Genomic DNA, 57,671 nt, shown 5'->3' with positions numbered 1-57,671 from the left:
CGGATTGCCCGGACCGATCAGCAGCTTCGTCAGCAGCGGACTCTGGGACAGCTTCCAGGCGAGCGCGTGCTCTCGCGCGCCGGAGCCGAGGAGAAGGACCTTCACGTCAACCTCGTTTGTCGAGCTGGTAGAGGATGCGCTTGGCGGGCAGGTACGACGGGTCGAGCCCCAGGAGCCGCACCAACCGCGTGCGCACGTCATTGCGGCTGGTGGCCGCCTCCAGCTCGGCCAGCTTCACCTCGGCCGCGTACAGCTTCGGGGAGAGCGTCACCGCCTCGCGCAGGGAGCGCTTGGCCTGCTCCTCCTGCTTGGACTCCATCATCACGAGTCCCAACACGAGGTGGGCGATGGCCACCTGGCGGCCGCCGGCCACCGCGCGGGCCGCGTGCCCCTTCGCCGCCTTCATGTCCTTGCGTGCCATGGCGATGAGGGTGCGGTAGGCGAACGAGGGGGCGTTGTTGGAGTCCACCTCGGCCACCTTCTTCAGCATCTTCTCCGCCGCGGCGCCATCGCCCTGGTGGAAGCGCAGCAGGCCCTCGTAGAGGTGGGGCAGCAGGTCGTCGTCTCCCCGGGCGATGGCCACGATGGAGCCCTCGAGCCCATCGAGCAGATCCGCCGAGCGCAGGTAGAAGGGCGTGAGGACGGGCCGCGGAGCGAGCCGCAGCGGATCCGCCTGGAGCACCTGGGCGAGCACGCGGAAGGCCTCGTCCCGGCGCCCGTCCTGGGCGGCGGCCACTCCGGCCAGCAGCATCGCGTCCGCGCGGCGGGGATCCATCCGCGCGGCCTCCAGGAGGACCGCCAGCGCCTCGGCGGGCTTGCGCTCGAGCAGCCGCAGCCGGCCTTCCAGCATCTTCTCCAGCGCCGGATCGTCGAGATGGCCCCGGAGGGTGGCGAGGTGACCGGCCGCCGCCGCGGCGTCCTTGCGCGCCACGGACACCAGGAAGAGCTGCAGGCCCGGCGCCGGGTTGTTCTTCGCCAGCTCCAGGGACTCGCGGGCCGCCTTGGCCGATGCCTCCAGGTTCCTGGACAGACGCTCCACCGCCGACAGGTGCAGCAGCAGCTCCGCCACCTCGCGCGGCTCGTACTTGTCACGGTTGCGCAGCAGGCCGCGCAGGGCCCCCAGGGAGCCGGACACGCCGCCCTCCACCTGGTAGCGCATCACCGCGATCGCCAGCAGCGCCTGGAAGTCCCCCGGCGAGCTCTTGAGACGCGACTCATACAACTGGCGCGCCTTCTCCGTCTCGCCCACCTCCAGGTAGATGCGGGCCAGGGTGGACCGGGTCTCCCAGTGGTCGGGGTCCTGCTCGAGCCGCTTCTGCAACCGCTCGATCGCCAGCGAGTAGTCACCCGCCGTCTCGTCGGCCAGCGCGCGGTAGTAGTGCACGCGCCGCAGATCCGAGGCGATCGCCAGCGCCGAGTCGAAGTGCTGGTTGGCCAGCTCCCGGGACGACGTCAGGAACACGCGGCCCAGCACCAGGTGGGCCTCGGCCTTCTGCGCCACGACACCCTCGCCGCTCCCCGCCAACACCTCCTCGGCGAGCTTGCGTGCCTGCTCCATGTTCTCCGACTGACCGGAGCGCGCGAGCAGCAGGTTGGCATGGGCCACCAACAGGTCCGCGTTGCGGCTGGCCCGGCTCTCCGCGGCCTCGATGAGCGCACGCGCCTCCTCGAAGGTCGGGTCATCCATCCCCGTGCCGAGCCCCAGCGCGATCGCCTGCACGTAGCCACCGATGGCCGTGTCGTTCCCCGGGTCCAGCAGCAGCGCGCGCTGGAAGGACTCCGCCGCCTGCGAGTACGCCAGCCGCTGATCCTTGGTGAGCAGCGTCTGCCCCTCGGCGAGCAGCTGCTTGCTGTCACCGCCACTGGCATCCACGAACATGAGCCGCCAGCGAGGCAGCACGGCCTCCACCGCCGGAGGCAGCGCGGCCGCCGCGGACTGGCTCGACGACTTGGACGAACCCCCACCCCCGCCGCTCTGCCCGCCCACCAGCTCCTTCACCTGGGGCACGAACATGTACGCGGCGCCACCGCCTCCCACCAGCAGCAGGACCACTAGGGCGGCAACGAGTCCGCCCCGCCCGCTGGAGGCGGTCACGGCCACTCCCGCCGTCACGGGACGCTGCGTCCCGGCACGGGCGGCGCTGCGAGGCTCGGCCGACAGCGTGGGCGCCGTGGCCCGTGCACCACTGCCCGGCTCGGGCGGCAGGGACGTGGCCATGGAACCCGACCCATCGCCCGCCGACATCGGCGGCAGGTCGAGCACCTCCACGGACCGGACCTCGGGCATGGGAGCGGCCGTGGACTTCTGGATGCGCTGCCGGCAGTCCTCGCACGCGCCGAGCGCCTGATCGAACGGATCCACCAGCGACTTGCCACACTCGCGGCACGCCTTGAGCGTCGCGGCGGGAGCCTGGGCCCTCACGGGGGCGGGAGCCGCCTGGGGCTGAGCAGGCGGCGACCCGAAGAAGTCGAGGAGCGGATCACCCCCCGGAGCCGCGGCGGGCGGCGCGTCGAAGCCCGGCGGTGCGTTGAAATCGAAGATGCCGTCGTCCGCCGGCTCCGGGAGCGCGGGAGAGGCCTGCACGGGCGCGGCCGCTGGAGGAGGAGCGCTGAATCCAGGCGGCGCGTTGAAATCGAAGATGCCGTCGTCCGCCGGCTCCGGGAGCGCGGGAGAGGCCTGCACGGGCACGGCCGGCTTCGGCTGTGGGGCCGGAGCGGTAGGCCTGGCCTGCACGGGCGCTGGCGAGGGCGCGGGCGAGTTGAAGTCGAACAGCGCGTCGTCCGACGGCTCGGGGAAGACCGGGGCGGCCGGCTTCGGCTGCGGAGCCGGGGCAGCGGGCCTGGCCTGCACGGGCGCGGCCGGCTTCGGCTGCGGAGCCGGAACGGGCGGCGGGGGCGGCGCGATGTCGTCGAACAACAGATCGCCCGTCGGAATCGCGTAGCCCGGCGTGGCCGGCTTGGAGTCGAGGATCGGATTGATCGGATTGGAAGGAGACGACTGGGTGAGATCGGCGAGGTCGCCGAACAGCGCGTCCTTCGACAGGGCCGGCGAGGACGACTTGCCGCCGATCGCGGAGAGGTCGTCCATCAACGAGTCCGCCCCATCGTTGGGATCCGGTGCGGGCTCGAGATCTCCGAGGTCTCCGAAGAGCTCATCGGTCAGGGACGCGGACGGCGTCGCTGGCCTCGAGGCCACGGAGGGAGCGGCGGCGGGCTTCGCCACCGGCGCGGCGGGTTTCGGCGCGGCGGCGGGCTTCGCCACCGGCGCGGCGGGCTTCGGCGCGGCGGCGGGCTTCGCCACCGGCGCGGCGGCCGGGGCTGCGTCCGGTTGCGCGGGAGCATCCTCGCGCTTCACCAACTGCAGGTGGCGACAGCGCGGACATTGCGCGCGCACACCCTTGGGGGTGATGACCCGGTCATCGATGGCGTAGGCCGCCGCACATTTCTGGCAGGTAATCCGCATGGCTCAGTGGCGGAAGTGTCGCACTCCCGTGAGCACCATGGCCATGCCATGTTCATCGGCCGCCGCGACGATCTCTGAGTCGCGGACCGAGCCGCCAGGCTGAATGACGCAGGTGGCCCCCGCCCGGGCGGCCTCGTCGAGCCCATCCCTGAAGGGGAAGAAGGCATCCGAGGCCACGGCGCTCCCCTTGAGGGCCTCTCCGCCCCGCGCGGTGGCGATCTTCGCCGAGTCCACCCGGCTCGTCTGCCCGCCACCCGCCGCCAGGAGCCTGGAACCATTGGAAAACACGATGGCGTTGCTCTTCACGTGCTTGCACACCTTCCAGGCGAAACGCAGGGCGCGCTCCTCCTCGGGGGTGGGTGCCCGCTTGCTGACGACCTTCCACTCGAGCGGCGGCTCGACGGAGTCCTTGTCCTGGAGAACCAGGCCGCCAGACACGCTCCGGGCCTCCAGCTGGGACCTCGGGCGGGCGGTCGGCGAGGCCAGCCCGGGACCAGCCTCCAGCAGGCGCAGGTTCTTCTTGGCCGCCAGCACCTGGAGGGCCTCGGCGGAGTAGGTCGGGGCGATGACCGCCTCCAGGAACGTCTCCGCGAGCGCCTCGGCGCAGGTGCGGTCCACCTCGCGGTTGAGCGCCACGATGCCACCGAAGGCGGACACCTCGTCGATAGCGCGCGCGGTGCGGTAGGCCGTCGTCAGGGACGCATCCACCGCCACGCCACAGGGGGTGTTGTGCTTGATGATGACGGCGCAGGGCTGCTCGGGGAACTCCAGCACCAGGCCGAGCGCCGCATCCAGGTCCAGGATGTTGTTGTACGACAGCTCCTTGCCCTGGAGGACGCGCGAGAAGGCCACGGTGGGCTCCGCGGGCGCGGCGTGCTCGCGGTAGAAGGCGCCGCGCTGGTGCGGGTTCTCGCCGTAGCGCAGGCCCTGCACCTTCCGGAACGGGAGCGCCAGCTCCTCGGGGAACGGCTCGCCGGCCTGGGCCGACAGCCAGCCCGCGATGGAGGCGTCATAGGCTGCGGTGTGCGCGAAGGCCTTGCGCATCAACCGCCGGCGCGTCTCCTCGCTGGTGGCGCGGCTCTTCTCCAGCTCGGCCAGCACGGCCTCGTAGTCGTCCGGGTCCACCACCACCGTCACGTGGCGGAAGTTCTTCGCCGACGCGCGCACCATGGCCGGCCCGCCGATGTCGATCTGCTCGATGACGTCGGCCTCGGGGGCACCGGAGGCCACCGTCTGCCGGAAGGGGTAGAGGTTGACGGCCACCAGGGAGATGGGAGCAATGCCATGGGCGGACATCTCCGCCCGGTCGCTCTCCAGATCCACCCGGCCGAGGATGCCGCCGTGGATGCGAGGGTGGAGCGTCTTCACCCGCCCACCGAGGATCTCCGGGCTCTGCGTATGCTCGGAGACCTTCTTCGCGGGGACCCCCGCCGCCTGGAGCGCGGCGAGCGTGCCCCCGGTGGAGAGCAGCTCGAAGCCGAGCCGGACGAGACCCTGCGCGAAGGGGACCAGACCGCGTTTATCGGAAACGCTGAGGAGAGCCAGCACGGTATCGCACGCCTCTGTCAGAGAGAGGCGGCCCGTCTAGCAACCACCCCCCTGGGTGTCAACGAAGCGTACGGTCCGTGTCGCCCAGTGGCTCCCGGCCTGATTTTCAGGGCTTGCGGGCGGAGACCGGGGGTTCGGCCTCGGTGGCCTCTCGCAGCTTCATCAGGCCGCGCGTCTCCACCTGGCGGATGCGCTCGCGGGTGAGGTTCATGATGGCACCCACCTCCTCGAGCGTGATGCCACCCTTCTCCGCCACGTCCAGGGCGCAGGTGTGCTCCAGCTCCCAGATCTCCTTGTCCGGGAAGTTGAGCTTGATGGAGCCCGTCTCCGGGTTCACATCCAGATAAAGGTTGTGCTTGCAGGACACGAAGAGGCACGGGCGAGGACCGTTCACACAGTCCGCCCGCGTCTTCGGACGCTGCGAATCGACCGCGTTGAGGAGATCTCCCTCCTCCGGGTCGATCTGGCCCGTCAGGCGACGGCGACGCAGGTCCCGCGCCATCTCCTTCCGCGACATCGTCTTCGAGCGACGGCGCTCCGCCCCACCCTCCGCTTCCGCGGGCGCCTCCTCCTCCGGCCGCTGCTGCTTCACTTCAGACATGTCCCCTCCAGCAATGTTTCCACTCTACCCCTCCCCAGCCCCCCATCCTATTGAGAACGGAGCTTTTCGTCTCGGTGTGCGGTGACCGCACTCCCCAACCGGGCCACGTCCCTGACCAGTTCCCGGGCCCTCGCCCTCAACGTGGCCAGCTCCTCCTCCAGTGTACGCCGGTACTCCGAACCAAAGGCACGCTCCCCCAGCTGATCCTGAAGACCATCGAACACCTCGGAGAGACCCCGCTCGAGCTGATCGATGTGGTTCTTGTGGAAGAGGAAGGAGCGCTTGATGTCCTCCAGGGTGTGACCCTCGGCCATCATTTTTTTGATGGCGTTGATCCGCCGGACTGATTCCACCGGGTACAGGCCCCGGCTTCCCTGGTGCTTCCCCTTGCGCCCCACACGGCGGCTCCGGGGTAGCAGGCCTACCTGCACGTACTTCCGGAACGTGGCTTCGGAGAGCTGAACACCCCGGGGCTGGAAGATCTCGACGATCTGCCTCGCGGGCAGACCGCCAGCGAAGTCGCGCTCGATGCGCTCTAGCTCCTCGGGATCCAGCAACCGCGTTCCTTCCATTGAATAGATGCTACTGAATGGACGGCATTGAATGCCAGAGAGGCCGTGAAGCTGTCAAGACAGACCTGTAGCGATCGGTAGCACCGGGCGTACGGATGCCGGGCGCGACCGGGCGGACCCGGGCGGGTTGGGGGTTACGCGCGAGCGCGAGGCGCGGGAGGAGGCACTACCGGCGGACGCGGAAGGTCTTCATCACCTTGCCACCAGGCTCGAGGGTGAAGCTCACCGCCTCGGTGCTGGCCGGGTGCTTGAAAGTGAGCACATGGTTGCCCGGCGTCACCTGGAAGCTGGCGCGTCCCTGCACTTCCTTCTTGAGGAGTTTGTTGTCCAGGTAGACGTCGGCGTACGGGGTGACCAGGACGGTGAGGGTCCCCCTGGCCTGGGCGACGGGCGCGGCGGGCGGCTCCGGCGGCGGCGGGTTCTGTCCCGTGGCTCCCGTCGCCTGGGCCGGAGGAGGCTCGGCCGGCGGCGCCACGGCCACCACGGCACCAGCATCGGAAGAAGGTGGTGTGGCGGCCTCGGGCTTCACCTCGGGCCCGGGGACGGGCTCCTTCTGGGCGGAGGGAGTCGCCGTGACGGTGGGACCCGCGGCCGGGGCCGGGGGCGCCGACTGCTTCGGAAACACCAGGGCCACCACACCGCCGATGAGCACCAGGGCTCCCACGCTCGCTCCCACCCAGAGTCCCTTGCCCCCGCGCTTCGCCGGAGGGGCTTCCTGCGTAGAGGTGACCGCGGGCAGCGTCTGGGCCATCCGCGGGGGGGCGGCGGGATTCGACGCGGGAGCGGGAGCCTCGGAGGGAGCGGCCCGGGTCTCCGCGACCCTCTCGGCGTCGCGAGACAGCACCTGGGTGGACGCCGAGACCAGGGAGTCCTCGGGCGGGGGGGCGCGTACGGACCTGCTGCGCCCCGAGGCCGCGCCCGTGGGAGTCAACACCGCGGTGGACTCGCGCTGGACGGACGCCCGCGGAACGGTGGAGTCCGCCGCGGAGGGCGTCTCACCCGTGCGGCTCCGTAGGCGCGCGCTCCGCTGCGAGCGATCCATCAGCGAGGCCGGCATCTGGATGAACTGCGTGAGGGGCGCGTCGAGGAGCCGCCGCACGAAGGTGCCCACGTCCGTGTCGTCCACGCTCCGGGCATGGCTCAGCACGCACTGGGCCAGGGCGCGCTCCAGCTCGCCGGCCGACTGGAAGCGGGCCTCCGGATCGCGCTCGAGCGCGATGGCCACCACCTCGTCCAGCTCCTCCGGCACTTCCGGGTTGAGGCGGGCCGGCGAGGCGATGACGCTCTCCTGGACCGCCCGGAGCACGGCGAGCTCCGAGTCCCCGTCGAACAGCCGGCCTCCGGTGAGCATCTCCCAGAGCACCACGCCGAGCGCGAAGACGTCCGTGCGCGCGTCCACCGCCTCGCCGCGCGCCTGCTCCGGGGACATGTACGCGAACTTGCCCTTGAGCACGCCCGGCTGGGTCAGCTTGTTGCCCGCCTTGGCGATGCCGAAGTCGGTGAGCTTCACCGCGCCGTCGAGCGACAGCAGCACGTTGTGCGGGGTGACATCGCGGTGCACCAGGTGCAGCGACTCCCCGTCCGCGCCCTTGAGGCGGTGCGCGTAGTGCAACCCGGCCGCCACCTGCGCGCCGATGTGCGCCACCAGCACCGGAGGCACGGCCACGCCCTTCTCACGGCAGCGCTTGCGCAGGTCCCACAGCGAGCAGCCGCGCACGTACTCCATCGCCAGGTAGTACGAGTCCTCGTGCTTGTCGAAGTCGAAGATCTGCACCACGTTGGCGTGGTTGAGCCGCGAGGCCAGCCGCGCCTCCTCGATGAACATCCGCACGAAGCCCTCGTCATCCGCCAGGAACGAGCGCACCCGCTTGATGACGACTTCCTTCTCGAAGCCCTCGGGCCCCGTGGAGGCGGCGAGGTAGATCTCCGCCATCCCGCCCTCGGCGAGCTTGCGCTTGATGACGTACTTGCCGATGGGGGTGCCTGCTTCGAGAGTCAAGACGGATATCCCAGAGAACGAGCTAGAACTTCACCAGCACCCGTGTGTGGGTGTTGGGCTTCACCTCGACCCGCTGGGTGCGCGTCCCCATCTCCGGGTTCGAGAACTTGCATTCGTACACGCCGGCGGGCAGTTGCACATCCGGCAGCGGGGTCGTCCCCAGGTTGCGCCCACCGCAAGCCACCTCGGCCCACGGAGTGACCGCGAAGCGCACCGAGCCCCGGCGCGTCTCCTGCGAGGACGGGCGCTCCACCGCGGCCACCGTGGACCGGACGGGCTCCGGCTTGTGCTCCTCGCGGGGAGCCTCGGCCAGGGGCTCGAGCTCCAGCACCACCTCCTGCGTGGGCCCCTCCCCCACCCGCACCGTCTTGGAGAGCGGGCGGTGACGTGGTGCCTCCGCCAGAAGGCTCAGCTCCTGTCCAGGCGTGGCCGACACCACCCCCTGGCCCTTCTCGAGCGGCTTGCCATCCACCGTCAGGGTCACCTGCTCGGGCTTCGTCCGCAGGGTGAGCGTCACGGACGCGGCCACGGCCGGCTTCGGCGCCTCGCGCGGAGACGGAGCTGGCTCCACCGGGCGCTGCGCCGTCGCGGGCCGGGTCTCCGGGGCGGGCGCGGAGCTCAGGGCCCACCAGGCGCCCAGGCCCAGACCCACCACCACCCCCGCCACCACTCCCACCACGGCGAGCCGTCTCGACTTCCGGCGTGGAGGCACGGCCGGCTGCTTCGCCCGGCTCGAGCGCACCGCTGGCTTCTCGGAGGGAGTGGAGCGCGGCGGCTCCTCCCCGGGCTCGGGGGCCGGGGCCCGGCGGATGTCCACGGTGCGCCGGGGCTCCAGCGCCTTGCGCTCCGAGGAGCCGCGCGACTCGCTCCGGGAAGCCCGGGCCGGTAGGCGCCCCGTCCCGAACTGGTCCGAGGACTCCAGGGGCTGGGTCCGGGCGGGATCGTCCCCGTTGCGCGCGCTCGCCTCCTCCCGCGAGCGTGGCGCCGCCATCGTCTCGGCGCCGGACTTCTCGACCGCCTTGTAGCCTCCCGAGAGGATCTCGGCCTCCTCCACCAGCACGTCGCCCAGCCGGGCCTCCTCGGCCAGCCTCGCCGCGTAGAGGTCCTGCATGAAGGCCGCCACATGCGCCGAGGACGACGGCAGCTGGTGGGCGACGAGCCAGTCCTCCAACGCGAGCTGTAGCTGCACCGCCTCCGAGTACCGGTCCGCCGGCTCCCGCGTCAGCGCCTTCATGACGATGGGATCCAGGTGCGCCGGGACGCGCGAGTTCACCTGGGAGGGCGGCAGGATCTTGCACTCGGCCACCGCCTGAAGCGTGGACATGTCGCTCGGGCGCTTGAAGAGGCGCGTGCCGGTGAGCAGCTCGTAGAGCACCACGCCCAGGGCGAAGATGTCGCTGCGGCGGTCCAGCTTCTGCCCCGCCGCCTGCTCCGGCGACATGTACGAGTACTTGCCCTTGAGCACCCCCGAGCGCGTGACGGTGGCCTGGTCCGCCGCCTTGGCGATGCCGAAGTCCACCACCTTCACCCGCCCCTCGAACGTCACCAGGATGTTCTGCGGGGAGATGTCCCGGTGGACGATGCCCAGCGGCTTGTTGTTGGCGTCCGTCTTCTTGTGCGCGTAGTCCAGGCCGGCACAGGCCTCGATGATGACGCGGCACACCAGCGGCACCGGGATGAGCTGCCCGCTGCGCTCGGCGCGCTTCCACACCCGCCGCAAATCCTCACCATGGATGTACTCCATGGCGATGAAGAAGCTGTCGTCCTGCGCCCCCAGGTTGAAGATCTGGACGATGTTGGGGTGGTTGAGCCGGGCGGCGATGCGCGCCTCGTCCAGGAACATCCGGACGAAGTCCTCGTTCTCCGCCAGGTGCGGGAGGATGCGCTTGACGACCAGCAGCTTCTCGAAGCCCTCGGGCCCCCGCTGGCGCGCGAGATAGATCTGCGCCATGCCGCCCATGGCGAGCCGCTTGATGAGCTGGTAGTTGCCGTAGGTTTCGATCGACACGGTGCGCCCGGGCGCTTGAGGGCCCCGAGCGTAAGCGCCCCGGCGGGGAGGGTCAAACCTCCTGTCGCACGTCCTCTTCCTACCCCCCTCGGCGGGCGGGCGCGCGGACCTGGCGGGTCTCGCGCATGAGCACCTCCAGCTCGTCCAGGTGCCGCTGCAACACGGGCATCAGCAGCGGCGCGGCATCCACCCGGTCGAACAGGTCCAACACCCGGTCCACCCGGCGCTCGATCTCCGCGGCACGGGCCGGGGTGATGCGGCGCAGGAGCAGATCCACTCCGGCCTCCATGAGGACCCGGGCCACCGCGTCGCGGGAGACCAGCGGCTCGTCCTGCCGGCGCTGCCCTCCACCTTCGATGACGCGCAGGCCGCCAGGCGAGCGGGCAGGCGGGGACGTACGGCCGGTGAGCGGACGCTCGGAGGGGGAGTTGTCGTCGTGCTGTCGGGAGCTCACCGTCGCCTCCTGCTGTGGGGACGACCTCAGGGTACTCAGCATGGGTTGCTCTCCAATTTTCCGGTCAACCGCACAGACCGGTGCAGAGCTGTAGCACCCGGGGCCGACATGTCTCGCCGGAGGCCGATTCATCGGCCCCGGCGAGGTTTCCCTCCCCCACTCTCAACCGCCGCAGGCGCGGCGGTAACGGATCTCCACCTTCGCACCCGGAGAGGGGGCCGTGGAGAAGACGACGCTGTTGGTGGCGCCGTCATATGTCCAACCCGTGGTCACCTGCGAACCATTCACGCGCACCACCAGGCTGCCCGCGTCCGGAGCCTCGCTCAGGGGAAACCGGTCCTGGGCGGAGAAGGCCTTGTTGGCCACGGCGCGCAGCAGGGGCGCGTAGTCGGGGGTGCACACGGAGAGCACCTCACCGCCGGTGCGGGCCGCGGCCTCCGCGTAGCGCGTGCCGGCGCCGCCCGAGGTGGGGCAGCCCGAGGCCGTGGGCGCGATGGCGTAGATGGTCATGCGCTGCGGCTGGTTCGCGCCCTTGCGCCCCTGGAGGAAGCGTACGTAGGTGTCCACGCTGTCGGGCGAGTGGTCGTCCTCGTCGCCCATGAAGACGACCACCAACGCCGCCTCGTCGCGCAGGAAGCCCCGGTTGCCGTCGTTCGGCTCCGGCGTGCGCGGGTCATCCGCGCCGTTCACCAACGGCTCCGACAGGGCGCGGCGCACGGCCTCGAAGCCCTGCTCCACCGCGGCGCACTGGCCCACGTCCACGTTCTTGCGCAGCACCCCCGCCAGGTCCGGCGTGTTGTGGGTGAGGATGCGCGGCCCGCTGTTGTCCACCGGGAAGAAGCGGCCCGCCTCGCCCCCGCGCGCCCCACCAGGGCAGGCGTTGGTGGCGGAGTCGATGCCGGTGGTGGTGACGGCCACGTGCAGGTCCACGCCCTTGGCCAGTGCCGCGTCGGCGAAGGCGGGCATGGCCGAGACGATGCGCGGCTGCTCCTCCACCATGGACGCGGTGTTGTCCACCACGAAGAGGACGTCCACCTTGGAGCCGTCCTGCTGGACGAAGGCGTCCGTCTTCTCCACGTTCTTGGAGGACTCGCCGATGAGCGGGACGAGCAGCGGCGCGGGCAGATCCGACGACGCCACGAAGAGCGGCGACAGGTTCAACCCGTTCACCTGGGCCAGGTAGCCCACCTCCACGGTGAAGGCGTCACCCGGCGCGAGAGTGAAGGGCGTGCCCGGCGTGTCGTTGAGCACGAACTCGCCATCCGTGGTGCCCGGCCCGATGTTCACGCCCGCCACCGTCACCGGAGCCCGGCAGGCGTTGAGGTAGTTCACCTCGCGCGGAACCATCGGGCAGTCCGGACGCGCGACGCCGTAGTCCACGAAGCGCGGCGAGGGCACCAGGCACGCGTTCTGCGAGTGGGCCGTCAACGGCACCAGCACCAGCGGGTGGGTGGGGTTGGCGGGCTCGAGCTGCAACACGCCCGAGAAGTCGCCCCCCGTCGCGGGCGCGGAGAAGGCCACCATGAAGCTGAACCAGTCGCCCGGGTACATGACGAGCCCGTCCAGCTCGCCACCGGGCATGGTGAACACCCCGCCCCCGTTGTCGCGCAGGCGCATGTTCTTCACCGCGCAGAGATCCCCTCCATTGTTGGCCACCTTGACGCCCAGCACCGCGCCCTTCCCGGGCGCCACCGTGCCGAAGTCCAGCGCCACGGGGGTGATGTCCAGCGTGCACGGCGCGTGCTCCTGCGCGGTGCCCGTGAAGTCGATCTCCGTGGTGTTGCCCGAGTACACGTCCGTGGTCATCAGCAGCCGGCCCGCCGCGGCCCCGGCCCGCATGGGCTCGTAGAAGACCTTGAGGTTCACTTCCTCGCCCGGCAGCAGCCGGTGGGGCAGTTGCTGCGGCGTGACGTTGAACTGCACGTCCGTGTCCGGGTGCCCGTCCAGGGAGTGGAACTCGAGTCCGTAGAGGGTGAGCGGGCCTCCGTTCGAGGCGCCACAGTTCTTCACGTTGACGACCACCGCCGTCTTCGAGCCGAGCGGCTTGCGTCCGAAGTCATGGGTGAGCGGCGACACGCACAGCTCCGCCGCGCCGCCGAAGCCGCGCAGTGGCACGTCCGTGGTGGGGTTGCGCTTGCTCTCCACGCGGAAGGAGGCCTTGTTCTCGGCCGGCCCCATGTGGCCCGGGCTGTAGCGCATCTCCCACGAGCGCACCTCGCCGGGCGCCAGCACCAGCGGAAGGCCCGGGGCCCCGTGACTGAAGGAGGCATCCGTGCCCGCCAGGGTGAGCGCCGTCACCGTCATGGGCTCGGTGCTGATGTTGTGCAGACGCGCCAGCCGGAAGCTGTCCTTGTCCACCGGGATGGAGCCGAAGTCGAGCTCGGGCGGCTCGGCCACCACCGCCCTGTCCAGCGACTCGGCCGCCACCTGCACCGCCACGTCCGAGCAGCCCCGGCACGGCGACACCGCCAGCGCCACCTGCTTGCGCCCCACCCGCCCCGGCGAGAAGGTGATGGGCACCTCGCGCTGCTCCCCCGGCCCCAGCGACACCGTCGCCGCGGAGAACTCGTCGCGATCCGCCCCCAGCACCTTCGGCGTCACCTCCACCTCCATGTCCGTGGGGTTGATGACGGTGACGTTCAGCGTCTTGCTGGACTCGGCCTCGATGCGCCCGAAGTCCAGCTGCCGCGGCGACACACGCGCCCACGCGTCCACGCCCGCGCCCTGCAGCGGAATGCGGATGAGCGGCTCCCGCTTCGCGTCCGAGCGCACCACCAGCGTCCCGGGCAGCGGCCCGGACTCGGACGGAGCGAAGCGCACCTTCAGCGTGCACTCGCTTCCTGGCACCAGCGTGTGCGGGCCCTCGTGGGTGAAGGCCACCTGCCAGGCTCCGGCCGGTCCCTCCACCCAGGCCTCGTCCACGTTGATGCGGGCCCGGCCGACATTGCGCAGCACCACCTCCGCTTCGCGCCCGTCGAAGACCGCCACCCGTTGGAAATCCACTCCCCCTGGCGTCGCCGTCAACCTGCCGTCGGCGATGACCGGGCGGTCGCGATCAGCACACCCGGTCAACACCACCAGCACTGCGAGGACCCACAGGTCCCAGCGCCTGCTCATGGCTCCCATTCCCCTTCCCACCCTCACACCCAGCCCAAGACCCACACGAGTACCTCGCGGGATCAGGGTGCGAAGCTAGGCACCCACCCTGGGGTGGGCAACGGCCACTCCGGGGCCATTGTCCGGGACTCGTACACACCTGTAGCTCCCACCTTTCCCGCGTGTCCGATTCCTGTCGGAACGCGGCCGCCCCGCCCGCCGGAGAACGGCACGTCGATTGCTCTCCTCATGGGAGGGAAGCCAACGGAGGAAAGACGTCATGAACGAGCGACAGATGCGCGACTGGATGAAGGAGAACCTCGGGCGGCTGAAGACGCTGCGTGATGAGATCCGCGTGGACATCCACCTGGCGGGCATGGATGCCAAGGACAAGTGGAAGGAGCTGGAGCCCGTGGTGCGCGACGCGGAGAAGCTGGCGGAAGATGTGACGGACGTCTCGCGCCGGGCCATGGAGGAGATGGTGGAGAAGTTCCGCCACTTCCGCGAGTCGGTCCGCTACCACCGGCCGGGCGGGCAGGCGTAGCACGCGCAATCCTTGCGTGACACCGCCTCCACGACCGCAGGCAATGCACCGGTACCGCGGCCCCCACTGGCCGGGCCCACCGTCCCGCTCCATGTTGGGGGCCTTATGAACGCGCAGCCCGCGGTGCTGCAATCCCTGCTGGGGCGGGCCAGACGGCAGCTCGCCTCCAGGTTGTTGGCCGAGCCCCTGGAGCACATGCGCTCCATCCCCTTCCGGGACGCGGGGCACGGCTATGACGTGTTCGGATACGAGCCCCTGCACGCGGCGCTCGCCCTGGCCGCGCTGGAGCCGGTATACCGGCACTGGTTCCGCGTCCGCTCGTACGGGGTGGAGCACGTGCCGGCCCGGGGTCCGGCCCTCCTCGCGGGCAACCACTCGGGCACCCTGCCCTTCGATGGGATGATGGTGTGGACGGACATCGTCCTGCGGCGCCGGCGGCTGCCGCGGATGGTGGCCGACCATTTCGTCTCCGGCATGCCCTTCGTGAGCACCCTGTACGCGCGCGGCGGCGTGGTGGGCGGCACGGCCGGCAACCTCCGCGTGCTGCTGGATGCCGGCGAGCTGTTGATGATCTTCCCAGAGGGCGTGCCCGGCATCTCCAAGCCCTTCCGCGAGCGCTACCAGCTGAAGGAGTTCCGCGTGGGCCACGCCGAGCTGGCCATCCGCCAGCGGACACCCGTGATACCGGTGGGCATCGTGGGCGCGGAGGAGCAGATGCCGCAGCTCGCACGCGTGCCCGTGCATGCCTTCGGTGTCCCCTACCTGCCCCTGCCGCTGACGCCCGTGCCCCTGCCGGTGCGCTACCACCTCCACTATGGCGAGCCCCTGCACCTCCACGAGGGCCTGCGCCCCGAGGACGCCGATGATCCCCAGGTGGTGCAACGCGCCGCCGAGCGGGTGCGGCGGGCCGTCCAGGCACTCGTGGACAAGGGCCTGCGGCTGAGAAAGGGAGTATTCCGATGAGCGCGCGCTCCGGCTGGCGGGCCCCCAGAGGCGTGCTGGTGCTGGGCGCGAGCACTCCCCTGGGAGGGGAGCTGTGCCGGACGCTGCTGAAGGACCGCTCCCTGGGCGCGGTGCTGGCCGTGGGCCGGGAGCCTCGTGAGCAGGTGCGCCTCCCGGAGGACGCGCGGCTGACGTACCAGCGGGTGGACATCACCCACGCGCGGCCGGTGCACGACATGCTCTTCGGCGCGGCGCGCGATCTCGGGGTGGACGTGGTGGTGCACCTGGCCCTGCACCGGGCCAACGACTTCGGGGCCCCGGTGCACGTGCAGAACGTGGAGTCCCTGCGGTGGCTGCTGTCCCTGTCGGACCGGCACCCCACCCTGCGGCGGCTGGTGTTCCGCTCCCATGCGGAGGTGTACCGCGTGGAGCGCGGCTTGCCGTCCGTCATCACCGAGGACCACCCGCTGGAGCTGTCCCCCGACGCCCCCCAGTGGGTGCGGGACCGGGTGGAGGCGGACCTGCTGGCGTGCGCGCAGATGGGCATGGCGGCCGGACTGGAGATCGCCGTGCTGCGCTGCGCCGAGCTGCTGGCCCCCGACGAGGGCTCACAGCTGCACGACTACCTCTCCGCGCCGGTGTGCCTGCGCTCGGCGGGGTTCGATCCCATGCTCAACGTGCTGACCCTGGAGGACGCCACGGAGGCCCTGAGACTGGCGGTGTACGCCGGGGGCACCCAGGGCACCTTCAACATCCCCGGCGCGGACACCCTGCCCCTGTCCGCCTGCATCCGCCTGTCGGGGCGGCTGGACGTGCCGGTCCCGGGGCCCCTGCTCGCGCCCATCTACGAGGCCCGGCGCCGGCTGAGGGGAGCCCAGTTCTCCTACCGCATCAACCGGGGCCGCTTCCACCTCGCGGCCGTGCTGGACGGGACTTCCGCCCGCCGGGAGCTGGGTTACGAGCCCCGCCACCGGGTGGACTGGCCCTCCACCCGACGCTGAACGTCGGACGGTGGGTGCAACATGCCCGTAAAGTTCACGGCGAAGGCCGCAAGATGCGCTAAGCCATGGATCCCACGCCCCCCTGGGGCCGCGGAGGCATCGCAATGACGACGGAGTCGCAGCAGAAACGTGAACCGCGCCACTTCTCGATGATTCGCACCTTCACGCCCGCGGACTTCGTCACACTGGGCAATGCCTTCTCGGGCTCGGCCTCCATCCTGGCGCAGATGCAGTACCTGGCCACCGGCGTGTCCCACTGGATGTGGCTGGCCTTCGGGCTGATGCCCCTGGCCTTCATCCTCGACGCGCTGGACGGACGCATCGCGCGCTGGCGCTTCCAGTCCTCGCCCCTGGGAGCGGACCTGGACTCGCTGTCGGACGTCATCTCCTTCGGCGTGGCACCCGCGGCGCTGGCCTTCACCATGGGGCTGCGCGGCACGCTGGACGTGATGGTGCTGCTCTACTTCGTCGGCTGTGGCGTCAGCCGCCTGGCGCGCTTCAACGTCACCGCGGCCAGCCTCTCGGACGGCACCGGCAAGGTGAAGTACTTCGAGGGCACCCCCATCCCCACCAGCCTGGCGCTGGTGATGGTGCTCGCCTACTTCTTCTGGCGGGGCCGCACCGGGGACACGCTCCCCTTCGGCGTGTGGGACATCGGGCCCTTCCAGTTCCACCCCCTGGTGCTGATGTATCTGGCCAGCGGCAGCGCGATGATCAGCAAGACGCTGCGCATCCCCAAGTTCTGAACCGCTCCCGGGCTATTTGGTGACGGGCCACCACTTGCGCCGGGTGAGCGCCTGGGAGGTGCCGATGCCCGCGGCGAGCGCGCCCACGCGCAGCGCCGTCTGCACCAGGCTGGCGGTACCAGCCGAGTAGTCCTGCTCGGCCAGCTCCATCACGGTGCGGAAGGCCAGCACTCCGGGCACGAGCGGGATGAAGCCCGGGATGACGAAGATGCTGGTGGGCATGCGCAAGGCGTACGAGATGGGCTCGGAGAGGAGCACGATGGCGAACCCGGCCAGGAACATGGCGCCCTCGGGAGGCAGGGACGGGGCGAGCAGCACGGAGCCACCCCGCACGGCATAACCCACCGCCCCCACGAGGGCACAGGGCAGCAGCGCGCGGCGGGGCACGTCGAAGAGCACCGCGAAGCCGGTGGTGGACGCGAGCCCCAGCAGGGTGGCGAGCCAGAACGGTGGCGGCTCGAGGGTGGCGAGCGCCAGATCGACGCCGGAGACGAGCAGCACCACGAACAGCCCCGCCCCGACGGTGGAGATGACGAGCGCCGCGGAGGTGGCGCGCGCCAGGCCGGACAGGGTGTCCCCCCGGAACAGGTCCGCCACGGAGCTGACCATGAGGACGCCCGGCACCAGGAGGAGCACCGAGGCGGCCAGGGAGAGGCCCGGCGAGGGGGTGCCCACCACGCGCGCCCCCACCAGCCCGAGGCCAGCGGCCAGCACCGTCACCAGGAATGTCGACGCCAGCCGGCCCATCTGCAGCCGGCCCAGCACCTCGCGCAAGGCCTGCCCCGCGGCCGCCGCCACGCCCGCCACCGCGGCATCGGCGGCCCCGCCCCCGAAGAGGAGCGCGAAGCACGCGCAGGCGGCGCCCACCGCCAGGACCGTGGGGACATCCCCGAAGCGCCGGGGCGCATGGGCGATCCGCTCCAGTTCCTCGCGCAGTTGCGCCCGGCTCAGCTCTCCGGAGCCCGCTCGCTCGGCGAGCGTGTTGACGGCGGCCACCCGGTTCAGGTCGATCCCCGTCCTCACCACCCGCACGATGCGGGTGCGGTGCTGCTCCTGGCAGAGCGCCGTGGTGACGATGCCGGTGGGAGTGGCGAACACGTCCAGCCGCTCGGCGCCCAGGGCCGTACCGAAGCGGGTGACAGCCTCCTCCACCCGGGCCATGTTGGCGCCGTTCTCCAACATGATCTGCCCGGCACGAAGCGCCACGGCGAGCACCTCGCCGAGCTCCTGACTGCTGAGGGTGCGTGTTTCCATCCGGGCCGGAAACTACATCAAGCACCTGCCCGGACGAGCACCCGATGTCACTCCTGCTCGATCTTGGGACCCTCGCCGAAGCCCTTGAAGAGGGACTGCATGGTGCTCATCAGGGAGGCACGGGCCATCTCATGGATGGCCTTCAGCTGCTGCTGACCCTCGAACATCGCCTGCATCTCGCCATTGAACTCCGAGCCGGCGGCGGAGTTGGCGGATTGGGACTGCCGGGCGGAGTTGATGGTACTGGAGACGATGTCCCGGCCGGAGACGACCGCACCACTCCTCGGCTGGGGCGTGGCGCCGCTGGCCCCCACCTGCACACGCGAAATGAAGCTGGTGCGCGGGGCCTCGCGCGTCGCGGACGGGCTCGAGGTGGGGACGCGGGGACCGGTCAGACCGTTGATGGTGGACATGAAACCTCCAGTTCCTTCCCATTATCGCCGAACCCGGCCCGGAGTTGCCTGGGGGAATTCCGCCGTCCACGGATCGGCTATGGTCCAGCCTCCCTTATAAAGGAGAGATGGCAAGAGGATGGAGCACCCCAGGAAGGTAGCGACCGCGCTCACGATCGCGGGCTCGGACAGTGGCGGTGGCGCGGGCATCCAGGCGGATCTGCGGACCTTCGCGTTCCACCGCGTCCATGGAACCAGCGCGCTGACCGCGCTGACGGCCCAGAACACCCTGGGTGTCACCCGGGTGGATGTCGTCCCCCCCGAGGCGGTGGCGGCCCAGATCGACGCGGTGGCGACGGACATCGGTGTCGATGCCGCGAAGACGGGCATGCTGTTCAACCGGGAGATCATCTCCGTGGTGGCCTCGCGCGTGCGGGCCCTGGGCATCACCCGGCTCGTCGTGGATCCGGTCATGGTGTCGCGGGCGGGCTCCCGGCTCATCGACGACGAGGCCGTGGCGGCGCTGCGCGAGCAGCTCCTGCCGCTGGCGACCCTCGTCACCCCCAACCGGCACGAGGCGCAGCTCCTGGCGGGCCTGGAGCTCCACACGCTGGCGGACATGCAGGAGGCGGCACGCCGCATCCACCGGCTGGGACCGAAGGTGGTGCTCGTCAAGGGAGGCGCGATGCCGGGCGCCCTGTGCGGCACCGATGTCTGGTTCGACGGTGAGCGGCTGGAGACGCTGCACCTCACCTCGGTGGAGACGCCCAACACGCACGGCACCGGGTGCACGCTGTCGGCCGCCATCGCCGCCAACCTGGCCCTGGGACAGGGGTTGTTCGACGCCACCCTGCACGCCAAGGAGTACGTCACCCGGGCGCTGCAACACCCGCTCGCGGTGGGCCGGGGAAATGGCCCCATCGGCCACTTCTTTCCGTTGCTCGAGGACTGAGTTTCCTCCACCCGGCTTCGGTTCGGGGTATGGGAGGACCCATGAGCACCGACGAGAGTCCTGCCCCGAGCCTCTGGGCCTCCCTGAAAGAGGCCGTCCACGGTACCGAGCAGGACTTCACCGAGGCCCCCGTGGGGCGCGCCATCCTGCTGCTGGCCATTCCCATGGTCCTCGAGATGGTGATGGAGTCCATCTTCGCCGTCGTGGACGTGTTCTTCGTGTCCCGGCTCGGGGCCGAGGCCATCGCCACCGTCGGGCTCACCGAATCCATCCTGGCGCTCCTGTACGCGCTGGCCATGGGGCTGAGCATCGGGGCCTCGGCGATGATCGCCCGGCGCACGGGGGAGAAGGATCCGGAGGCGGCCGCGCGCGTGGCCGTGCAGGCCATTGGCCTGGGCGTCCTCGTGTCGATCCCCATCGGCGTGGCCGGCGTGCTGTTCGCCAAACCCCTGCTCATGATGCTGGGCGGCTCGCCCTGGGTCGTGGAGCACGGGTTCCGCTACACGCAGCTCATGCTCGGCGGCAACGGCATCATCCTGCTGCTCTTCCTCATCAACGCCATCTTCCGCGGCGCGGGCGATGCCTCCGTGGCCATGCGCGTGCTGTGGATCTCCAACTCCATCAACATCGTCCTCTGCCCGCTGCTCGTCCTCGGCCTGGGGCCCTTCCCCGAGCTGGGCGTGGTGGGCGCGGCCACGGCGACCACCATCGGACGCGGCGTGGGCGTCTGCTACCAGCTCTACCGGCTCTTCCTGGGCAAGGGGCGGGTGGCCGTCCGCCGCGAGCACCTGCGCTTCGAGCCGGCCACCATGCTCGTCATGACGCAGCTGTCGGGCAGCGCCATCTTCCAGATGCTCCTCGGCACCGCGAGCTGGACGGTGCTGGTACGCATCGTGGCGGCGGCCGGCAGCGCCGCGGTGGCGGGCTACACCATCGGCATGCGCATCATCCTGTTCGCGCTCCTGCCCTCGTGGGGGATGAGCAACGCCGCGGCCACGTTGGTGGGGCAGAACCTGGGCGCCCGCAAGCCGGAGCGCGCCGAGCAGGCCGTCTGGCGCGCGGGCTTCTACAACATGGTGTTCCTGGGTCTGGTGGGGCTGGCGTTCATCCTCTTCGCCGAGCCGCTGATCGGCACCTTCACGCAGGAGCCCGAGGTGCGCGCCATCGCGGTGCGGTGCCTGCGCATCGTGAGCGCCGGCTTCATCTTCTATGCCTATGGCATGGTGTTGACCCAGGCCCTCAATGGGGCCGGAGACACCGCCACCCCGACGCTGATCAACCTCGTCTGCTTCTGGGCCGTGGAGCTCCCGCTGGCCTGGCTCCTGACGAACCCGCTCGGCATGGGACCCTCGGGCACGTTCACATCCATCTCCATCGCCTTCTCCCTCAGCGCCCTGCTGGGCGCCTGGGCGTTCCGCCGCGGACGGTGGAAGCTGCGGCGGGTGTAGGCCCGTCTGCCCTGGAGCCGGGCGTGCGGGCTTGGACATCTCGCCAACAGGACCGATGATGGCCCACTGCCGCCCCTCCCCCAGGGCGGGCTAGCATGGGGAAACGATGAAGAAAGCAGTCTCGGGTCGTCGGCCGGCTACCACGCGGGAGCGTCCCCCCTCTCGCCAGAAGGCGACGGAGAGGGCGCTTCAAGCCAGCAACCTCCTGCTCCAGGCTCTCACCGAAGCGCATCTGGAGTTCACCCGGGGCAGCGACGCCCACAACCTCTTCGACAAGCTGCTGCAGGTCCTGCTCGAGTTGACCCAGAGCGAGTACGGCTTCATCGGCGAGGTCCTCCGAGATCCGGACGGCGAGCCCTATTTTCGCAGTCACGCCATCACCAACATCGCCTGGACGGAGGAGCTGCGGGAGCACGTCGCCCGGCAGATTCCCCTGGGCCTGGAGTTCCGCAACGCGCACACGCTCTTCGGCGCCGTGCTCACCTCGGGGGAGATCGTGGTGGCCAACGAGCCCGCGACGGATCCCCGCCGGGGCGGCCTTCCCCCCGGCCACCCTCCCCTGGTCGCTTTCCTGGGCCTGCCCCTCAAGTTCGGCGATGAGATGGTGGGCATGCTGGGCATCGCCAACCGTCCCGACGGCTACGGCCCCGACGTCATCGAGTTCCTCCAGCCCTTCGTCGCCACCTGCTGCAGCATCATCGTGGGCTGGCGCAGCGAGCGGCAGCGGCGGAACGCCGAGGAGCTGTTGCGCCAACGGGAGGAGGAGCTGCGGCGCCACCGGTCCCAGCTCGAGGAGCTGGTGCAGAGCCGCACCGAGAAGCTGCGCTTCACCACCCAGGCGCTGGAGGAGCGGCAGGCCCAGCTCATCCAGGCCGAGCGGATGGCCTCGCTGGGACATCTCGTGGCCGGTATCGCCCATGAGATCAACAACCCGCTGGGCTACATGACGAGCAACCTGGCCACGCTCACCCAGTACCTCTCCGTCTTCACCGAGCTGCTCAACGACTACCGCGAGCTCGCGACGGCCGTGGGCCCGGGACTCCACGGCCCCGCGGCCGACCTGCTCGCGCGCATCCGGGCCCTCCAGGACGAGGAGGATCTCGACTACCTGCTGAGTGACGTGAAGGAGCTGCTCAAGGACTCGCGCGAGGGCGCCCAGCGCGTGGCGGACATGGTCCAGAGCCTGAAGGCCTATGTCCGGGACGACTCCGGGCAACCGGAGCTGGTCGACGTGAACAAGGAGCTGGCCACCACGCTGAAGGTGGTGTGGAACCAGCTCAAGTACCGGTGCGAGGTGAAGAGCGACTACGGGCAGATTCCCCCCATCCTCGGCCAGCCCGCCCAGCTCAACCAAGTGTTCACCCACCTGCTGCTCAACGCCGCCCAGGCCATCTCCCAGCGCGGCGTCATCCACGTCAGCACCCGCCACGAGGCGAACGAGGTGCTGGTGGACATCTCCGACACCGGGCACGGAATGACGCCGGAGGTGCTCTCCAAGCTCTTCACCCCCTTCTTCACCACCCGTCCTCCCGGAAAGGGCGTGGGGCTGGGCTTGTCCATCAGCGAGGGCATCGTCTCGCGCCACCACGGCCGCATCGAGGTGCGCAGCCAGCCCGGCCAGGGCAGCACCTTCACCATCCGGCTCCCCGTCGCCAGGGACTTCTACTGACGGACCGCTCCCTCCGCCCGCCCGTCCAGCGGTCCGCCCGCCGAGGCGCTGTCACAAAGCCGCTCCGCGGGCATCTAGACAGGCAGGGAAGAGCGAAGGTGACGCCGGGTGGCTGGTACTCCCCCGGCCTCCGAGCGGGATACATCCCCGCCGCACGGCGTACACGCGCCAGAAAACAAATGACGAGATGACGCAACCGAAGCTGTGTTCCTTGCGATAATGTCACAGGCCGCTTTCTTGGCTCCTGAGACCGGAGGCTCACGCCATGTGGATCGAAACCATCGTCATGCCCCGGGAAGAGCCAGCCCACTACCGCCCCGCCCCCCAGCGAGACCGCACGGCCGGACACGCCGCCGCGTGTGCCATGGGCGAGCAGTTCCGGGACTCCGTGCTGAGCTACCTCCAGTCCCAGAACCTGATGGACGCGGTGAAGTGGGTCAGCGATCCGGGCAGCATCGCCATGGTGACGCTCCACTGCACCTCCCAGGTGTTGGAGGAGCTCCAGAAGGAGCCACGCTTCGAGGCGGGGCGCTCCCTCTCCTTCACGGCATTCTGAAGGGTTCCGCCCTGAGGTGGTCTTCTGTCCCACATGCCTGAAGGGAGGGCTCCGGCCTCCGGGAGGCCCCCGGGCAGGACGGCGGAGGTTCTGTTATTCAGGGGAACCATGACGGACACGCTCAGATACGTCCCGGAAGAAGCCACGGACGCGACCCTGATCTCCTCGCGGCAGGACAACGTCCCCGCGCCCATCGTCACCCGGAATGACGCCCAGGCGGTGGCCGCCTTCGCGCGGCGCAGCACCGTCCTCCCCCGGATACAATGGAACGGGGACCGTCCCGACGTGGTGCCCTTCGAGCGTGAGCGTTTCGAGGAGGTCAGCCAGCTGGGCCAGGGCGGGATGGGCGAGGTGGTGCTGCTCAAGGACCACGACATCGAGCGGATGGTGGCCCTCAAGCGCCTGCCGGAGGGCGCCGATCTGGATCGCGTGCTGCGTTTCGTGGAGGAGATCCGCACCGTCGGGCAGTTGGATCATCCGAACATCGTCCCGGTGCACGACGTTGGCATCGACCAGCGCGGCCGGTACTTCTTCGTGATGAAGCACCTGCAGGGCGAGACGCTCGAGTCCATCATCGACAAGCTCCGCCAGGGGGATGCCGCCATGCACGCGCGCTTCACCTTTCCCATGCGGGTGCAGGTGTTCCTGGGCGTGCTCAACGCGGTGGCCTATGCGCATCGCAAGGGCATCATCCACCGGGACCTCAAGCCCGCGAACATCATGGTGGGGCCCTATGGAGAGGTCACCGTGGTGGACTGGGGCCTGGCCCGGCGCGTCCGCCAGCCGGACACCGTGGCCCGGACCGCGACCCCGGCCAGCACCCCGGCGAACCTGCGCGAGGCCATCTCCATGCAGACGCAGCTGGGCGCCGTGGTGGGGACCCCGCTCTACATGTCTCCCGAGCAGGCCCGGGGGCAGCACGACGCGGTGGACGTGCGCAGCGACACCTACAGCCTGACCGCGCTGTTCCACGAGTTCCTCTGCCTGCACCACTACCTGGAAGGGCGTGAGACGCTGGCCGAGGTGCTCGATGGCGTACAGAACGCGAGCCCCGGGATGAGCATGCTCGAGCCACACCCCCTTCAGCCCACCCTCCCCGCCGAGCTCGGCTGGTTCATCATGAAGGGGCTCGCGAAGAATCCAGCCGAGCGCTACCAGTCCGTCGACGAGATGAAGGACGTGCTGATGCGCGTCATGGACGGGCGCATCGACGTGCACTGCCAGCGGACCCTGCTCAAGAACGGGCTCCACAAGGCCCTCCGCCTGGTCGACCAGCGTCCAAACGTCTTCCTGCTCGGACTCCTGGCCGTCTCCGCCCTGATGTTCACCGGCCTGATGGACCTGATGTGGAAGCTCCTCGACTGACCAGGAGAGGCACGAAGGCGGAACGGGTGTAACTCTGGGAGATTTCAGGTAGATTTCCCCCCACTCCCCGGGCTCCGTGCCGCACAACCCAAGGTTCTGTTCCATGCCCTCCCTCCCCCAAGGCTCAGGTCCGGTCTCCCGGGAGCGTCCCGGTCTGGCCATCGCAGGCCAGAGCGCCGCCGAGGAGACGATGCGGGCCAGCCACCAACTCCTGCGGTCCATCACAGAAATCCAATCGGAGTTCATCCGAGGGAGTGACGCGCCCTCCCTGTTCGAGCGATTGCTCGCGGTGGTGCTGGAGCTGACGGGCAGCGGCTCCGGCCTCATCGGCGAGGTGATCCACGCGCCCGCCACACGCCCCTCGCTCCAGCTCCTCGCCAGCATTCCCCGGGAAGAAGGGGATGCACCCTGGCCGCTCCCCACTCCGACCGAGGAGAAGGAGCAGGACCCGCGTGAGCCGCGCGCGCTCGTACGCGCCGTCCACGTCTCCGGCAGGCCCGTGCTGGGAGAGACCTTCCTGGGCCTGCCACTCGACTGCGGCGGAGAGCAGGTGGGCCAGGTGCTCCTCGCTGGCCGCCCCGGCGGCTACGACGCCGGGCACATCGACTTCCTGCAGCCCTTCATCGAGGCCTGCGGCAGCATGCTGCTCGGCTATCGCGACGAGCGGCGGCGGGCCGGGCAGGAGCCGCGGGAGCCGCGCCACTCCCAGGACTCCTACGAGGAGCGCCTGCGGATGCTGATCGACGGCATCCATGATGGCGTGTGGGAGCTGGACCTGGTCAGTGGCCAGTTGTTCGTGAACCGGCACTGGCTGGGCATGCTGGGCTACGAGTGGAACGAGCTGCCGCACACCTTCTCCACGTGGACCCTCCTGATCCACCCCGATGACGCGGCCGAGAGCGAGCGGCTCTTCCAGGAGCACGTGGCGGGCCACAGTCCCTTCATCGAACGGGAGCAGCGCCTGCGGCGCAAGGACGGCGGGTGGGCCTGGGTGCTGAGCCGGGCCAGGGTGGTGGCGCGCGACGAGCAGGGCCGGCCGCTGCGCATGGTGGGCACCAACGTGGACATCACCGCCCGGAAGCTCGCGGAGGAGCGCCTGCGCGCCCTGGTCCGCACCCTGCCGGACATCATCTTCCGCATCAGCGCGGACGGCACCTACCTGGACTGCCAGGTCAACGACCACGAGGATCTGCTGATTCCTCCGGAGACCGTCATCGGCACCAACATCCGCCAGATGCCGATGGCGCCGCAGCTCATCGACAAGATGTTCGCGCACCTGGGGCGCGCCATCCGTGACGAGAGCCTGGAGGTCTTCGAGTACACGCTGGATATGCCCCTGGGGCCCCGGTACTTCGAGGCGAGGATGTTCCGCAGCGGGCCGGACGAGGCCGTGTCCATCGTCCGCAACATCACCGAGCGCAAGCAGGCCGAGCAGCGCGTGCGCCAGCAGGAGGAGGAGCTGCGGCGCCACCGCGACAGCCTCGAGGAGCAGGTGCGCAACCGCAGCGAGCGGCTGCGCCAGGCCACGCTCGAGCTGGAGGAGCAGCAGAGCCAGCTCATCCAGGCCGAGAAGCTGGCCTCGCTGGGGCAGATGGCGGCCGGCGTCGCGCACGAGGTCAACAACCCGGTGAGCTACGTGATGAGCAACCTGGGGACGCTCGACCAGTACGTCTCGTCGATCTCCCCGCTGCTCCAGCTCCAGGGCGAAATCGTGCACATCATGGAGTCCGGCGAACCCGCCCCGGTGGAGATGCTCGAGCGGCTGCGCGAGCTGTGGGATCGGGCCGACGCGGGCTTCATCCTCGAGGACATGCCCGAGCTCATCGAGGAGTCGCTGTCGGGCACGCGGCACATCAAGGAGATCGCCCAGAGCCTGCGCTCGTTCGCCCGTGAGGACTCGGGAGAGCCGCAGCTGGTGGACGTGAACACGGAGCTGGCCTCCACGCTGAAGATGGTGTGGAACGAGCTGAAGTACAAATGCGAGGTGAAGCGTGACTTCGGTCCGCTGCCCCCCGTGAGCTGCCACCCCACGCAGCTGGCCCAGGTGTTCACCAACCTGCTCGTCAACGCGGCCCAGGCCATGGAGACGAAGGGGGAGATCCGCATCCGCACCCGCCACGAGGGCGAGGAGGTGGTGGTGGAGATCTCCGACACGGGCAAGGGCATGACGCAGGAGACGCTCTCCAAGCTCTTCACGCCCTTCTTCACCACCAAGCCGCGCGGCCAGGGCACGGGCCTGGGGCTGTCCGTCAGCTACGGCATCATCACCCGCCACAAGGGCCGCATCGACGTGCAGAGCGAGCCCGGCAAGGGCAGCACCTTCACCGTCCGCCTGCCCGCCGCGGAGCGCTGAGGCGGGCCCGGTGCCGCCTCCAGCCGGTGGGCCGTGATGAAACCATGATGAAGAGCGGAGCCCCGCATGCGGCACGATGCGGGCCGCATCTGGATGATGGCGTTCATCCCGATGCCCGAGGTGGCCTCCACGATGAAGCCCGTTCTCTCCAGTCTCCTCTGTTGTGTCCTCCTGCTCCTGGCCGCGCCGGCCCTCGCCCAGACCGGCACCCTCCTCGGCACGGTCACCGCCGCCGACATCCGCGATCCCATCCCCTTCGTGGTGGTCACCGCGACCTCTCCCGCCCTCCAGGGTGAGCGGATCGTGGAGACCGATGCCCAGGGCCAGTACCGCATCTCCGGGCTGCCCGAGGGCGTCTACACCCTGCGGTTCGATCATCAGGACTTCAGGGGGAAGATGCGTTCGAACCTCCAGCTGCGCGAGGGCGCCACCCTCCGCGTGGACGTGGTGCTCGACGGCGCGTATGTGGAAGAGATGGTGGTGGTGGGCGCACCGGCGCCCCTCATCGACCTCGGGGCCATCGGAAGAGGCGTCAGCGGCTTCTTCGAGCGCCTCGCGAGCTCCGGCAACAAGGGAAGCCAGGGCAGCACCACGGCCAGCGCTCCCCCTGCTCCCAGCATGCCCCATCAGGCGCCTCCGCCGCCCGAGCGCACCGCGCTGCCTCCCCAGCAGCCCTTCGCGGACATGTACTTCAAGAGCTACGGGGTGAACCCCACCATCGACACCGAGGAGGAGCGCTTCTCCACCTTCTCCGTGGACGTGGACCGCGCGTCCTACGCGCTCGCGCGGAGCTACCTGGAGCGGGGGGCGCTGCCCGATGAGCAGGCGGTGCGGGTGGAGGAGTTCGTCAACAGCTTCGACTACGGCTACCAGGGCGACTCCGAGTCCCCCTTCAGCGTGCACGTGGAGGGCTTCCCCTCACCGAGCCGCAAGGGCTACCACGTGGTGCACATCGGGCTGAAGGCGCGCGAGGTGAGCCGCGAGCAGCGCAAGCCCTCCCACCTCGTCTTCGTCATCGACGTGTCCGGCTCCATGGATCTCGAGAACCGGCTCGGGTTGGTGAAGCAGGCGCTGCGGCTGCTGGTGAACGAGCTCGACGAGCGCGACCGGGTGTCCATCGCCGTCTACGGCACGACGGCGCACCCGGTGCTCGGGCCCACCCGCGCCACCGAGAAGCACAAGCTGATGGCCGCCATCGACGGCCTCCACTCCGAGGGCTCCACCAACGCCCAGGCCGGCATCGAGCTCGGGTACAGCATGGCCACGGAGCACTTCCTGGAGGGTGGCATCAACCGCGTCATCCTGTGCTCGGACGGAGTCGCCAACAACGGCATCACCGACGCGGACGGCATCTGGCAGCGCGTGCGCGGGCAGGCCGCCAAGGGCATCACCCTGACCACCGTCGGCTTCGGCATGGGCAACTACAACGACGTGCTGATGGAGCGGCTGGCCCAGGTGGGAGAGGGCCACTACGCGTACGTGGACCAGCTGGAGGAAGCGCGCCGCCTCTTCGTGAACAACCTCGCCGGCACCCTCCAGGTGGTGGCCAAGGACGTGAAGCTGCAGCTCGAGTTCGACCGCAAGGCCGTGGCCCGCTACCGGCTGGTGGGCTACGAGAACCGGATGCTCGCCAAGGAGCAGTTCGCCGATGACCGGGTGGACGCGGGAGAGGTGGGCGCGGGCCATGCAGTCACCGCCATCTACGAGGTGAAGCTGCGCGAGCCCACCCCCTCGTTCGCCACCCTGCGCATCCGCTACAAGGCGCCGGAAGGGGGCGACTCGCGGCTGGTGGAGAAGGAGCTGCCCGCCAGCCTCCTGAGGCCGGCGTATGGCCGCGCCGCGCCCCCCACGCGCCTGTCCTACGTGGCGGCCGCCTTCGCCGAGAAGCTGCGCGGCTCCTACTGGGTCCGCCCGCTCTCCTGGTCCCAGCTCGTCTCCCTCTGGGAGGAGGTGGGCGAGCCCCTGCGTGACCGTCCGGACGTGGCGGAGCTCGGGTCCCTCATCCGCAAGGCCCAGACGCTCGATCGGCGAAAGGACCGCTTCGAGCAGCTCGCGCCCGTGAGCACCATGGACTTCGACCGGGTCCCGGCCATCCAGTAGCCCCGCCCCCATGCTCCGCAGGCTGCTCCCCACCCTCTGTGCCCTCGTGCTCGGCCTCGCCGGGCTCGGGTGGGGTCTGTGGCAACTGCAGCGCATCTTCGCCACCGAGCGCGAGGATGCCCGGGCCTCGCTCCGCTCCCGGCGCGAGGCCCTCGAGCAGTACGCCCGCGTCTCCCTGAGCCAGGCGGTGAGGGAGAAGCTGGAAGCGGCACGGCCCGCGCTGGAGCTCGCCGCCGCCGACCCGCTCGCACCCGCCCAGGGCCTCTATCTGCGCGAGCGTGGGGAGCAACTCCTGCCACGGCTGGCCCTCCATGACTCGGGGCAGGACACGCCCGCGCGCGACCGGTACACACGGCTGCGCGCCGGTACCGAGGTGGCCGACGAGGAGGACGGTCCCTGGGTGGAGCGGCTCGCCCTGATGCGCGCGGTGGAAAGGGCGCTCGACCGGAGAGACGGGCGCGCCGCCACCGAGGCGCTCGTGGCCTTCCTCCACCATCGCAGCCGGTACGTGCTCACCTCCACACGGGACGTACCCGGCCACCTCGTGGTGCTGGAGACGCTGGCGGAGCGGGGCAACGTGGTCCCTCAGCTCATGCAGTCGCTGGTCCGTGAGGGGCTGGACGAGAGCCAGGGCGGACGGCTGGACGGGCTGCAACGGCTGCTCCTCCTCAAACGCTCGCGCTTCACCCGCGCCGACTTCGACTTCCTGCGCGAGCGCGTGGTGGCGCTGTCCACGCGGACGGGAACGCCGGTGATGGATTTCGAGGCACGCACCGCGGAGCTCGCCGCCGCGCCCCTGCCCCTGCCCGCGTCGCTCCCGGGGCCCTCGCTGGTGCGCTCCGGCTGGTACCTGGAGCCGCGAGGCGAGGGGCATGCCCGGGGCGTGGCGGTGGACCCTGGGGCGCTGTTGGAGTCCCTCTCCCGGGAGATGCGCGAGCGCGGGCTGCTCGGCCCCGAGGGACACGTGCGCCTGCGCGGAACAGAGGAGGTCCTGCCACTCGCGACCCTGCGTCTGGACGTGGAGACACCCGAGTGGGCGCGAGAGGAGAACGCGATGGAGCAGCGCTACCAGCTGAAGACGGGCATGGTGGTGCTGTGCGCGGGGCTCGCCCTCACCATCGCCGCGCTCGCCTTCCTGGGCCAGCAGCGCAAGTCCCGGTTCCTCGAGCTGAAGAGTGACTTCGTGGCCACCGTCTCCCACGAGCTGCGCACGCCGCTGGCCTCCATCCGGCTGCTCGCCGAGACGCTCGAGTGGCGGCTGGCGCAAGGAGTCGAGTCGCGCGACTACCCCGCGCGCATCATCCACGAGGCGGACGGGCTGGGATTCCTCGTGGAGAACCTCCTCTCCTTCAACCGCATCGACAAGGGCCGCTGGGTGCCCCACCTCTCGCTCGTGCGGCTGGAGGAGCTGGTGGCCACGCTGCGGCGAGACCTCGAAGGCTGGGCCCGGGTGCCGGTGGAGCTGACGTCCGAGGTGGGTGAGCGCGAGCTGCTCGCGGACCCGCAGCTCCTGCGGCTGCTGCTGGCCAACCTCGCGCGCAACGCCTGTGCCTACAACACGCGCAACCCCGTGCGCCTGCGCGTGGAAGCGCTCCCGGACGGACGGGTGCGCTTCTCGGACAACGGCGTGGGCATCCCCGAGGCCGAGTGGGAGCGCATCTTCGGCGAGTTCTACCGGCTGCGCGGGCAGGGGCGCGAGGTGCCCGGCAGTGGCCTCGGCCTCGCCCTGTGTCAGCGCATCATGCGCCTGCACGGAGGCACCCTGCGCGTGGCCGCCTCCAGCCCCGAGGGCACCACGTTCGAGCTCACCTTTCCGGAGCGACGCTGAATGACGTCCCCCCATCCCGCCATCCTCCTCGTGGAGGACGATCTCAACCTGCGGCTCGCGCTGCGCGACAACCTGGAGAACCAGGGTGGCTACACCGTGGAGGAGGCAACCACCGTGGCCGAGGCGCGCGCGCACCTGGGCCGGCGCACCTTCCAGCTCATCCTGCTCGACGTGATGCTGCCGGATGGGGACGGCTACACGCTGTGCAGCACCCTGCGCCGGGAGGGGCTGGAGACCCCGGTGATGATGCTCACCGCGCGCACGCTCGAGGACGACGTGGTGCGAGGCTTCGAGTCGGGCGCCCAGGACTACCTGGGCAAGCCCTACCGCCTGCGCGAGCTGCTCGCCCGGGTGGGAGCGCTGGTGCGGCGCGGCGGGGGAGTGCCCACGCAGGTGGTGCGCTTCGCGGACTACAAGCTGGACCTCGACCGGCGCAAGGTGGAGACCCCCGAAGGGAAGACGGTGGAGCTGACCCGCACCGAGTTCGACCTGCTCGCCTTCTTCGTGCGCGAGCGCGAGCGAGTCCTGCGCCGGGACGAAATCCTCGACGCGGTGTGGGGGCGTGACGTCGTCGTGGATCCGCACACGGTGGACAATTTCGTCTCGAGCCTCAAACGCAAGCTGGGCTGGAACAGCGCCTCGCGCTTCGCCCTCCAGACGGTGCGCGGCGTGGGCTACCGCCTGGAGGTGGAGGGGTGACGGGCACCCTCCTCTTCCTGCTGCTGCTCGCCGTCCTGCTCGCGGGGATGTTGTCCATCGTCTTCCACACGCTGAAGACCGGCATCTCCCCCATGCCCACCTCCGGGAAGGTGCGCCACCAGTTGCTCTCCCTGCTGCCCGAGGACCTCGAGGGCACCGTGCTCGAGCTGGGCTCGGGCTGGGGGACGCTGGCCTTCGCGCTGGCCGACCGCTGCCCTCGCGCCCGGGTGGTGGCCTTCGAGCTGTCTCCCCTGCCCTACGCCTTCTCGTGGCTGCGCCAGCGCCTCGCGCCACGCCCCAACCTCCGGCTCCTGCGCGAGGACTTCTTCCGCGCCTCCTTCTCGGAGGCCTCGGCCGTCGTCTGCTACCTCTTCCCCGGTGCGATGACGCGGCTGGCGCCCAGGCTGGCCGGGGAGCTCGCCCCGGGAACGCGCGTCCTCAGCCACACCTTCGCCCTTCGAGGGTGGAAACCGCTGCGCGCCCTCGTGGTGGACGACCTGTACCGCACCCCCATCTACCTCTACGAAGTCCCCGCCCGGGAGGACGGCTCCAACTGATGTTCCAGCCTCAACTCCACTGGAGGGTGAGCGTGCCGTCCTCTTCCAGGAGGACGTGAGTTCCGAACCGGCGGCCCTCCCGGTCCAGGACGATCCTCAGCCACCCGGTGTCGGTGGCGGAGACCCGGCACTCCTGGAAGCGGCGCACCTGCATGGGCGTCATGCGGAGGGAGAGCAGCCGGCCGCTCCCGGGCTCCAGGGTGACGAAGTACATCAGGGTCAGGTCGCCGCGAAAGCCTTCGTAGCCACGGATGCCCTCGTAGTCGTTCAGGAAGTCCCCGCAGCCATAAAGGATGGGGCGCTCCCGATAGACCTCGATGCCGCGGGGATGGTGGGAAGAGTGGCCGTGGACGACATCCACGCCCGCTTCGTCGATGAGGGCCCGGGCGAATTCCCGCTGCGCGGAGGGCACCTGGTAACCCCAGTTGCTCCCCCAGTGGATGGAAGCGATGACGAGGTCACCCGCGCGCTTGATGGCTCGCACCCGCGCACCGATTCGCCGGGCCGTGGTGGGCGACAGGTCCTCCAGCAGTTCCACCCCAGGCCGGTCCACCTTCGCCGCCCACTCCGGGGGGATGCCACTGCTCTCCGTCCCGAGCGAGAACACGAGCACCCGGCCCTTGCCCGGAACGTCCAGCACGGCGGGAGCCCGTGCCTCCTCCAGGTGGGCTCCCGCTCCCGCGGTGGCGATGCCCGCGCCGCGCAGGGTGGCCAGCGTCTCCCGTAGCCCCTCGTCCCCCCAGTCGAGCACATGGTTGTTCGCCAGCGCGCAGCACCCGATACGGGCGGCCGTGAGGCAGGCGATGTGCTCTGGATGCATCCGATAGTGGATGCCCTTGTCCGGCCACCACGCCTCGCTGGTGGTGATGCTGGTCTCGAGGTTGATCAACCGCACGTCCGGAGCACACCGCTCCAGCTCGGCGAGCGCATCACCCCAGACGTAGCCGAGGCCCACGGGCCTGGAAATGGGACCGTTCCGCTCCTCGGCCAGCTCGATGTAGTCCCGGGCATCCCGCACATAGGGCTCGTGCAGGTCGGGCGGACACGGGTGGGGAAACACCTGGTCGATGCCCCGCCCGGTCATCACGTCGCCGCAGAGGAAGATGGTGAGGGAGCTCTCCTGGGAAGGAAGATCGCTCATGTGCTCCGAGCCAGGCGTGCGCAGCATCCTCTCATGAAGGTAGACATGACATCACAACATCGGACGTCCGCCTCGTCCTCCCGGGCATGCGGGAGGGCGCGCCCCCCTCCACTCGCTCAGGGCTGGAAGTAGCCGTCCGACAAGGTCCTCAAGAAAGCGACGAGGGCGTCCTCCTCCTCGGGGGTGAGGCCGAGGTTGCCCAGCTCGGCGGTGTTGACGTTCAGCCCCACCTCGGGCGGTGGCCAGCAGTCGACGCCAGGAACGCCGGGTACCGCGGGGAACTCCGCGAGACAGCCGGGGAGCACGTCGCGCGTGTTGTAGAAGTGGACCACGCTCTCCAGGCTCTTGAAGAAGCCGTTGTGCATGTAGGCCTTGATGAAGGACGGGAAGGGCCGCTTGTCCACGTTGCGCAGGGTGGGGACCTTCTGCATCCCGAGATTCACACGCGCATACCGCCGCCACTCCGGGCGCGTCAGCAGGAAGGCCCCCAGACCGCGGTCCGTCCACGCATGGCCCAGCGGGTTGAATTCGAGCTGCTCATACCAGGGGTTGAGCGGATTTCGCGGCACACCGAGGTTGTCATAGGAGTAGTCGGTGAAGAGGGGCGGCTCGCCACCGGGACCCGGCTGGCTCGGGTGGCAGCCGGAGCACTTCGCCTTGCCCTCGAAGAGCTGGAGACCCAGTTGCTCCTTCTCCGTCAGCCGGGCGCGCCCGGCCAGGTACGCATCGTATTTGGAGGAGAAGGCATTCACCTCGGGCGAGGCCTCGTAGGCCGCGATGGCCAGGGCGATGCCGTCGTAGGCCCGCGCCACCTGAGCCGGGTGGCAGATGGCCGCCCCGTAGACGAGGCGGAAGAGCCCCGCGTAGGGCCCGTGACACACCTTGATGACGACGGCCAGCTCGCTGGGATTGTTCTGCTCCACCGGGTTGAGGAAGGGCCCCTGCGCCTGATCCGCGGCGGGATTGCCCAGCTCCTCCCCCGTGGCTCGGCCGTCCCAGAAGCTGCCTCCCACGAAGAGGCCCTCCGCCCCGCCGACCGGGTGGAGGATGGGCGCGGGAGTGGCGTAGGCGGTGGAGGTCGGCTTGCGATTGCCGAACCGCCCGGGGACGGCGCCCTCGTAGACGGCCCCGGTCTCATTGATGTGCATGTCCGGTCCCGTCCAGCCCGCCGAGGGAAGATGGCAGGCGGCACATGACTGACCGGGCGGCTCGGAGAGTCCCTTGTCGAAGAACAGCAGCTTGCCGAGCCGCTCCTTGGGCGCGAGCGCCGCCAGGGATGGATCCGCCTCCGGGAGGGGCTCGACCGGGACGGCCCCCACGTCATGGACAAACAGGCCACACAGCAGGCAGGGAAGCACCCAGATTCTTCGGAAGAACATTGGAACACCTCACGAGGAGGTGCTGATGAGTGGGCATGGCCCCCCCACCCGCCCATGGGCCCAGGGATACAGGCCCATTGTCCAGCGGACAGCGAAGACCCTCGTCCGCGATGCCCACCACCTCCCCTCGGAAGTCACGCAACCCATCCGCCCTGTCCGGTCCTCCGTTCATGTCGGACCCACCGGATACGATTCCCTTGTCGCCGCGAGGGAGATGCGGCGCGCAACGGAGGGATTCGTGGCAGACATCGCGGACGGCGCCCAGCTCGAGATGAAGGGCTCTGGTTCCAAGCCGTACATCCTGAAGAACACCGGGGGCGTGTACTCGTGCTCGTGTCCGGCCTGGCGCAACCAGTCGGTGGCCATCGAGCGGCGGACGTGCAAGCACCTGCGCAAGGTTCGAGGGGATGAAGCGGAGGACGCACGGGTGAGCGCCTCGGAGACGAGCGCTCCGGCGAAGCCCGCGGCCCGCAACGTCCGTCCCCGGGCGGGCACGAGCGAGGATGCGGACACCGCCGTGCCTCCGCTGCTGCTGGCGCACTCGTGGGAGAACGACGTCGACCTGACGGGCTGGTGGATGAGCGAGAAGCTCGATGGCGTGCGGGCCTACTGGGACGGCAAGCAGTTCCTGTCCCGCCAGGGCAACCCCTTCTTCGCGCCCGACTGGTTCACCGAGAAGCTGCCCGACTTCCCGCTCGACGGGGAGCTGTTCGGCGGGCGCAAGAAGTTCCAGCGCACGGTGAGCGTCGTGCGGCGCCAGGACCGCGGAGAGGAATGGAAGGAGCTGGCCTTCGTCATCTTCGACGCGCCGGGCCTCGACGCGCCCTTCGAGGAGCGGCTGGCGCGCTGCCAGCAATTCGTGGAGGACGTGGCGCCGCCGTACGCCGAGTGGTTGCCGCACGAGCCCTGCAAGGGCGTGACGCACCTGCGCGAGGAGCTGGCGCGGGTGGAGGGACTCGGGGGCGAGGGGCTGATGCTGCGCCAGCCGGGCTCGCGCTACGAGGCGGGCCGCTCCCACACGCTGCTGAAGGTGAAGAGCTTCAAGGACGACGAGGCGCGCGTGGTGGGGCACGTCGCGGGCGCGGGCAGGCACAAGGGCCGGCTGGGAGCGCTGGAAGTGGAGCTGCGCGACGGCACCCGCTTCTCCGTGGGCACCGGCCTCTCCGACGCGGAGCGCGAGAACCCGCCCCAGGTGGGCACCATCATCACCTTCCGCTACCAGGAGCTGTCCAACGACGGCGTGCCGCGCTTCCCCTCGTACGTGGGTGTGCGCATCGACGCGGCGCCCTTCGCGCCCGTGGCCACCCGCAAGCGCGCCTGAGCCGGATTTAACCCTTCTCCGGTTCCGGGGTTTTCAAGGGCAGGAGACGCCGGGAGGCCATCCCGGCGTCACGCCCTGAAGGAGAACCCTGTCATGCGCCTGAAGCTCGCCCTGTCCGCCGCCGTTGCCTCGCTGCTGTTCGCCGCTCCCGTGTTCGCCGAGGAGCCCGCCCCCGCCAACCCGACGGCCCCCGAAGACAAGGCGGCGCGCCGGGAGGCGAGGATGATGCGCCGGTTCGAGCGCATGGAGCATCGGATGAACCGCGCCGTCGAGCGCGGCCGCCTCTCACGCGCCCAGGCCGATCAATTCATCGCCGAGGCCCGGCAGCTCCGCGACGAGGCGCTCGCCCTGCGTCAGTCCAGCGGGGGCAAGTTGACCGAGGAGCAGCGGCAGCAGTTCCACCAGCGCAAGCAGGCCCTGCGCGAGAAGGTGCGCGCGGCCATGAAGGCCAACGCGCCCCAGCCGCGGGCCCAGTAACCCGCCTCGTCCGGACGGCCCTCCTACCGCCCCTCCTGGGCCATCTGGAGGGAGGGAGGGCCGCCGATGAAGCCGGAGAACATCAGCCGGTTGGGCGAGCACGCGCCCGGGTTGGCCACCTTGCCGGGGGTGGAGTTGTCGACGAGCGCGGCGGCCACGGCATCGGGCGTGGCGGTGGGGTTGCGCTCCAGGAAGAGCGCGGCGAGCCCGGTGACGTGCGGAGCGGCCATCGAGGTCCCGCTGAGGAGCCGGGTTTCGTTGTCATTCGAGAACCAGGCCGAGAGGATCTCATCTCCCGGAGCGAAGACATCCACGCAGCTGCCCCAGTTGGAGAAGGAGGCACGCGAGTCGGAGCTCGTGGTGGCCCCGACGGTGATGGCCTCGGCCGTCCGCGCCGGGGAGACGCTGCAGGCATTCTGGTTCTCATTGCCCGCCGCGAGGATGAAGGTGACACCCGAGGCGATGGACTTGCGGATGGCGTCATCGAGCGCGGTGTTCTTGGCGCCGCCCAGGCTCATGTTGGCCACCGCGGGGAGCTCACGGTTGCTGGTCACCCAGTCCACGCCGGCGATCACCCCGGCGGTCGTGCCGGAGCCACGGCAATTGAGCACGCGCACCCCGTGGAGGCGGACGTTCTTGGCGATGCCATACATGTTGCCGCCGACGGTGGCGGCCACGTGGGTGCCATGGCCGTTGCAGTCATTGCCCTTCTGATTGTCGCCGATGGCATCGAAGCCAACGTCGGCCCGTCCACCGAACTCGGCGTGCGAGACGCGGATGCCCGTATCGAGGATGTACGCGTGCACGCCCTTGCCGTTGGCGTTGTAGAGGTAGGTCTTGTCCAGCGGGAGCTCGCGCTGGTCGACGCGGTCGATGCCCCAGGTGGCATCGGGCTGGCTCTCGCTGATGGTCATCACCCCGTTCTCCTGGACGTACTCCACCTCGGAGTCGGCGGCCATGGCGCGGGCCTGCTCGGCGGTCATCCGGCTGGCGAAGCCGCGCAGCGCGTGCGCGTAGGTGAAGAACACGCTGCCGCCGTAGCGGGCCGAGAGGCTCTCCGCGGCCACGGAGGGCTCGAGCGTCTTCTCACCCGCGCCCGGCGTCCTGAGCACGACGATGTACTCACCCGGCACCGCCTGGGGCGAGACGACGAACTTCCCGGGGCGGGGCTCACTCCCCACGGCGCTGGCCTTGGCACAAGGGTCCGAGGGGTTGGGTTTAGAGGGGTCGGGAATGTTCTTGGCCGGACAAGCCACCAGCAAGGACAAGGACACGGCGGACACGGCCACCCACGACGCGGTGTGCAGACGCATGTTTTCCCCCTGTTGCGATGAAATTCCAGACTGCGTGTTTCAATTTAAAGGGACGTCTGACGTGGTTCCTTTTGATTCACGCTTCGCGCGCACGTGTCCGAAACGAGACACGCGGATGATGCCGGGGAATGTATGCCTTTGGCCGCTACTTCCGGGGAGGAGGTGCGGGGGTCTCGGAAGGCGGCCCTGGGGGAGCCTCGCGCTTGAAGGGGCTCCAGGACACCACCACCTCCTGGCCCGCTGCGTCACGGCCAGACAGGAAGTCGAGGATCTGCTTGATGTCGGGAGCCGCCTCGGAGGCGCTCACCGTCACGTAGCCGCGGAAGCCGCCGTGCTCGAGGTGTTCCTCCACGTGGATGGCCTCGCTCCAGCCACGCGTGGAGGTGTCCGCCTGACCGTCCCAGTGCAGGGAGATGCGCTCGAGGCGCTCCCAGGTGATGGCCGTGCCGTCCGGGACACGCACCACCACGTCACTGCGCCACCCTCCGTCCCCGGGGAGCGGACGCCAGCGGGAGACCCGCAGGTCCACGGGAGGCGTCACGCCGGAGGGGGGCTGCCCGCGAATGAGCGCGAACGCCGTGGCCTCCAGGGGCCCACCCCGGGCGAGCCGGACCTGGAGCCTCACGGTGAAGCTCCTCACCTCCTGGGGCTCGAGACCCTGGAGCGGGTAGGAGTGCTCGACGCGAGGCTCGGAGGTAGCCGTGGCGGTGCCATCCCCGAAGTCCCATGCGAACGCCACGGCGCGCTCGCCACCCCGGTACAGCGCCTCGAAGGCGAAGGTCCCCTGCCCTTGCTGCACGACGCCGAGGCGGAGCGGCTCATCCCGCTGCCCCTCCCCTTCGCCGCACCGGCGCACGTCGACCTCGACGTCGCGCTCCGCCAGGACACCGACGCGCCGCCCTCCGAGGTCCGTGCAGACCTGGAAGCGCACGAAGTACTTGCCGGGCTCCTCTGGAGCCCGCCACTGGAGCGCCGGGCCCGGATGCAGCTCGGCACCGCCTCCGGCGACAGGCCAGACCCACCGGTGGACCGCGCCCGGCTCGGGAACACCTCCGACACGGGCGGACAGGCCCATGGCTTCACCCGCGCACACCCAGGGCCGGTCCTGGTCGATTCCCTGGATCACGACACTGGACGCGAGGAGCACCCGCTCCTCATGGAGCGCCGCCGAGAGCATGTTCCCGCGGTTGGCCGGCGAGACGGGCACACGGGAAGGAGGCAACGGTGGAGCGAGGGGCGCCGCTGGCGATACCTCCGGGGCGGGGGCACGGCGCTGGGCGACGAGGGGCGGCCGAGGCGCCTCGCCAGCGTGGTGCCGGGGCCAGAACATGAAGATGAACGCCGCGAGCAGCACCCCCAGGAGCGCGAGTCCCACGAAGAAGCGCAGGGGCGCCCTGGCGGGGCGTCCCGGGATTCCTGGTGGCACGCGAGCGTTCCGCACGAAGCGCTAGAAGCCGAAGTCGTTCAGGTGGCGGCGGTAGCCCTGCGAGTTGGGGCGATACCACTGGTCATCCCAACCCTTGAAATCCACATCGTCGAGCAGCCGCTCGGTCTTGCCGTTGAGGAGGATCTGGTTGATCAACTGCACTCCAGTCGAGCCCACGTTGCGGGAGACGAGCCGGTCCGTGGAGTCGAGGTACTGATAGGTATGGCGGCTGCAATAGTCCTGGGAGAAGCAGCCTTTGTCGCAGTTGGCCAGGTTGTTGTAGGTGGCGTGTTTGTCTTCGGCGACGTAGAGCGTGGGCCAGCCGCGATAGGCATTGCGCGAATCGATCGCGCTGTCGTACTCGAGCTGGCTGTACGAGTACCAGGCGGACGAGTCACAGGCGCTCTTTCGATGGGCGGACATGTAGACCCAATCGAGGTACCACCTGCCACCGGAGTAATGGACCTCGAGGATCTGGAACTCGGGATCTCCATCGTGTCCGGTGGTGACACCGGAGTCCTCGAAGAAGGTGTCCATGTAGAAGATCTGCAGCGTGCGGGTGGAGAAGCTGGTGCTCTTCACCGCGTAGTAGGGACGCCGGGCATGGCCGCTCTCGCCACTGTCGAACCAGAAGAGCGGCATGAACCAGAAGGCGACCTGGTATTCGCAGTCATCCTCGAGCCCGTCGCGATCGGCATCCGTACCGGAGCCCCAGCAATCATCACCGTAGGGGATGGTACCGAGACCGTCGGCGCGGGCCGTCTCCGTCATGGCGAGGAGCAACACCAACGCGACGACTGCGCTTCTTGCGATGCGGACCATCCGAGCTCTCCGGGGGGTGGGGAGACCGCGAATGCTACACCAACCCGCGGAGGGACCGCCCGGCCATGGCATGACGGCCGGGCGGTCTGGACCTCGAGTCCCCTCAGAGGGCCATGAGGCGCGTGCGGAGGCGCTCCGCCACGCGCGGCAGATCATCGGGAGCCTTCACGGGCTCGAACCGGCTGGTCGCGGGATCCGAGCGGCTCACCTCGATGAAGGCCGCGGGGAGGAGCGGCTTGCCATCGGGACGGGTGAGGCTGCTGGCCTCCGCCGTCACCTGCTCGAGCTGGAGCACGGGCTTGCCCTCCACCTTCTTGGAGACCACGCGGTAGGGAATCGGGACCTCCTGTCCGATCATGGCCTCCAGCTCGAAGGTGATGTTGTTCGTCGAGATGAACGGATGCTGGGTCGGGTCCACCTTCTCGACGAGCTGCAACTGCCCCTTCAGGCGCACGGGCGCGGCGCCCGCGTCGAGCGCTCCGCTGGGGTTGGCGCGCGGGGTCACCTCCACCGTCATGGCCCCGCCCTGCTTGATGTGCAGCCCGATGACGACCGGGTCGAGCGTCGCCGCCAGGTTGTCCACGTTGGAGAAGTACATGTGGCGAACACCCCGCCGGCGCAGCTCCTCTCCCACCCCGCTCTCGCGCAGGGCCCGGAAGACGTCGCCATGCCCGGAAGGGGCGAACGACAGCTTGCCGTCATCCTCGCGGAACAGCTCGCCGCTCGGTGTGAGCCGGGGGAGCATCCGCTGACGGAAGAGGAACACGCCCTCCTGCTCGCCCCGCTTCGCCAGGTACGCGGCGATGTCGTCATGGGTGAGGTAGGACGTCATCAACGCCACGGGCACCGGGCGCCCATGGCGAGCCCCCAGCCGGCGCGCCTCCGAGAGCTTGAAGTCGAGGAAGGTGCGCTCCCCCACCACGGGGATGAGCCCCTTCACCCCGCCGCCGAAGCGGGTACCGGCGCCACCGGCCACCACGAGGGCGGCCACCTGGCCCTTGCGGAACGCCTCCTCTCCGAGCGCGCGGCACTCCTCGTACGCGGGAGTCCCCTCTCGCGGGAGCGGTTGGATGTCACCCTCCCGGAGCGGCTCGAGCGAGCCCGCGAGCGGCGGCGCTTCGACGAGCTCACCCCGCTTGAACCGGGCGAGCAGTTCACGGAAGCTCGCGGCATCGAAGCCATCGCGCGCGAGACTGGGATTGTCGAGTTCAGTGTCGGTCGGTTGTCCTGGCACGGCACCAAGGTTCCGCGATCCTCGCGGCATGTGCAATCGCCAGTGTGCGTGGAGGCGATGCCCGTCCGGATTCGAACCATCCAGGACGGGACTGGCCAACCTTCCCGGGTGCGCTGACGGCCTTCAGGGCACCAGCACCGTGGCGGTATGGCCCGAGCGAGCCGAATAGGCCCGGGCGATGCGCTCGGCCACGCCGGCCCCGGTGCCCGTGCGCGCCAACGCGACGATGGAGCCACCGAAGCCTCCGCCCGTGAGGCGGGCCCCGAGCACGTCCGGCTCACCCCGGGCCAGCTCCACCAGCAGATCGATCTGCGGCACGGAGACCTCGTAGTCGTCACGCTGCGAGACGTGCGAGGCGTACAGCAGAGGCCCGAGGGCGGCCAGATCACCGGACCGCAGGGCCTGGACGGTCGCCAGCACCCGCGCATCCTCGGTCACCACGTGGCGAGCGCGCCGGCCCAGGGGCTCGGGAAGGGCGGCGATCCGAGGCAGGTCCGCCTCCGTCAGATCGCGCAACTGAGGCACGCCCAGCAGCGCCGCCGCGCGCTCGCACTCGGCCCTGCGGGTGCGGTAGTCGCCAGCCGCGTGGTTGTGCGCCACCCCCGAGTTGATGACGATGGACTCCACCCCAGCGGGCAGCGACACCCGCTCGTAGCGCATGCTGCGCGTGTCGAGGAAGAGCGCGGAGCCCTCGTCCGCCAGGTGACAGGCCATCGGGTCCATCACCCCCACCGGAGCGCCGACGAAGTCGTTCTCCACCTTCTGCCCCAGCAGCGCCAGCCTCACGTCGTCCAGCGCGAGCGAGAAGGCCTCACGAAGGGCGCGCAGGAGGCACACGTCCAGGGCCGCGCTCGAGGACAACCCGCTGCCCACGGGCACCTCCGAGGAGACACGCACGTCGAAGCCGCCCAGCGAGAAGCCCTCGCGCTGGAGGATGAGGGTGACGCCCTGCACGTAGTCGAGCCACCCGCGCCCCGGCGCCTGCTGGCCGAGGACGAACTCCTGCACCCCCTCCTGGCTCCCCACCGTGGCACTGAAGGCCCGGACGGTGCGGCCCTCGCGAGGCCGCAGCTCCACGCGCGTCCGCTGGGGGATGGCCATGGGCAGCACGAAGCCACCGTTGTAGTCGGTGTGCTCGCCGATGAGATTCACCCGGCCCGGCGCATGCGCCACGACGCTGGGAGGGTGTCCGAACAACGCTTCGAAGTGAGGGGCAGCGCCAGTTTCCATCGTCGAGCACACCTTGAGCGGGCAGGACTACTCGGGGGTGATCCGCAGCGAGTCGAACCGGGCGGAGGCACCCGCGACGCCTCCAGCGACGAGCGCCACGCGCACGCCGCGATCCCAGGGGGGCAGATACGAGCCCTCCTCCTCCGAGTCAACGTCGATCCAGGAGGAGCCCTCCGCGCTCACCGCGAAGCCGAACACCTTGCCGTTCGTCGCCCGCATGCGCAGGTGCAGCTTGCCGTTCATCGTCGCGGGCGCGTCGATGCCGCCGAGCAGCTGGTCCTTGCCGGCCTGCCGGCGCCACGCCTCCACCTTGCCGGACCTGACGGCGAGCCAGAGCGCGTTGTCCGGGTCGCCGTAGGCCGACAGCCCCGCCGACATGCCCTCCGTGAGCCCGCCCACGTCCACGACGGTCTCGGCCGTGTAGTTGCCCGCGTTGGTGGAGCGCGCGAGGGCCGCACCGATGGGATTGGCCGCCTGCTCCGCGGGAGGAGCGAGGGTCAGCAGGCCATCCGTGAGGCTCGTGGTGGGCTGACGTCCATTGGGCCACTGCCAGCCGAGCACCAGGGACGAGGAGGTGAAGTCATCGGAGAAGGCCACGGGCTTCGACAGCAGCCGTCCCCCGGGCCCCTTGCGCTCGTTGATCGAGGGCCAGCCATCCGCCCCCCATTGGATCGGATCCAACAATCCCTGGCGTCCGACGTAGACGGAGCTCTGGGTGCTGTAGGCGTGGTACAGGAAGTAGTCCCGGCCCTGCGTGTCCGTCACCACGCTCCCGTGCCCCGGGCACTTCCAGTCCTGGTTGGTCTTCATGATGGGATTGATGGGGTTCTTCTCCCAGCCCTCGAGCAGCTTCCGCGAGCGCGCCACACCCACGCCATAGTTGCACTGGAGACCGCAGCACCCGGAGCCGGCGTAGAAGAGGTAGAACCAGCCATCGCGCTTGATGAGGTGCGGACCCTCGATGAGCTGCCCCTCCCACGGCGTATCGTTCATCATGATCTGCGTCCGCTCGCCGATGAGCCGGGTGCCATCCTCCGACAGGGGCTGCGCCCAGAGGGGGGTGGGCAGCCCGCGGCTGTTTCCGTCCTCCTTCCAGACCAGGTAGAGCGTGTCGTTCTCGTCGCGGATCAACGCGCCGTCGATGGAGCCGAGCTCCTGGCAGACCAGCGGACCGTGATCGGTATAGGGCCCCGAGGGCTGGGACGCGGTCGCCACGGCGACGCACAGGGGACCGCCCTTCTTGCGCGCGGTGTAGAAGACGAAGTAGCGGCCGTTGTCGGCCGCCAGCTCCGGCGCCCAATAGTTGCCGTCCGACCAGGCCGGCGCGGTCTGGAAGATCGGGCCCACCAGCTCCCAGTTGACCAGGTCCTTCGAGTGCAGCAACGGGAAGTGGGGAGCCCACTCGGACGACGTCGCGGAGGCCCAGTACTCATCCCCCACGCGGATCACCGAAGGGTCGGCGAAGTCACCGGACAGGACCGGGTTCGTCACCTCGAGCGGCGGCGGGGGCGGCGGGGGCGGCGGCGGTTGAGAGGTACAGCTCGGAGTGGAGAGGGCCGCCAGCACGGCCAGGGAGAGCACGGCTGCGGGCAGGACGACACCGCGTGAACGCATGGGGGAATCCTCGACGTGGGGGCGCGCAGGCTAGGGAGCTGCTCAACAGTGGTCAATCAAGTCCGGGCGGCTCCCACTCCGTCCGATTCCCAACGACTTGCCGCGTCATTTTGTCTGTCTTTCGATAATTCCTCTCCGGATGCACGGGAGCCAGGTCCTCGACGACCCCTCCCCCGAGGGCAGGCAGATGTCATCCTTGACACATTCCACGGGCATGGATGAGATGCGCCACTTTTTTACAGTGCATCACGGGCGGAACCAGGCCGGAGCACCGAGCCGTTCCTGCTCTCCCACAGGGGAGGAAGTCGACATGCGGAGAGGTGTGTTCTCGTCACGTTGGTGGGTGGGAGCGGTGCTACTGCTGACCGCCGCGGCCTGCACGGAGACCCCGCTCCACAAGAGCTATACCAATCCCCTGAGCGTCTCGATCCCGGGTGGAGGCACGGTGGAGAACTGTGCCGACCCGACGATCATCCGAGGGAAGCAGACCGGGGATTACGCCTGGTACATGTACTGCACTTCGGATCCCCTGAATGATCAGGACAGGGACTCCGAGGGCCAGTACAGGCAGCACCTGATCGCGATGCTGAAGTCGAACGATCTGGTGGAATGGACATACGTCGGGGATGCCTTCACCGAGCGGCCGGACTGGGCGGAGCCCACGGCCGGACTCTGGGCCCCCGAGATCGAGTACTTCGGGAACAAGTACCACCTCTATTACACCGTGACCGACTCGAAGCAGGGAGACAGCGCCATCGGCGTTGCCACCAGCGACAGTCCGACGGGGCCGTGGACGCACGCCGCGAAGCCGGTGGTGGAGCCGCACGAGGCGCCCTGCTGCGGGGGTTCACAGCGCTGGGTGTACGACCCCGAGGTGCTCGTCGAGCCGAACGGCGACAAATACATCTACTACGGCAGCTACTACGGGGGCATCTCGGTGCGGAAGCTCTCGGCGGATGGCGCGAGCTCCGACCCGTACAGCCAGGTGGAGGTCACGGTCGCCAACCGCTACGAGGGCGCCAGCATCATCAAGCGCGGTGAGTACTACTACCTGCTGGGCTCGTCCGGAGACTGCTGCAATGGCGCGGTCACGGGCTACAACATCTTCGCCGGGCGGTCGAAGAGTCCCCTGGGGCCCTTCGTGGATCGCGAGGGCGTGCGCCTCACGTACAACCGCGTCGGTGGGACGCCCGTCCTGGGGCTGAACGGAAACCGCTGGGTCGGTACGGGCCACAATGGAGTGCTGACCGACTTCGGGGGCCAGGACTGGCTCGTCTACCACGCGGTCGACAGGGACAGCCCCTACTTCGCACCGCCGGAGAAGGGCGCGCGTCCGGTCAAGCGCCACGTGATGATGGATCCGCTGGACTGGGTCGACGGTTGGCCGACCGTGCGCGGTGGCTCGTGGGCCTCGGACACCGAGCAGCCGGCACCGGCGGCCCAGCCCGGCGAGAAGAGCCGCTATCAGATGACCCGGGCGAAGGATGACGCGCCGGGAGCCGTCATCACCTCGGACGAGTTCGACGGCACCTCGCTCGGCTCTCAGTGGACCTGGATCCGCCCGCCGGCCGAGAACGACTTCGGCCTGGAGAGTGGCTCCCTGCGCTTCGCAACCCAGGGCAAGGAGCTCCACCAGGACGACAACAGCGCCTCGGTCCTCACCCTGCCAGCGCCGGTGGGCAACTACCTCGTCGAGACCCAGGTCTCGCTGAACCTTCCCCCGGTGAGCTGCTGCCACAACTACGTGCAGGCGGGGCTCGTCATCCATGGAGATGACAACCACTACGTCAAGCTGACCCACGTCTCGAACTGGGAGACCCGGCAGATCGCGTTCGCCAAGGAGGTGGGGCCGGAGAGCTCGCCGCGCTATGGCGAGACGTTCGGCGGCCCCGCGGACGAGACCGTCTGGCTGAGGATCGCCAAACGCGACGTGGGCGGGGAACAGCATTACACGGCGTACTCCAGCCGGGATGGTTCGACCTGGACCCGGGCTGGCACGTGGACGCACCAGCTGGGCTCCGAGGCCAGGATCGGACTGGTCTCGATGAGTGGAGGCGGCTTCATCGCCCGCTTCGAGTACGTCCGCGTCCATGAACTGGCCGCGGGAATGTAAAGGGTTGCAGGCACCACAACGTGGAGAGACACATGAGATGGTTGATCGCGGTTGCCCTGTTCGCGCTGGTCGGATGTAAGCAGCAACCTTCGGAGAAGCAGCAGCAAGCCGCCGAGGGAGCCGGCGCGGGCGCTCCCGCCGCCGCCAAGAAGCTCGTCATCGGGTTCTCCCAGGTGGGAGCGGAGAGCGCCTGGCGCACCGCCGAGACGAAGTCCATCCGGGGCGAGGCCGAGAAGCGCGGCGTCGAGCTGAAGTTCGCGGACGCGCAGGGCAAGCAGGCCAACCAGATCAACGCCCTCACCTCCTTCATCGCGCAGAAGGTGGACGCCATCGTGCTCGCCCCGGTCGTGGAGACCGGCTGGGAGTCCGTGCTGATGCAGGCCAAGGAGGCCAACATCCCGGTCATCCTCGTGGACCGCGGCATCAAGGTGAGCGACGAGAGCCTCTACACCACGCTGATCGCCAGCGACTTCGTGGAGGAGGGCCGGATGGCGGCCGAGTGGCTCGCGAAGAAGACGAATGGCAAGGCCAACATCTTCGAGCTGCAGGGCACCACCGGCGCCGCCCCGGCGATCGATCGCAAGAAGGGCTTCGAGGAGGCGCTCAAGAAGTACCCCGAGATGACCATCATCAAGAGCCAGAGCGCCGACTTCACCCGCGCCAAGGGCAAGGAGGTCATGGAGGCCTTCATCAAGTCGGACCGCGAGAAGATCCAGGCTGTCTACGCGCACAACGACGACATGGCGCTCGGGGCCATCCAGGCGCTCGAGGAGGCCGGCATGAACCCGGGCAAGGACGTCACGCTGATCTCCATCGACGGCGTGAAGGGGGCCTTCGAGGCGATGGTCGCGGGCAAGCTCAACGCCACCGTCGAGTGCAACCCGCTGATGGGCCCGATCGTCTTCGACACCATCACCAAGGTGAAGGCGGGCGAGAAGGTTCCGAAGTTCATCCAGAGCAAGGACCAGCTCTTCGAGCAGTCCACCGCCGCCCAGGTGATCAGCACCCGTGAGTACTGAGCCGATCCTCGTCGCGAGAGGAGTGGAGAAGCGTTTCCCCGGGGTCCACGCGCTGCGAGGCGTGGACCTGGATGTAAGGGCCGGCGAGGTCCATGCCCTGATGGGGCAGAACGGCGCCGGGAAGTCGACGCTCATCAAGCTCCTGACGGGTGTCTACCCGCGCGACGGGGGGACGCTCACCTTCCAGGGGCGGGACTTCCGCCCCACCTCACCGGGAGATGCCCAGCGCAAGGGCATCAGCACCATCTACCAGGAAGTGAACCTCATCCCGACCCTGACGGTCGCGGAGAACCTCTTCCTGGGCCGTGCGCCCCGGCGCTGGTTCGGCATCGACTGGCGCACCATGCGGCGCAAGGCGGAGGAGCTCCTCGCCACCTTCGAGCTGAAGGTCGACGTCGACCAGCAGCTGGGGACCATGTCCACCGCGGTCCAGCAGCTCGTGGCGATCGCCCGCGCCGTCCAGACGGATGCGCGGGTCATCATCATGGATGAGCCGACCTCGAGCCTGGACAGCCACGAGACGGAGCTGCTGCTCGACATCATCGGGCGGCTGAAGGCGCGGGGAATCGGCATCGTCTTCGTCACCCACTTCCTGGATCAGGTCTACAAGGTCAGCGACCGCATCACCGTCCTGCGCAACGGAGCGCTCGTCGGGACGTATGAGGCGTCCCAGCTCTCGAAGCTCGACCTCGTCTCCCACATGCTGGGCAAGGTCCCCGAGGAGCCGGCGCTCCACGCGCGGAGCGAGGAGACGCGGCCGGCGGTCATCGCCGCGCAGGGGCTGTCACGCAAGGGGATCGCTCCGTTCGATCTGACGATGCACCAGGGCGAGGTGGTCGGGTTCGCGGGCCTGCTCGGCTCCGGACGCACGGAGGCCGCCCGCCTGCTCTTCGGCGCCGATCGCGTGCGGAGCGGCACGGTGAACGGCGCGGTTCCCAAGAGCCCCCGGCAAGCCATCGAGCGGGGCCTGGCGTTCTGCCCCGAGGATCGCAAGGCGGAGGGCATCATCCCGGACCTGTCGGTGCGGGAGAACATCGCGCTGGTCGTGCAGCGCAAGCTGGGTTTCACCGTCTCGCGCGCGCAGCAGGAGCGGATCGCCCAGGAGTTCGTGACGAAGCTCGGCATCAAGACGCCCTCGGTCGAGCAGCCCGTGCGGTTGCTCAGTGGAGGCAATCAGCAGAAGGTCATCCTCGCCCGGTGGCTGGCCTACGATCCGAGCGTGCTGATCCTCGACGAGCCGACCCGCGGTATCGACGTGGGCGCGAAGGGAGAGATCGAGCGCCTCATCCACGAGCTCTCGCGGAAAGGGCTCTCGGTCCTCTTCATCTCAGCCGCGCTGGAGGAGGTGCTGCGGCTGTCGCACCGGATCGCCGTCTTCCGCGACCGGAAGAAGGTGGGAGAGCTCACCAGCGCGGGACTTCCGGAGGTCATGAAGCTGATCGCCGGAGAGGAGCACCATGAGTCCTAGGAATTTCTGGCCGCTGGTGGCCCTGGCGGCCCTGATTGTCTTCAACCTCGTCTTCACCACGGGCTTCGCCCGGCTCGAGTTCCGGGACGGCCGGCTCTTCGGCGCGCTCGTGGACATCTTCCAGAACGGCGCCCCCGTGATGCTGCTCGCGGTGGGCATGACGTTGGTGATCGCACTGGGTGGAATCGACCTGTCGGTCGGCTCGGTGATGGCGCTCGCGGGCGCGGTGGCGGCGCTGCTGATGACCGAGCAGGCGCAACCCGTGCCCCTGTCGGTCGCGGCGGCCCTCGGCACGGCCCTGGTGATTGGGGCCCTCAACGGGGCGCTCGTCACCTACGGTGGCATCCAACCCATCATCGTCACGCTGGTGACGCTGGTGATGGGACGGGGACTGGCCCAGGCGCTCACCCAGGACCAGAAGGTCCGCTTCGAGAACCCGGCCTTCGAGTTCCTCGGGAACGGCACCGTGGTGGGCCTGCCGGTCCCGGTCCTGATCGTCGCGACCGTGTTCGTCCTCGTGGCCCTGCTGCTGAGGAAGACGGCGACGGGCCTCTACATCGAGGCCACGGGCGGCAACCCCCAGGCGGCCCGGCTGTGTGGCCTGAGGGTGCACACCATCCAGATGACGGCCTACATGGCCAGCGGGCTGTGCGCGGGACTCGCCGGCCTCATCGCGGCGGCCGACATCAAGGAGGCGGACGTCGCCAACAGCGGGCTCTACCTCGAGCTGGACGCCATCCTGGCCGTGGTGCTGGGCGGGACGAGCCTGACGGGTGGCCGGGCCAACCTCGTGGGCTCGATCATCGGCGCCACCTTCATCCAGACCCTCACCATCATGCTCCAGATGCGAGGTGTCATCACCGAGCACACGCTCATCATCAAGGCGATCGTGGCGCTCGGTGTCTGCTTCATGCAGACGGCGGCGTTCGAGCGCATGGTCCGGCGGTTCCGCCCGGCGGAGGGCGCATGAACTTCCTCCGCAAACACGTCACGGTGCTGGCCGGAGTGCTGGCCTACGTACTGCTCTATGCCGCCGCGGCGCTGAGGTACGACGGCTTCTTCTCTCTCCCGATCTTCATCAACTTCCTCTCCAACAACGCGGTGCTCGGCATCGTCGCGGTGGGCATGACGTTCGTCATCCTCTCGGGAGGCATCGATCTCTCCGTCGGGGCCGTCATGTCCTTCTCCAGTGTGCTCATCGGGGTCCTCGTCATGGACCACCACTGGAACGTCTTCGCCGCGATCGGAGTGGCGCTCGCGTGCGGGACCACCCTGGGAGCCCTGCTGGGAACAATCATCCACACGACCGGCATCAAGCCTTTCATCGTCACGCTGGCCGGGATGTTCTTCGTGCGGGGACTCGCGTTCATCATCCACCTCGAGTCGATCGCCATCGTGGATCCGCGCCATACCGCCATCGCGATCACGCGGATCGGCTCCCTGCCCCTGACCGCGGTCCTGTTCCTGGCGTTCGTCGCCATCGGTTGGTACGTCGCGGTGTTCACGCCCTTCGGCCGGAATGTCTACGCACTCGGAGGGGGCGAGGAGGCCGCGCTGCTGATGGGATTGCCCGTCAAGCGCACCCGGATCGCCGTCTACGCGTTGAGCGGCTTCTGTGCGTCCTTCGCTGGCGCCGTGCTCACCTTCTACCTGTCGAGTGGCAGCCACCTGGAAGGTGTCGGGATGGAGCTCGATGCGATCGCGACCGTGGTGATTGGCGGGACGCTGCTCGCGGGCGGGGTCGGCTCCGTGTTCGGCACGCTCGTCGGGGTGCTGATGCTCGGCCTCGTCCTGACGTCGATCACGACATACGAGGGCATGCTGAGCTCGGGGCTGACCCGTGTCGCCATCGGGGCCCTCCTGCTCGGGTTCGTGCTGATGCAGAAGCTGCTGACGCGGCGGATCGTCGGAGTGGGGCGGGCCACGTAGCCCGCCCCCTCCCCTGACGCATCACTCCTGGCGCAACACCAACAGGCGCAACTCGGTCATGTCCTCGATGGCGTACTTCACGCCCTCGCGCCCCAGCCCCGAGCCCTTCACGCCACCGTAGGGCATGGTGTCGACGCGGAAGCTCGGGACGTCTCCCACGACGACGCCCCCCACCTCCAGCTCGTCCCACGCCCGCATGGCCCGTGACAGGTCCTGGGTGAAGACGCCCGCCTGCAGTCCGTAGCGCCCGTCATTCACCGCGCGGAGCGCGTCGTCGAACGTGCGGAAGGGCTGGAGCAACACGACCGGCCCGAACGCCTCCTCCGCGCTCAGCGGCTCGTCTGCCGGCACACCCTCCAGCACGGTGGCTTCGAGCAGCGCGCCACGCCGCCCTCCCCCGGCCAGCACGCGCGCTCCACGCCCCACCGCGCTCTGGATCCACCCCTCCAGCCGCCGTGCGGCGGGTTCGTCGATCATGGGACCGAGCGTGGTGGCCTCGTCCCTGGGGTTCCCCGCGCGCAGCGCCCGTGCCCGCGCGACGAGCCGCTCGCGCAGTGCGTCGTACAGCGACTCGTGCACGAGAACGCGTTGCACCGAGATGCAGCTCTGCCCCGCCTGGAAGAAGGCGCCGTGGGCCACGCGATCCGCGACGAAGTCCAGGCGCTCGCCCTGGTCCTGGTCCACCACGCAGGCCGCGTTGCCACCGAGCTCCAGGACCACCTTCTTGCGGCCAGCACGCGCCTTGAGCTCCCACCCCACCTTCTCCGAGCCGGTGAATGAGAGCAGCTTCAGCCGGTCATCCTCGATGAACGGCCTCACGTCCTCGAGGCGCGTCGGGAGGACCGAGAAGGCGCCCTCGGGGAGGTCCGTCTCGGCGAGCACTTCGGCCATGATCATCGCGCTCACGGGCGTGCGGTCCGAGGGCTTGAGCACGAACGGGCAGCCCGCGGCGATGGCGGGCGCCACCTTGTGCGCCACCAGGTTGAGCGGGAAGTTGAACGGCGTGATGAACGAGCACGGGCCCACGGGCACGCGCTGGGTGAAGCCCCGGTAGCCGGCCGCACGCCGCGACACCTCCAGGTTCAGCACCTCGCCGTCGCCTCGCACGGCCTCCTCTGCCGCCGCCTTGAACGTGTCGATCAGCCGGGAGACCTCGCCACGCGCGTCGCGGATGGGCTTGCCCGCCTCGATGCAGAGCGCGAGCGCGAGCTCTTCGGTCCGCTCGCGGAAGCGACGCACGCAGTGCTCCAGGACCTCCTGCCGGGCGTACGGAGCCAACCGCCGCATCGGGCCGGCCGCGCGCACGGCGGCGGCGATGGCCTCCTCCACGGCGCTCGCGTCCGCGAGGGCGACACGCGCCACGGTCTCGCCCGAATACTTGTCGGTCACGGCCAGGTCCGCGTTGGGCTGCCGCGGGCGGTTGGCCAGGTAATACGGGTAGCGCTCAGCCAGCATGACGTTCCTCTCTTTCCTTCATGTGCTCGTGGCTCACCGGGCGGCGCCGTCCTCGACACCGGCTCCGAGCGCACGCGTGTTGTCCGAGTAGTCGATGGGCAGGTCGATGACGTGCACTCCGCCGGATTCCAGGCAGCGCGCGAGCGTGGCCCCGAACTCCGAGGCACTCGCCGGCCGGTGCCCGCGCGCGCCATACGCCTCCGCGTAGCGGACGAAGTCCGGGTTGCCCAGCTCCATGCCGAAGTCCGGGAGCCCCATCTCCCCCTGCTTCCAGCGAATCATCCCGTAACCGTCGTCGCGCACCACGACCACCGTCAAGTCCAGCTTCAGGCGCACCGCCGTCTCGAGCTCCTGCGAGTTCATCATGAACCCGCCGTCGCCGCAGACCGCGAGCACCTTGCGCCGGGGGTGGACCAGCCTGGCCGCGATGGCGGACGGGAGCCCCGCCCCCATCGTCGCGAGCGCGTTGTCGAGCAGCAGCGTGTTGGGCCGACGGCAGCGGTAGTAGCGGGCGAACCAGAGCTTGTACATGCCGTTGTCCAGACACACGATGCCGTCATCCGGCATCGCGCGCCGCACCTCGGCGACGAGCCGCGCGGGGTAGATGGGGAAGCGCTCGTCATCGATGCCGCGCGCGAGCTGCGCGTCGAGCCCGGCGCGGGCGCGCTCGAAGGGCGCGAAGTCCCAGTGGGAGCGCGAGCCGACCCCCTCCGCGATGCGCCACACCGCGTTGGCGATGTCGCCGGTCACCTCCACCTGCGGGAAGTACACGGGGTCCACCTCGGCGGACGAGAAGTTCAAGTGGACCACCGTGCGCTGTTTGTCGCGCATGACGAACAGCGGCTTCTCGATGACGTCGTGGCCCACGTTGACGATGCAGTCCGAGGCCTCGATGGCCCGGTGGACGAAGTCCCCATCCGAGAGCGCCGCCGTTCCCATCCAGAGCGGATGGGTCTCATCCACGACTCCCTTGCCCATCTGGGTGCTGAAGAAGGGCATCCCCACGCGGTCCACGAAGACGCGGAGCATCTCCGAGGTGAGCTTGCGGTTGGCGCCCGCGCCGATCATGAGCAGCGGGCGGCGGGCGGACGCGATGGCCTCGACGGCCAGGGCGATGGAGGATTCGTCGGCCACGGGCCGGCGGTAGGCGCTGGGAGAGAGAGGCACGGCGTCGGAGGACTCACGCGCCACGTCCTCGGGCAGCTCCAGGTGGGTGGCACCGGGGCGCTCCTCCTCGGCCCGGCGGAAGGCCTCGCGCACCGCCGAGGGGACGTGCTCCGCGGAGACGAGCGTGCGGGTGGACTTGGTGAGCGGCCGCATCATCCCCACGACGTCGACGATCTGGAAGTGGCCCTGCTTGCCGGCCTTGATGGGCTTCTGCCCGGTGAGCATCACCATGGGCATGGCGCCGAGCTGGGCGTACGCCGCGGCGGTGACGAGGTTGGTGGCGCCAGGCCCGAGCGTGGCGAGGCACACGCCCGCGCGCCCGGTGAGCCTGCCCCAGGTGGCGGCCATGAAGCCCGCGGCCTGCTCGTGGCGCGTGAGGACGAAGCGTACGCCCGAGGCGCGCAACGACTCGAGCAGGTCCAGGTTCTCCTCGCCGGGAAGACCGAAGACGCAACGCACGCCCTCCGCTTCGAGCGCTTTGACGAACAGATCCGATGCCTTCATGGGATTTCTCCTTCGAGACGAGGGGAAATCTACGCGCCGCCATCGATTGGTACATTCGTTTGTTCCCATGGACCCGATAGGCAATGCCTATGATGGGGGAATGGAGCTCCGCCACCTCCGCTACTTCTCCGCCGTCGCCGACACGCTGCATTTCGGACGCGCCGCGCGGCGCATCCACGTCTCGCAGCCCACGCTGTCGCAGCAGATCCGCCAGCTCGAGGAGGAGCTCGGCTCGCCGCTCTTCGAACGGGCGCGCAGTGGCGTGCGGCTGACGCAGGCGGGCGAGCTATTCCGCACGTACGCGTCACGAGCGCTGGAGGACGTGGACGCCGGCCGGGTGGCGGTGAGCGCGCTGCGCGGGCTGGCCACGGGGACGCTGCGCGTGGGCTACCCACCGAGCATGCGCGGTGTCGTGGTGCCCGCATTGGCCGCCGTGCTGCGCAGACATCCTCGCCTGGCCCTGAGCGCCGAGGAGGCGGTGGTAAGACGGGTGGAACGGCGGCTCACGGACGGCAAGCTGGATGTGGGGCTGGGGTACTCGCCCGCGCGCTCACCGGACCTCGACACGGAGCCGGTGTTCGACAGCAGGCTGGGGCTCGTGGTGGCGCGGGGGCACCCGCTGGCCGGAGCGGAGTCCGTGGGGGCGAAGCAGCTCGCGGGCGAGCCATTCGCGTTGCTCTCGCGAGGGCTGCGCGTCCGCGCGCGAGTGGACGCCTACTTCGATGCCATGCGGCTCGCGCCGCACATCGCGCTCGAGTCGAACGCGGTGGCCACGGTGCTCGCGATGGTGCGCGCGGGCCTCGCCATCACCGTGCTGCCCGAGCCACGGCTCCCCGACGCCGAACGGCTGGTGGTGAAACGTCTGTCCCCGGCACCGCGAACCGAGCTCGCGGCGCTCCTCTGGCGCAAGGGCGCGCCGCGCACACCGGCGGCGGAGCTGTTCGCGTCGGAGGTGCGCGCACGGTCGAAGGAAGACGCGGGGTGAGAGGCAGACCCCACCGGTGATCTTCTTCTGGGTCACCCGATCCGGGCCTTCTTCTCTTCAATCTCGGCCGTGGCTTCCTCCTCGGGGGTGGGCAGCACGCCTCTCTCGATGGGGAAGGCGCGCGTCTCCTGGGGAGAGGGCTTCTCGCGCACGAGGGCTCTCAGCTCCGCCGCCGCCCTGGCGCGTCCGAACCGCTTGCCCTGGCCGCGCAGCCACTCGCACAGCTCGTCGCGCATCTCTCCCCCGCTCTGGTAGCGGTCGTCCGGATGGGCTCGCAGCGCCTTGTGGAGGATGCGTTTGAGCGGCTCGGGTACCTTCCGGGCCACCCGCTCCACGTCCTCCGGGCCGAAAGTCTGGATGCGGTCGGCCAGCACCCCCGCGCTCGTCCAGGAGGGGCGCTCGGCGCGCATACGGGCGTCGTACCGGGCCACCTCCGGGGACTCGCCCGCGGGCGGGTTCACGTCCGGCGGATCCAGCGGGTACTGACCCGACAGCATCTCCAGCAGCACCATGCCCAGCGAGTAGAGGTCCGCCCGCCCATCGGGCTTCTGACAACGCATCAGCTCGGGGGCGGCGTAGGCCAGCTCCGCACGAAGGACCTTGGAGGGCGTATTCAACCGGCCCGCCAGGAGCGAGTACGCCACGCCGAAGTCGGTGAGCTTCACCCGGCCATTGGACTCCAGCCGGATGTTCATGGGGCTCACCGCCCGGTGGACGACGTGCAGCGGGCGGCCGTCCTCGTCCTGGCTGTTCCAGGCGTAGTGGAGCGCGTCGGCCACCTGGGCGGCGATGTAGACGGCATGGGCCGGTGCGAGCGTCCTGCGCAGCAAGAGCGCCGTCTCCATGGCCGTCTCCAGGAAGAGTCCCGGGGTGTGCTCCATCACCACGTAGGGCGTGCCCTGGTGCTCCACCAACTCGTACACCTGGGCGATCCCTGGGTGGCGCAGACGCGTGGCGAGCCGCACCTCCTCCACGGCCCGCTGGCGGCGCTCTTCCCCGGGCGGCATCTCCACGCGCTTGAGGATGACGAGGCACGGAATGCTTTCGTCCCGCGAGGAGGTGCGCCAGGCGATGGCCAGGGGGTCATGCCCGTCCCGCAGGGGGGCAAAGAAGGTGTAGCGGTACTCGGGTCCCTCGAAGAGAAGACCGCCAGGACCCATGGGTTGGATGGGGAAGCTGTCGTTGCGCGCTGGGCCTTTCACGAGGGCATCTCCTGAACCTTTCGGGTTCTCTGCGTCAGGACCGGGTTCCTTTGAGGCAACACGGGAGACCGTCGAAAGAAAGCACCAGCCAACCAGACAGGTCAATTCCCTGACTCGACCTGTTGGAGCAGAAGAGCCGAATCGACCCAGCGCCGTCCATCCATTGGACGGATGCGAACGTTGTAACTGAGCCGTCTACGGGAACGTCACGCCGTCGAGACTCACGCCCTCGGTTCCGGCTTCTCCCGCCCACAGCTTGAGCGTGTAGGTGCCCCGGGCCTCTCTGTGCGCAGTGTCCAGTTCCACCACGATGTTCAGCGATCTGCCCGGTGGGACGGGCTCCAGGGGCCATACCGTCAGCTCCGTCAGCGCCTCGCGATTCGAGCCCACCAAGGCCGCACCCGAGGGCGTCCAGGCCACCGTTCCCTGATTGCGTAGTTCCATCTCCACGGCCACCCGGCCCCGCCCTTTGGGCCCAACGGCCCGGTAGCTGATGACGTTCTGCGCGACGAGCGATCCTCCCGGGCGCGAGGTGACTTCCTTGAGCAGCCGGGCAACGACACCTGTCTTGCCGAGCCATCCGTTGACGATGAGGCTCGTGAGCCCCAACTGATCACTGCACTCAGCCTGAAGACGCGCCTTCTCCTCTCGGCAAAGCCTGGCCTCGGCTCGCGCCTGCTGCTCGCCCTGCCGGAGGGAGGCCATCGTGCGCTCGTTGCGTGACACCTCCACCTGCCGCTCCGCATGAGCGGGGTGGACCACCAGCACGAAGGTGGCACTCGTCGGCACCGCATCATCCTGGAAGTAGACTGTCACCGGTACGCGCTCTCCATCGTGCAGCGCCTCCGAGGCCACGAGCGTCAGAGATGCCGCTGCCAGATCCACCCGGCGGAACCGCTCCCGCTCCTCCACTTCCACCCGCGCCAGTTTGGTGTCGAAGAACAGGTTGACGGACAGCTCTGGCCGGATGCACACCTCCGGTATCATGCTGGGTGCGTCCGCCGTCAGCTCGATGTAGCGCGTGCCCGTCTCACAGGTAGGGAGCGGAGCCCGCTCGGCGGCATCAGCAGGGGCGGCGAGCAGGGCCAGCCCGAGCAGAGCGATGGAGGACGGGGCAAACACGGAGCGGGAACCTCCACGGAAACGAGGAAGAGACCGGAGACGTGGGCCTCCAACACACCGTCCTGCCCGGTCGTGCGCGCGCCAGTCCGGGCTTCCAATCCGCCAAGACCCAGGATGGTGCTATTCGAAGCGGTCCACCGCTCTCACCTCCGCGATGGGCCAAACCTTGACGGCTCCTCCGTCAGGCTCGCTCTCAACACCACGAACTATTTCGTCGTACAACTCCATGCAGACGGCGAACGTGTCCCCAGCGGGAGTGACGGCCTGGGTAATGCGGCCGTAAACACGCTTCTCCCCAATGCAGAGCTGCCCGAAGAGCCGCGTGCCGTCTGGCAACACGACTCGCCCACCCCGGCCCACGGGATCCTCACCCACCAACCAGGCCCCCCCCAACTCGAGCGAGAAGGCGCCATCCTTCACGGGGACGGACTTGCGCTTCTCCCAATCGGGGAACAAAGCCGTGCTGCTGTCCCCAACCTGAGCCATCCCCTCATATTGGACCGAAAACTTCCCGGAAAACGGGTTGTTCGGCCAGCAATTCAACGAATCGAGCCATCAAGGGCAGAAGCGTGTCTTCGGGCATCATGGGAATGGCCTGGTAGT

The 57,671-nt window shown here is 69.4% G+C and carries 46 protein-coding genes (1 of these 46 running past the window's edge); 22 read left to right on the top strand and 24 right to left on the bottom strand.

The features are described from left to right. From purD to NR810_RS33340, 9 genes are all read right to left on the bottom strand, one after another. A protein-coding gene (gene purD, locus NR810_RS33380) for a phosphoribosylamine--glycine ligase (RefSeq protein ID WP_257458497.1) crosses the window boundary here: on the bottom strand, positions 1–105 show its 5' end (the start). Its footprint begins 1,164 nt before the window's first position; the window shows 105 of its 1,269 coding nt (coding positions 1–105); the start codon lies at positions 103–105; its stop codon lies off the left edge, out of view. 1 nt (position 106) lies between these two features. Beyond that, positions 107–3,463 (bottom strand): tetratricopeptide repeat protein, encoded by a 3,357-nt coding sequence (locus tag NR810_RS33375; protein ID WP_257458496.1) that lies wholly within the window; start codon positions 3,461–3,463, stop codon positions 107–109. A gap of 3 nt (positions 3,464–3,466) precedes the next feature. Continuing rightward, positions 3,467–5,011, bottom strand: a complete 1,545-nt coding sequence (gene purH / locus NR810_RS33370) for a bifunctional phosphoribosylaminoimidazolecarboxamide formyltransferase/IMP cyclohydrolase (protein WP_257458495.1) — start codon at positions 5,009–5,011, stop codon at positions 3,467–3,469. 106 nt (positions 5,012–5,117) lie between these two features. After that, positions 5,118–5,612 carry a sigma factor-like helix-turn-helix DNA-binding protein gene (locus tag NR810_RS33365; protein ID WP_204219956.1) on the bottom strand — a complete coding sequence of 165 codons (495 nt, stop codon included), beginning with the start codon at positions 5,610–5,612 and terminating at the stop codon, positions 5,118–5,120. 47 nt (positions 5,613–5,659) lie between these two features. Further along, a complete protein-coding gene (locus NR810_RS33360) occupies positions 5,660–6,184 on the bottom strand; it encodes a MerR family transcriptional regulator (protein WP_257458493.1) in 525 nt (174 codons plus the stop codon). Positions 6,185–6,350: 166 nt separating this feature from the next. Then, on the bottom strand, positions 6,351–8,183 hold the full coding sequence (locus NR810_RS33355; RefSeq protein ID WP_257458492.1) for a serine/threonine protein kinase: 1,833 nt from the start codon (positions 8,181–8,183) through the stop codon (positions 6,351–6,353). Positions 8,184–8,205: 22 nt separating this feature from the next. Further along, a complete protein-coding gene (locus tag NR810_RS33350) occupies positions 8,206–10,191 on the bottom strand; it encodes a serine/threonine protein kinase (protein WP_257458491.1) in 1,986 nt (661 codons plus the stop codon). Between the two features lie 79 nt (positions 10,192–10,270). Next, positions 10,271–10,645 carry a hypothetical protein gene (locus NR810_RS33345; protein WP_257458490.1) on the bottom strand — a complete coding sequence of 125 codons (375 nt, stop codon included), beginning with the start codon at positions 10,643–10,645 and terminating at the stop codon, positions 10,271–10,273. A 162-nt stretch (positions 10,646–10,807) separates the two neighbouring features. Continuing rightward, a complete protein-coding gene (locus NR810_RS33340; protein WP_257458489.1) occupies positions 10,808–13,762 on the bottom strand; it encodes a choice-of-anchor D domain-containing protein in 2,955 nt (984 codons plus the stop codon). 259 nt (positions 13,763–14,021) lie between these two features. Between NR810_RS33340 and NR810_RS33335 the strand changes: the two genes are divergently transcribed. The 4 genes from NR810_RS33335 to pssA all read left to right on the top strand — a co-directional run bounded on the left by NR810_RS33335 (position 14,022) and on the right by pssA (position 16,974). Then, positions 14,022–14,285: a hypothetical protein gene (locus tag NR810_RS33335; RefSeq protein ID WP_257458488.1), complete on the top strand. Its 264-nt coding sequence runs from the start codon at positions 14,022–14,024 to the stop codon at positions 14,283–14,285. A 105-nt stretch (positions 14,286–14,390) separates the two neighbouring features. Then, positions 14,391–15,248, top strand: coding sequence for a lysophospholipid acyltransferase family protein (locus NR810_RS33330; protein ID WP_257458487.1), 858 nt, complete (start codon positions 14,391–14,393; stop codon positions 15,246–15,248). Further along, positions 15,245–16,228, top strand: coding sequence for an NAD-dependent epimerase/dehydratase family protein (locus NR810_RS33325; protein WP_257458486.1), 984 nt, complete (start codon positions 15,245–15,247; stop codon positions 16,226–16,228). Before NR810_RS33330 ends, NR810_RS33325 begins: the two co-directional genes overlap by 4 nt. Positions 16,229–16,332: 104 nt before the next feature. Further along, complete coding sequence (gene pssA / locus NR810_RS33320; RefSeq protein ID WP_257458485.1) at positions 16,333–16,974, top strand: CDP-diacylglycerol--serine O-phosphatidyltransferase; 642 nt, start codon at positions 16,333–16,335, stop codon at positions 16,972–16,974. Positions 16,975–16,986: 12 nt separating this feature from the next. Here the strand turns inward: pssA and NR810_RS33315 are convergent, their stop codons facing one another. Beyond that, positions 16,987–18,228, bottom strand: a complete 1,242-nt coding sequence (locus NR810_RS33315; RefSeq protein WP_257458484.1) for a threonine/serine exporter family protein — start codon at positions 18,226–18,228, stop codon at positions 16,987–16,989. Positions 18,229–18,275: 47 nt separating this feature from the next. Beyond that, positions 18,276–18,641, bottom strand: a complete 366-nt coding sequence (locus NR810_RS33310; RefSeq protein ID WP_257458483.1) for a hypothetical protein — start codon at positions 18,639–18,641, stop codon at positions 18,276–18,278. A 118-nt stretch (positions 18,642–18,759) separates the two neighbouring features. Here NR810_RS33310 and thiD point away from each other — a divergent pair, with 118 nt between their 5' ends. From thiD to NR810_RS33260, 10 genes are all read left to right on the top strand, one after another. Continuing rightward, positions 18,760–19,572: a bifunctional hydroxymethylpyrimidine kinase/phosphomethylpyrimidine kinase gene (thiD, locus tag NR810_RS33305; protein WP_257458482.1), complete on the top strand. Its 813-nt coding sequence runs from the start codon at positions 18,760–18,762 to the stop codon at positions 19,570–19,572. Between the two features lie 41 nt (positions 19,573–19,613). Next, complete coding sequence (locus NR810_RS33300; protein ID WP_257458481.1) at positions 19,614–21,020, top strand: MATE family efflux transporter; 1,407 nt, start codon at positions 19,614–19,616, stop codon at positions 21,018–21,020. A 106-nt stretch (positions 21,021–21,126) separates the two neighbouring features. Beyond that, positions 21,127–22,689, top strand: coding sequence for an ATP-binding protein (locus NR810_RS33295; protein ID WP_257458480.1), 1,563 nt, complete (start codon positions 21,127–21,129; stop codon positions 22,687–22,689). A 265-nt stretch (positions 22,690–22,954) separates the two neighbouring features. Beyond that, positions 22,955–23,245: a hypothetical protein gene (locus tag NR810_RS33290; RefSeq protein ID WP_257458479.1), complete on the top strand. Its 291-nt coding sequence runs from the start codon at positions 22,955–22,957 to the stop codon at positions 23,243–23,245. Between the two features lie 108 nt (positions 23,246–23,353). Beyond that, complete coding sequence (locus tag NR810_RS33285; protein WP_257458478.1) at positions 23,354–24,610, top strand: serine/threonine-protein kinase; 1,257 nt, start codon at positions 23,354–23,356, stop codon at positions 24,608–24,610. A 103-nt stretch (positions 24,611–24,713) separates the two neighbouring features. Next, positions 24,714–26,963, top strand: a complete 2,250-nt coding sequence (locus tag NR810_RS33280; RefSeq protein WP_257458477.1) for a PAS domain-containing sensor histidine kinase — start codon at positions 24,714–24,716, stop codon at positions 26,961–26,963. 66 nt (positions 26,964–27,029) lie between these two features. After that, positions 27,030–29,063, top strand: coding sequence for a YfbK domain-containing protein (locus tag NR810_RS33275; RefSeq protein ID WP_306818719.1), 2,034 nt, complete (start codon positions 27,030–27,032; stop codon positions 29,061–29,063). A gap of 10 nt (positions 29,064–29,073) precedes the next feature. Beyond that, entirely contained in the window at positions 29,074–30,891 is a 1,818-nt protein-coding gene (locus tag NR810_RS33270) for a sensor histidine kinase (RefSeq protein ID WP_257458476.1), read from the top strand. Continuing rightward, positions 30,892–31,590 carry a response regulator transcription factor gene (locus NR810_RS33265; RefSeq protein ID WP_257458475.1) on the top strand — a complete coding sequence of 233 codons (699 nt, stop codon included), beginning with the start codon at positions 30,892–30,894 and terminating at the stop codon, positions 31,588–31,590. Further along, positions 31,587–32,147 carry a class I SAM-dependent methyltransferase gene (locus NR810_RS33260; RefSeq protein WP_257458474.1) on the top strand — a complete coding sequence of 187 codons (561 nt, stop codon included), beginning with the start codon at positions 31,587–31,589 and terminating at the stop codon, positions 32,145–32,147. Before NR810_RS33265 ends, NR810_RS33260 begins: the two co-directional genes overlap by 4 nt. A gap of 10 nt (positions 32,148–32,157) precedes the next feature. On the opposite strand, the gene NR810_RS33255 is transcribed toward NR810_RS33260, so the two are convergent. Then, positions 32,158–33,288 (bottom strand): CapA family protein, encoded by a 1,131-nt coding sequence (locus tag NR810_RS33255; protein WP_257458473.1) that lies wholly within the window; start codon positions 33,286–33,288, stop codon positions 32,158–32,160. A gap of 116 nt (positions 33,289–33,404) precedes the next feature. Beyond that, positions 33,405–34,667 carry a cytochrome-c peroxidase gene (locus tag NR810_RS33250; RefSeq protein WP_257458472.1) on the bottom strand — a complete coding sequence of 421 codons (1,263 nt, stop codon included), beginning with the start codon at positions 34,665–34,667 and terminating at the stop codon, positions 33,405–33,407. 238 nt (positions 34,668–34,905) lie between these two features. Here NR810_RS33250 and NR810_RS33245 point away from each other — a divergent pair, with 238 nt between their 5' ends. Together NR810_RS33245 and NR810_RS33240 are read left to right on the top strand one after the other, a co-directional pair. Further along, positions 34,906–35,988, top strand: coding sequence for a DNA ligase (locus NR810_RS33245; RefSeq protein ID WP_257458471.1), 1,083 nt, complete (start codon positions 34,906–34,908; stop codon positions 35,986–35,988). Positions 35,989–36,081: 93 nt separating this feature from the next. After that, positions 36,082–36,465: a hypothetical protein gene (locus tag NR810_RS33240; protein WP_257458470.1), complete on the top strand. Its 384-nt coding sequence runs from the start codon at positions 36,082–36,084 to the stop codon at positions 36,463–36,465. 23 nt (positions 36,466–36,488) lie between these two features. On the opposite strand, the gene NR810_RS33235 is transcribed toward NR810_RS33240, so the two are convergent. The 6 genes from NR810_RS33235 to NR810_RS33210 form a co-directional block, all read right to left on the bottom strand. Continuing rightward, complete coding sequence (locus NR810_RS33235; protein ID WP_257458469.1) at positions 36,489–37,778, bottom strand: S8 family peptidase; 1,290 nt, start codon at positions 37,776–37,778, stop codon at positions 36,489–36,491. 145 nt (positions 37,779–37,923) lie between these two features. Then, on the bottom strand, positions 37,924–39,204 hold the full coding sequence (locus tag NR810_RS33230) for a PKD domain-containing protein (RefSeq protein WP_257458468.1): 1,281 nt from the start codon (positions 39,202–39,204) through the stop codon (positions 37,924–37,926). 21 nt (positions 39,205–39,225) lie between these two features. After that, positions 39,226–40,026, bottom strand: a complete 801-nt coding sequence (locus NR810_RS33225; RefSeq protein WP_257458467.1) for a hypothetical protein — start codon at positions 40,024–40,026, stop codon at positions 39,226–39,228. Between the two features lie 103 nt (positions 40,027–40,129). Beyond that, entirely contained in the window at positions 40,130–41,260 is a 1,131-nt protein-coding gene (locus NR810_RS33220) for a UTP--glucose-1-phosphate uridylyltransferase (protein WP_257458466.1), read from the bottom strand. 123 nt (positions 41,261–41,383) lie between these two features. Next, entirely contained in the window at positions 41,384–42,490 is a 1,107-nt protein-coding gene (gene galK, locus NR810_RS33215) for a galactokinase (protein WP_257458465.1), read from the bottom strand. A 27-nt stretch (positions 42,491–42,517) separates the two neighbouring features. Next, the gene (locus NR810_RS33210) at positions 42,518–44,104 is read right to left on the bottom strand and encodes a family 43 glycosylhydrolase (RefSeq protein ID WP_257458464.1); all 1,587 of its coding nucleotides are present in this window, start codon (positions 44,102–44,104) and stop codon (positions 42,518–42,520) included. 310 nt (positions 44,105–44,414) lie between these two features. On the opposite strand from NR810_RS33210, the gene NR810_RS33205 reads away from it, so the two are divergent. The 5 genes from NR810_RS33205 to NR810_RS33185 are packed head-to-tail and all read left to right on the top strand — an operon-like array spanning position 44,415 to position 50,633. After that, positions 44,415–46,217, top strand: a complete 1,803-nt coding sequence (locus tag NR810_RS33205) for a family 43 glycosylhydrolase (RefSeq protein ID WP_257458463.1) — start codon at positions 44,415–44,417, stop codon at positions 46,215–46,217. A gap of 32 nt (positions 46,218–46,249) precedes the next feature. Next, entirely contained in the window at positions 46,250–47,236 is a 987-nt protein-coding gene (locus NR810_RS33200; protein WP_257458462.1) for an ABC transporter substrate-binding protein, read from the top strand. Continuing rightward, positions 47,226–48,704: a sugar ABC transporter ATP-binding protein gene (locus NR810_RS33195; RefSeq protein ID WP_257458461.1), complete on the top strand. Its 1,479-nt coding sequence runs from the start codon at positions 47,226–47,228 to the stop codon at positions 48,702–48,704. Before NR810_RS33200 ends, NR810_RS33195 begins: the two co-directional genes overlap by 11 nt. Further along, positions 48,694–49,674, top strand: coding sequence for an ABC transporter permease (locus NR810_RS33190; protein WP_257458460.1), 981 nt, complete (start codon positions 48,694–48,696; stop codon positions 49,672–49,674). The genes NR810_RS33195 and NR810_RS33190 overlap by 11 nt, the downstream gene beginning before the upstream one ends. Further along, positions 49,671–50,633, top strand: a complete 963-nt coding sequence (locus NR810_RS33185; protein ID WP_257458459.1) for an ABC transporter permease subunit — start codon at positions 49,671–49,673, stop codon at positions 50,631–50,633. Before NR810_RS33190 ends, NR810_RS33185 begins: the two co-directional genes overlap by 4 nt. Positions 50,634–50,654: 21 nt before the next feature. On the opposite strand, the gene NR810_RS33180 is transcribed toward NR810_RS33185, so the two are convergent. After that, positions 50,655–52,088 carry an aldehyde dehydrogenase family protein gene (locus NR810_RS33180; protein ID WP_257458458.1) on the bottom strand — a complete coding sequence of 478 codons (1,434 nt, stop codon included), beginning with the start codon at positions 52,086–52,088 and terminating at the stop codon, positions 50,655–50,657. Positions 52,089–52,121: 33 nt separating this feature from the next. Beyond that, positions 52,122–53,759, bottom strand: a complete 1,638-nt coding sequence (locus NR810_RS33175; RefSeq protein WP_257458457.1) for an acetolactate synthase large subunit — start codon at positions 53,757–53,759, stop codon at positions 52,122–52,124. 100 nt (positions 53,760–53,859) lie between these two features. On the opposite strand from NR810_RS33175, the gene NR810_RS33170 reads away from it, so the two are divergent. Next, positions 53,860–54,744 (top strand): LysR substrate-binding domain-containing protein, encoded by an 885-nt coding sequence (locus tag NR810_RS33170; RefSeq protein ID WP_257458456.1) that lies wholly within the window; start codon positions 53,860–53,862, stop codon positions 54,742–54,744. Positions 54,745–54,776: 32 nt separating this feature from the next. Here the strand turns inward: NR810_RS33170 and NR810_RS33165 are convergent, their stop codons facing one another. The 3 genes from NR810_RS33165 to NR810_RS33155 all read right to left on the bottom strand — a co-directional run bounded on the left by NR810_RS33165 (position 54,777) and on the right by NR810_RS33155 (position 57,554). Then, complete coding sequence (locus tag NR810_RS33165; protein WP_257458455.1) at positions 54,777–55,946, bottom strand: serine/threonine-protein kinase; 1,170 nt, start codon at positions 55,944–55,946, stop codon at positions 54,777–54,779. Between the two features lie 195 nt (positions 55,947–56,141). Beyond that, entirely contained in the window at positions 56,142–57,068 is a 927-nt protein-coding gene (locus NR810_RS33160) for a DUF2381 family protein (RefSeq protein WP_257458454.1), read from the bottom strand. Between the two features lie 120 nt (positions 57,069–57,188). Then, positions 57,189–57,554, bottom strand: coding sequence for a hypothetical protein (locus NR810_RS33155; RefSeq protein ID WP_257458453.1), 366 nt, complete (start codon positions 57,552–57,554; stop codon positions 57,189–57,191). Between the last annotated feature and the right edge of the window lie 117 nt (positions 57,555–57,671).

The sequence above is a fragment of the Archangium lipolyticum genome (genome assembly GCF_024623785.1).
Classification (GTDB): Bacteria; Myxococcota; Myxococcia; order Myxococcales; family Myxococcaceae; genus Archangium; species Archangium lipolyticum.
This window is presented reverse-complemented; position numbering and strand designations above follow the sequence as displayed.

What these genes read in the sequence shown, in the direction of transcription:
- NR810_RS33375 (WP_257458496.1), bottom strand. Translation starts at nt 3,463, where the DNA reads ATGCGGATTACCTGCCAGAAATGTGCGGCGGCCTACGCCATCGATGAC.
- NR810_RS33365 (WP_204219956.1), bottom strand. Translation starts at nt 5,612, where the DNA reads ATGTCTGAAGTGAAGCAGCAGCGGCCGGAGGAGGAGGCGCCCGCGGAA.
- NR810_RS33360 (WP_257458493.1), bottom strand. Translation starts at nt 6,184, where the DNA reads ATGGAAGGAACGCGGTTGCTGGATCCCGAGGAGCTAGAGCGCATCGAG.
- NR810_RS33340 (WP_257458489.1), bottom strand. Translation starts at nt 13,762, where the DNA reads ATGAGCAGGCGCTGGGACCTGTGGGTCCTCGCAGTGCTGGTGGTGTTG.
- NR810_RS33335 (WP_257458488.1), top strand. Translation starts at nt 14,022, where the DNA reads ATGAACGAGCGACAGATGCGCGACTGGATGAAGGAGAACCTCGGGCGG.
- NR810_RS33330 (WP_257458487.1), top strand. Translation starts at nt 14,391, where the DNA reads ATGAACGCGCAGCCCGCGGTGCTGCAATCCCTGCTGGGGCGGGCCAGA.
- NR810_RS33325 (WP_257458486.1), top strand. Translation starts at nt 15,245, where the DNA reads ATGAGCGCGCGCTCCGGCTGGCGGGCCCCCAGAGGCGTGCTGGTGCTG.
- pssA (WP_257458485.1), top strand. Translation starts at nt 16,333, where the DNA reads ATGACGACGGAGTCGCAGCAGAAACGTGAACCGCGCCACTTCTCGATG.
- NR810_RS33315 (WP_257458484.1), bottom strand. Translation starts at nt 18,228, where the DNA reads ATGGAAACACGCACCCTCAGCAGTCAGGAGCTCGGCGAGGTGCTCGCC.
- NR810_RS33310 (WP_257458483.1), bottom strand. Translation starts at nt 18,641, where the DNA reads ATGTCCACCATCAACGGTCTGACCGGTCCCCGCGTCCCCACCTCGAGC.
- thiD (WP_257458482.1), top strand. Translation starts at nt 18,760, where the DNA reads ATGGAGCACCCCAGGAAGGTAGCGACCGCGCTCACGATCGCGGGCTCG.
- NR810_RS33300 (WP_257458481.1), top strand. Translation starts at nt 19,614, where the DNA reads ATGAGCACCGACGAGAGTCCTGCCCCGAGCCTCTGGGCCTCCCTGAAA.
- NR810_RS33295 (WP_257458480.1), top strand. Translation starts at nt 21,127, where the DNA reads ATGAAGAAAGCAGTCTCGGGTCGTCGGCCGGCTACCACGCGGGAGCGT.
- NR810_RS33290 (WP_257458479.1), top strand. Translation starts at nt 22,955, where the DNA reads ATGTGGATCGAAACCATCGTCATGCCCCGGGAAGAGCCAGCCCACTAC.
- NR810_RS33285 (WP_257458478.1), top strand. Translation starts at nt 23,354, where the DNA reads ATGACGGACACGCTCAGATACGTCCCGGAAGAAGCCACGGACGCGACC.
- NR810_RS33280 (WP_257458477.1), top strand. Translation starts at nt 24,714, where the DNA reads ATGCCCTCCCTCCCCCAAGGCTCAGGTCCGGTCTCCCGGGAGCGTCCC.
- NR810_RS33275 (WP_306818719.1), top strand. Translation starts at nt 27,030, where the DNA reads ATGCGGCACGATGCGGGCCGCATCTGGATGATGGCGTTCATCCCGATG.
- NR810_RS33270 (WP_257458476.1), top strand. Translation starts at nt 29,074, where the DNA reads ATGCTCCGCAGGCTGCTCCCCACCCTCTGTGCCCTCGTGCTCGGCCTC.
- NR810_RS33265 (WP_257458475.1), top strand. Translation starts at nt 30,892, where the DNA reads ATGACGTCCCCCCATCCCGCCATCCTCCTCGTGGAGGACGATCTCAAC.
- NR810_RS33255 (WP_257458473.1), bottom strand. Translation starts at nt 33,288, where the DNA reads ATGAGCGATCTTCCTTCCCAGGAGAGCTCCCTCACCATCTTCCTCTGC.
- NR810_RS33250 (WP_257458472.1), bottom strand. Translation starts at nt 34,667, where the DNA reads ATGTTCTTCCGAAGAATCTGGGTGCTTCCCTGCCTGCTGTGTGGCCTG.
- NR810_RS33240 (WP_257458470.1), top strand. Translation starts at nt 36,082, where the DNA reads ATGCGCCTGAAGCTCGCCCTGTCCGCCGCCGTTGCCTCGCTGCTGTTC.
- NR810_RS33235 (WP_257458469.1), bottom strand. Translation starts at nt 37,778, where the DNA reads ATGCGTCTGCACACCGCGTCGTGGGTGGCCGTGTCCGCCGTGTCCTTG.
- NR810_RS33225 (WP_257458467.1), bottom strand. Translation starts at nt 40,026, where the DNA reads ATGGTCCGCATCGCAAGAAGCGCAGTCGTCGCGTTGGTGTTGCTCCTC.
- galK (WP_257458465.1), bottom strand. Translation starts at nt 42,490, where the DNA reads ATGGAAACTGGCGCTGCCCCTCACTTCGAAGCGTTGTTCGGACACCCT.
- NR810_RS33210 (WP_257458464.1), bottom strand. Translation starts at nt 44,104, where the DNA reads ATGCGTTCACGCGGTGTCGTCCTGCCCGCAGCCGTGCTCTCCCTGGCC.
- NR810_RS33205 (WP_257458463.1), top strand. Translation starts at nt 44,415, where the DNA reads ATGCGGAGAGGTGTGTTCTCGTCACGTTGGTGGGTGGGAGCGGTGCTA.
- NR810_RS33200 (WP_257458462.1), top strand. Translation starts at nt 46,250, where the DNA reads ATGAGATGGTTGATCGCGGTTGCCCTGTTCGCGCTGGTCGGATGTAAG.
- NR810_RS33190 (WP_257458460.1), top strand. Translation starts at nt 48,694, where the DNA reads ATGAGTCCTAGGAATTTCTGGCCGCTGGTGGCCCTGGCGGCCCTGATT.
- NR810_RS33185 (WP_257458459.1), top strand. Translation starts at nt 49,671, where the DNA reads ATGAACTTCCTCCGCAAACACGTCACGGTGCTGGCCGGAGTGCTGGCC.
- NR810_RS33180 (WP_257458458.1), bottom strand. Translation starts at nt 52,088, where the DNA reads ATGCTGGCTGAGCGCTACCCGTATTACCTGGCCAACCGCCCGCGGCAG.
- NR810_RS33175 (WP_257458457.1), bottom strand. Translation starts at nt 53,759, where the DNA reads ATGAAGGCATCGGATCTGTTCGTCAAAGCGCTCGAAGCGGAGGGCGTG.
- NR810_RS33170 (WP_257458456.1), top strand. Translation starts at nt 53,860, where the DNA reads ATGGAGCTCCGCCACCTCCGCTACTTCTCCGCCGTCGCCGACACGCTG.
- NR810_RS33155 (WP_257458453.1), bottom strand. Translation starts at nt 57,554, where the DNA reads ATGGCTCAGGTTGGGGACAGCAGCACGGCTTTGTTCCCCGATTGGGAG.